Here is a 57,671-nt window from a genome sequence, read left to right as displayed (position 1 = left end):
CCGGCGAGTTGTAGTACGCCTTCGTGATCTGGAGGGCCGGGGTGGCGGCCTGCGCGGGCCCGGCCACGGCGAGCGAGCCGCAGACGGCGACGGCCATGGCGATACCGGTCAGCCTCTTCTTCAACACGATCCCCTACCTGTTGACGGCCGACCTCTGGCGGTGCCGGCGTGGAACGTGCACGAGGCTACCGACTCGTCCGGCCACTGTGGACTGTGCGAAGCCCGCACCGCCAACTACCGGCCGCGGGTCGACCGATCGCGGCCGAACGGCGTCCCCGGCCGGCGCGAACGGTGCCCGGTCCCGACGCGAACGGCGCCGCACGTCACCCGTCGAGTGCCCCGGCGACCAACGACTCGATGGCGGGAAGCTCCCACCGGCCGGTCACCCCGGGCCGGTCCGCCAGGTAGCCGGCGATCCGCGGCGCGTCCCAGCCGTGCGCCTCGCGTAGGCCCCCGGCGAGCATCGCGAGGTACACCGGCGCGGGCGCGTTCCACTCGACGTCCGCCGCCCGCCCCGGCGCTGTGAAGGTCAGCATCGGCACGCCGTCCCGGACGCCGGTGCGGACCAGCGTCTCGTACCGGCCGGGGCCGAGGGTCGCCCGCCCCCGCGCGACGGCGACCTTGATCAGGTCGAGGTCCGCGCCGGGTTCCCGGTACATCTCCTGCGCGGCGAGGTCGGCGAACTGCTCCGTGGTGAGCAGCCACGCCCGGGCCGCGGCCACCCCGGGCAACTCCGGGTCGTAGAAGGCCATCCCGCCGGTCCAGGCCCGGGACTCCCCGGCGAAGTAGATCCCGCCGGGCACCAGCACCGCCGCCGACCGGCGCGGCGGCCGGCAGTCCCGGCAGCCGGGGTACGTCCGCAGCCCGCCCGGGGGGCGGCCCCCGCCCAGGTACCAGTTCAGCCGGTCGGCGTGCATGTTGGACCCGTATGCGACGTACCAGAGCAGGGCGTCCACGGCCGTCAGCACGCCCCGGTCGGGTGGGTGTCGCTGGGCTGGGCGATGAGCATCGGGTCCTCCACGTCGACCGGAGGGCCCAGGCTAGCGCCGGCCGCCGGAATCCACAGGCTCCATCCACACCCTGTGGATAGTACATGTGTACGACGCTCTTGATCTTGAAAGATCACCCCTGAGCTGCGGTGAGTACGCTTGATCGGACAGCCGCCCCTCCCCGTCTGGAACCACGTGCGCGTAGATCACCACCGGCTCGTCCGGGACGTCACGGTCCGCCTGCCGATGGCGTCGACCGCCGTCGAGGCGTGCCGGTGGACCGTCACCGCGCTCGCCCGGTACGCGCCGGCCACCATCTCCGTCCTGCTCCCCGGGCCGGACCGGCTCCGCTGCGTCGCGGCAACCGGGGCCTGGCAGGTCTTCTCGACCGTCCCGCCGGAGGCCGGCATCGTCGGCCGGGTGTACGCCTCCGGCATCGGCGCCACCGTCCCCGACGTCGCCGCCGCCCCCGACTCACTTGCGGCCCGGCCCGACGTGACCGCCGAGATCTGCGTGCCGGTGCTCGACCCGGCGGGCCGCCCGATCGGAGTGCTCGACCTCCAGTGGAGCGGGCCGGTCGAGCTGGCCCTGTGGCGGCAGACCGCCGAGCGCGTCGCCGGCCGGCTCGGCGCCCGGATCACGGCGCTCGGCGGCCCGCCGGCGGAGAGCCGGAGCGAGAAGCTGCTGCGGCACGCCGCCGCGCTGACCACAGCCCCCACCGAGTGGGACCTGATGGCCGCGGCGATCTGCGCGGCCCGGGAGGTCTCCACCCTCTCCGCGGCGGTGCTGCTGCTGTCCGGCGAGACCGGCCCCCGGCTGGGCGCTCCCACCGGCGCGACCGGCGAGCTGGAGTCCCGCGTCCGGGCCGAGCTGACCGAGGTGGGCGCCCCGGCGCTGCACGGGATCATCGCCCGGGCCCACCGGCACGGCTCCGGCTACACCCTCGGGGAGACGGGGCACCCGCCCACGGCGGAGTACCGCCCGCTCGCCGACGCCGGAGTGCGCACCCTGGTGGCGGTGCCGGTCGGCCCCCCGGCCTCCGGCGGGGTGCTGCTGGTCGCCGATGAGCGGCTGTTGCGGCCCGACCCGACCACCGTCAACCTGATGGAACTGCTCGCCGGGCAGGCGTGGACCTGCCTGGACCGGCTACGCACGCTGGCCCGGCTGCGCGAGCAGGCCAGCTCCGACCCGCTCACCGGGCTGCGGCACACCGGGCCGTTCGGGCAGCGGATCGCTCGTGCCACGCCAGGGCGTACGGCCCTGCTGGCGATCGACGTGGACGGTTTCAAGGCGGTCAACGACACGTACGGCCACCAGGCCGGCGACCGGTTGCTGGTCGGGCTGGCCCGGGCGCTGGAGGCGGCGCTGCGCCAGGGCGACGAGTTGTACCGGATCGGCGGGGACGAGTTCGTCGCGGTGATCGAGGTGAGCCGCCCCGAGGAGGCGGTCCGGATCGCCGAGCGGCTGGCCGAGGCCGCCCGGGGCACCGGTCGCACGATCAGCGTCGGCGTCGCCCTGTCCCACCCCGGCGAGTCGCCCGAGCAGACCCTCCGCCGCGCCGACCAGGCCCTCTACGCGGTCAAGCGCCAGGGCCGCGACGCCGTCCACCTGGCCACCACCTGACCCACCCCATCCCCCGCACTTTCAGTGAATGCGTGGCCATCCGCCGCCGCAGAGGCACACTTTCTCTGAAAGTGCGGGGGCGAGGGCGGGGGCGAGGGCGAGGCGCGGGAGGGGTCAGGGGTGGGGGGTTAGTTCCTTGGCCAGGAGTTCGGCGATCTGGGCCGTGTTCAGGGCGGCGCCCTTGCGGAGGTTGTCGCCCGTCACGAAGAGGTCGAGGGCGCGCGGGTCGTCGACGGCGCGGCGGATGCGGCCGACCCAGGACGGGTCGGTGCCGACGGCGTCGATCGGCATCGGGAACTCCCCGGTGGCCGGGTCGTCGACGAGGATCACGCTGGGGGCGTTGCGTAGCGCCTCGCGGGCGCCCTCGGCGTCCACCTCGGTGGCGAAGACGGCGTGCACGGCCACCGAGTGCCCGGTCACCACCGGCACCCGGACGCAGGTCGCGGAGACCTTCAGGTCGGGCAGCCCGAGGATCTTGCGCGACTCGTTGCGCATCTTCAGCTCCTCGGACGACCAGCCGTCGTCGGCGAGCGAGCCGGCCCAGGGCACCACGTTGAGCGCCACCGGGGCCGGGAACGGCCCTATCTCGTCGCCGACGGCCTGCCGCACGTCACCCGGCCGGGAGCCGAGCGCCCGGTCCCCGGCGATCTTGCCGAGCTGAAGGTGCAGGGCGTCCACCCCGGCCCGCCCCGCCCCGGAGACCGCCTGGTACGAGGCGAGCACCAGCTCGCGCAGGCCGTACTCGCGGTGCAGCGGGGCGATCGCGACGATCATGGCGAGGGTGGTGCAGTTGGCGTTGGCGATGATCCCCTTCGGCCGGTTACGCACCTGCTCGGGGTTGATCTCGGGGACCACCAGCGGGACGTCCCGATCCATCCGGAACGCCCCGGAGTTGTCCACCGCCACCGCGCCTCGGCTGACCGCGACCGGTGCCCACTGCGCGGAGACGTCGTCCGGCACGTCGAACATCGCCACGTCGACGCCGTCGAACGCCTCCGGGGTGAGCGCGCCGACGGTCAACTCCTCGCCCCGGCAGCGCACCTGCCGCCCCACCGACCGCTCGGAGGCGAGCAGCCGGATCTCGCCCCAGACGTTGCGCCGGGACGACAGCAGCTCGCACATCACGGTTCCGACGGCACCTGTCGCCCCGACCACGGCAAGGGTGGGCAGCGACGGCATCGCCGCTACCGCCCGGTCCCCGCGTACACGACGGCCTCGGAGTCGCCGCCCAGCTCGAAGGCGTCGTGGATGGCCCGGACCGCCTTGTCGAGGTCGGTGTCCCGGCAGACCACGGAGACCCGGATCTCGGAGGTGGAGATCATCTCGATGTTGACCCCGGCGGTGCCGAGGGCGGCGAAGAAGCCGGCCGCCACGCCCGGGTGCGACCGCATTCCCGCGCCGACCAGCGAGATCTTGCCGACGTGGTCGTCGTAGAGCAGGCCCTTGAACTTGACCGGCTCCTGGATCTTGCTGAGCGCGGCCATGGCGGTCGGGCCGTCGGTCTTCGGCAGGGTGAACGAGATGTCCGTGCGGCCGGTGCCCTCGGTGGAGACGTTCTGCACGATCATGTCAATGTTGATCTCGGCGCCGGCGACGGTGTCGAAGATCCGCGCGGCGGCGCCCGGCTCGTCCGGGACCCCGACGATGGTGATCTTCGCCTCGCTGCGGTCGTGGGCGACCCCGGTGATCAGTGCCTGTTCCACGGGAAGGTCCTCCATCGATCCGGTGACCATGGTGCCGGTGTTGGTCGAGTATGACGAACGGACGTGGATCGGCAACCCCGCGCGCCGGGCGTACTCGACGCTGCGCAGGTGCAGCACCTTGGCGCCGCAGGCGGCCAGCTCCAACATCTCCTCGTAGGTGATGTCCCGGATGTGCCGGGCGTTGGGCACGATCCGGGGGTCGGCGGTGAACACGCCGTCGACGTCGGTGTAGATCTCGCACACGTCGGCGTGCAGCGCGGCGGCCAGCGCCACCGCCGTGGTGTCCGAGCCGCCCCGGCCGAGCGTGGTGACGTCCTTGGTGTCCTGCGAGACGCCCTGGAAGCCGGCCACGATGACGACCGCGCCCTCGTCGAGCGCGCCCTTGAGCCGCCCCGGGGTGACGTCGATGATCCGCGCCCGGCCGTGCACCGAGGTGGTGATCACGCCGGCCTGCGAGCCGGTGAACGAGCGGGCCTCGTACCCCAGGTTGTGGATGGCCATGGCGAGCAGCGCCATGGAGATCCGCTCCCCGGCGGTGAGCAGCATGTCCAGCTCACGGCCCGGCGGCAGCGGGCTGACCTGGTTGGCCAGGTCGAGCAGCTCGTCGGTGGTGTCACCCATCGCGGAGACGACCACGACCACGTCGTCGCCGGCCTTGCGGGTGGCGACGATCCGCTCGGCCACCCGCTTGATCCGCTCGGCGTTCCCGACGGAGGATCCGCCGTACTTCTGCACTACGAGTGCCACGACGGCGCACTCCCTCCCAGCAGTCCCTGAGCGTGCCGACGCCGCCGGGAAACCGGTCGGCGGCGCGTGTCAGACCACATCAGGGTATCCGGCGCCCCACACGGCCGGGTCGGGTGATCCCACCATCCGGCCGGCGCGGGCCGGCCCGGCCGCCGTCCCACCAGGTCGGCAGGGGGTACGCGACACGCCGGCCGACCGGCGTCGCAGGGGTCCCCGGGCGGGGGCGGCACACCGCAGAATGACCCGGTGCATGCCCACCTCCGCGTGGCCCGGCGCCTGATCGGCGCCCTCACGCTCACCCTGCCGGCCCTGCTCGCCGCCTGCGTCGGCGACCCGCCCGCCGCGACGACCTCGCCGCCGTCGAGCGACCCAGCGCCCGCCGCCATCGACTCCGCCCGTGAGGAGTTGGCCGCCCTGGCCGCGGCGGCCCAGGACCGGCACTTCACCGCCCGGTACACCCTCACCGGCGACGGCCCCGACCGCACGATCACGGTGACCAGCGCGAACGACGGCACCTGGCGGGTCGACGTCCCGGGTGGGGCGCTGGGCGGAACTGTGGACGTCTCGTTCGCCGGCACCACCGACGGGCTCTTCCAGTGCGGCCTGCCGTCGGCCTCCCGGCCCGAGCCGGCGAGCTGCGTACGCCTCGGCGACCCGGACGACACCGTCCCGAGCCGGCTGGATCCCCGGGTGCAGCACCCGTTCACCGACTGGCTGGAGGTGCTCACCGACCGGCTGGCCCCGCTGGCGGTCTCCCCAGCCCGGCCGCCGGCGGGGGCGACCGGGGCCTGCTACTCGGTCGACTCGACCTCGGCCTCGCTGAACCCCCCGCTGGACGTCGGGATCTACTGCTACGCCCCGGACGGCACGCCGACCGCCGTGCGGACCGTGACCGGCACCCTCGTCCTGGCCGGTCCGGCCGCGCCGGCCCCGGCGACCGTGCAGCTCGCCGGGCCGGTGACCGACGGCGAGCCGCTCGGTGTCGCGGCGCCGAACGTGGACGAGCCGACGCCCCGGTCCACGGAAACGCCCTGACCCCGCGTCCCGTTACGGGTGGTTCTGACCACATTTCCCCACCCCCGACCCCGGGGCAAAATGCCCAATACGGGACGCTTGCCCCATGGCCGACCTCACCCCGCTGCTCGCCTTCCGCTGGAGCCCTCGGGCATTCGACCCGACCGCCGCGCTGCCCTCCGCCGAGGCGGACTCGCTGCTGGAGGCGGCCCGCTGGGCGCCCTCCGCCGGCAACCGCCAACCGTGGCGGTTCGCCCTCGGGCACCGCGACGACGAGACGTACAAGCGGATCCTGGTCAACCTGCCGGCGGCCGAGCAGCGGTGGGCCCGGCACGCCGCCGCCCTGCTGCTCGGCGCCCACCTGACGGCCGACCCGGCCGCCGCCGCGGCACCGGGCCGCCCGCCCGGGGCCGGCGAAGCCGACGGCGCGGGAGCGGCCGACGGAGCCGGCGCGGGGGGCCCCGCCCCCGGGCCGGACCGGTCGGCCGGGGTCGGCGGCGGTCGCAGGCCGGCGGCGCCCGGTCCCCCCGGCCGAGCCGCGTACGACCTGGGGCAGGCGGTGGCGCACCTCACCGTGCAGGCCACCGCGCTCGGGCTGTACGTGCGCCAGCTGGCCGCCTTCGACGCCGCCGGGCTCACCGCCGACCTGGATCTGCCCGCCGGGATCCGCCCCCTGGTGGTGGCGGCGGTCGGCCGGCTCGGCGACCCGTTCAGCCTGCCCGAGGAGCTGCGCCGGAAGGAGACCGGCCTGCGCCGCCGCCGCCCGCTGGCCGAGCTGCTGCTGCGCTGACCGGCCGGCGTGGATCGGTCGCCCTGACCCGGCCGGCGTGGACCCGCCGGCTGGACCGGTCGGCGGCTGCGACGTCGATCTCAAACTCCGGACCGACCTTCCCACCCCTCACCTCATCACGTAGGGTCACTCTGTCATGTGGCAGGCGCACCTTCTCCTTGGTCGCCGCGACGAGGCCTGACCGGCCGGCACCTCGTCGCGGAGTCGAACCGCGCCGTCCAGCACATTCGAGCTTTCTCATCGGCGCCTCGCGCCGACCCGGCATCGTCGCCGACCTTCCGATTGCTGACGCCACATGTTCAGGGGAGCACTCCGTCATGGCTCAACCCACCGGCACCACCGGCGCTGACACCGATCCGATCGCCCAGCAGCGTCCCAGCCGGATGCCGTACCACCGGTACCAGCCGTACCACCAGGAGTTCCGGATCGACCTGCCGGACCGCGCCTGGCCGACCCGGCACGTGGAGGCCGCGCCCCGCTGGTGCGCCGTCGACCTGCGCGACGGCAACCAGGCGCTGATCGACCCGATGTCCCCGGAGCGCAAGCGCCGGATGTTCCAGCTCCTGGTGCAGATGGGCTACAAGGAGATCGAGGTCGGCTTCCCGTCGGCCAGCCAGACCGACTTCGACTTCGTGCGGCAGCTCATCGAGCAGGACCTGATCCCCGACGACGTGACCATCCAGGTGCTCACCCAGTGCCGGGAGCACCTGATCGAGCGGACCTTCGAGTCGCTGCGCGGCGCGAAGCGGGCGATCGTGCACTTCTACAACTCGACCTCCACCCTCCAGCGTCGGGTGGTCTTCGGGCTGGACCGGGACGGCATCACCGACATCGCCACCACCGGCGCGCGGCTCTGCCAGAAGTACGCGGAGATCCACACCCCGGACACCGACATCTACTACGAATACTCTCCGGAGTCGTACACGGGCACCGAGCTGGAGTACGCGCTGGAGGTCTGCTCGGCGGTGATCGACGCGATCGACCCGACGCCGGACCGGAAGCTGATCATCAACCTGCCGGCGACCGTCGAGATGGCCACCCCGAACGCGTACGCCGACTCGATCGAGTGGATGCACCGGCGCCTGCCCCGGCGGGACAGCCTGGTGCTGAGCCTGCACCCGCACAACGACCGGGGCACCGGCGTGGCCGCCGCCGAGCTGGGCCTGCTGGCCGGCGCCGACCGGATCGAGGGCTGCCTGTTCGGCAACGGCGAGCGCACCGGCAACGTCGACCTGGTGACGCTGGGGCTCAACCTGTTCTCCCAGGGCATCGACCCGATGATCGACTTCTCTGACATCGACGAGGTCAAGCGGGCCGTGGAGTACTGCAACCAACTCCCGGTACACGAGCGCCACCCGTACGCGGGCGACCTGGTCTACACCGCGTTCTCCGGCTCCCACCAGGACGCGATCAAGAAGGGCTTCGACGCCCTGCACGCCGACGCGGCGGCGGCGGGTGTGCCGGTCGACCAGCACACCTGGGCAGTGCCGTACCTGCCGATCGACCCGAAGGACCTGGGCCGCACCTACGAGGCGGTCATCCGGGTCAACTCGCAGTCCGGCAAGGGCGGCGTCGCGTACATCATGAAGAGCGAACACCAGCTCGACCTGCCGCGCCGGCTCCAGATCGAGTTCTCCGGCGTGGTCCAGCAGGTCACCGACCACGACGGCGGCGAGGTCGACCCGAGCACCATGTGGGAGATCTTCGCGGGCCACTACCTGCTCGACCATCAGCCCGACCCGGCCGCCACCCTGGCCGGCTACGCCATCGGCACCGCCGACGGCAAGGTCGAGATCGAGGCCCGGGTGGGCGTCGGCGGTGAGGTCCGGTCGCTGGCCGCCGTCGGCAACGGCCCGATCGACGCGTACGTCAACGCGCTCGGATCGGTGGGCGTGGCGGTGCGGGTGCTCGACTACCACGAGCACGCGCTCTCCTCCGGCGGGGACGCGCAGGCCGCCGCGTACGTCGAGTGCGAGGTCGACGGCCGCACCGTGTGGGGTGTCGGGGTGGACGCGAACATCGTCACCGCCTCCGTGAAGGCGGTCACCAGCGCCGTCAACCGCGCCCGCGCCTGAGGTCGCCCGGCGGCGTCCGGCACACGCCGGGCGCCGCCTACCGCCTGTCGGGTGAGGTCGAGGCTGGCAGCGTCGGACACGGCTGCGAGCCTGGTGCCTCGCGGGGCGGGCGGTGGATCAGCAGACCGGCCAGCACCGCCCCGGCCAGCAGCCCGCCGGCGCACCAGAGCAGCGCGCCCCGGAACGCGTCGGTCAGCGCCGCCTTCTGCTCGTACCCGGTGCCGCTGAGGCCGACCAGCAGGGGCAGCGCGGCCACCGCAAGCAGGCCGCCGGCCCGGGACGCCGCGTTGTTGAATCCGCTGGCCACCCCCGCGAACCGGTCCGCCACGGCGGCCAGCACCGAGGCGGTCAGCGGTGCCACCACCAGGGTCAGGCCCAGGCCGAAGAGGGTCACCCCGGGCAGCACATCCGTCCAGTACGACGCGCCCGGCCGCACCCCGCGCAGCAGCAGCAGGCCGATCGCGGCGACCACCGGGCCCACGGTCAGCGGCAGCCGGGGGCCGATCCTGGCCGACAGCGCCCCGGCGCGGGACGAGCCGACCAGCAGCAGGACCGTCATGGGGACGGTGGCCAGACCGGTGAGCAGCGCCGACCAGCCCACCACGTTCTGCAGGTACACGGCGAGGAAAAAGGTGAACCCGCCCAGCGCCGCGTACACCATCACGGTGAAGACGTTCAGCACCGAGAAGAGCCGGCTGCCGAACAAGGCGGTGGGCAGCATGGCGGTGTCGCCCCGGCACCGTTCCACCAGCACGAACGCGACGGCGGCGAGCACCCCGACCAGCGCCGCCGCCAACACCGGCAGCGAACCGCCCCGGGCCGGCGCGTCGATCAGGGCGTACGTGACGCCGCCCAGGCCGAGCGCGCCGAGCAGCGCGCCGGCCACGTCGAACCGCCGCCGCCCGGCCCCGGTACGCGAGGCGTCCTCGTCGCGGCTCTCCGGCACCCAGCGCAGCGCGGCCAGCACCACCGGCACGGCCAGCGGCAGGTTGATGAAGAAGATCCACCGCCAGGACAGGGCGTCGATCAGCCAGCCCCCGACGAGCGGGCCGAGCGCGGTGGAGACCCCGGCCAGCCCGGACCATGCCCCGATCGCCCGGCCCCGGTCGTCGGGGTGGAAGCTGGACTGGATGACCGACAGCGAGCCGGGGGTGAGCAGCGCACCCCCGACGCCCTGGAGGAACCGGGCCGCGACCAGCCAGCCGGTGCCCTGGGCCAGGCCGCACAGCGCCGAGGCGACGGCGAACCAGACCACCCCGATCAGGAACACCCGCCGCCGCCCGAACCGGTCGCCGAGCGCGCCGCCGAGCAGCACGAACGCGGCCAGCATGAGCAGGTACCCGTTGACGGTCCACTGGAGACCGGCCACCGTGGCGCCCAGTTCCATGCCGAGGCGGGGCAGGGCCACGTTGACCACGGTGCTGTCCAGGAAGACCATGCCGGAGGCGAGGATCGCGGCGAGCAGCGTCCCCCGGGCGGCGGGGGTGCCCATCCGGAGCGCGGGCGTGAGTGTGGACTCGGTCACGGTATTCATCCTCCTCCGGTCGATTTGCCGGACGCCACGATTCATGGAAACGGTGCCGGGGTACTGTGCGCAATCGCCGGGAGCCCGCAAGCTGGAGAGGTGTCGTCTGTGCGAACCAGATCAGGACGTCGTGTGGCCGGGGCTGCCGTGCTTGCCGCGGCGCTCGCCCTCGTGTCCGCCGGCTGCTCGGCGGTCGACGAGCCCGAGGCCCCGCCCAGCGGCGGCGGCGGCAACGTCAGCGAGCAGTTGGGCCAGCTGACCGTCGCCAGCGCCGGCTCGATGAAGGGCTACAGCCGCGACCACTTCCCGCACTGGCGGAACACCGGGAAGAACTGCGACGTGCGGGACAGCGTCCTCAAGCGCGACGGTGAGGACATCCGGCTCTCCGGCTGCAACGTGGTCGGCGGCCACTGGGAGAGCGTGTACGACGGCCGGGTCTTCACCGACCCCTCGGACGTGGACATCGACCACACCGTGCCGCTGGCCAACGCGTGGCGCTCGGGGGCGAACGAGTGGGACGACGCCAAGCGGGGCGACTTCGCGAACGATCTCACGAGACCGCAGCTCTTCGCGGTTTCCGCCTCCTCCAACCGGGCAAAGGGTGACCAGGATCCGTCCCAGTGGAAACCGGCGAACCGCTCGTACTGGTGCAAGTACGCTGAAAACTGGGTGACGGTCAAGCACCACTGGCGGCTGACGGTGACCAGTGCCGAGAAGGCCGCCCTGACCGACATGCTGGGGGGCTGCACATGGGCGAGCAAGCCGTGACCGGGACCGAGGCCGGGACGAGCGAGGGTGCCACCACGGCCGGGATGATCGCGGACGGCACCCCGACGGGTCCGGCCGACGTCTCGGGCGCCGGCATGTCCGCCGACGCGGGGGCCACCAGCGCCGCGGCGTCCCCGCCCACGGGCGCTCCGGCCGGCGGCGGGGCGCAGAACCGTACCGCCGATGTCGTCCCCGGCCCGGGCGGCGTGATGACCGACGAGGTCGGCGTGGTGACCGGTGAGCTGACCCTGCGCACGGAGTACGCCGACGGCCAGGTCGTCCTCCGCGTGCAGTACCGGGAGGCCGACGAGTGGTACGTCGTGACCGGCGGGAAGGCCCCGCTGGCCGACCCGGCCGGGCTGGACGCGGTACACACGATCGCGGTCGGCCTGCTCAACCGCCCGGAGGGCTGACCTGGCCGGGGCCCCTGCGGCGCGAGCCGCGCCGACAAGGGCCCCTCGCTCACACGTACGAGCCGGGCTCGGTGGGCGCGGAGACGACGGCCGGGGCCTCGCCCTCGCCCTCGGGCCGGACGATCTGCACGCTCACCTTGTGTGGGCGCAGCTCGCCGGTGGCGATCTGCTCCGCGAAGTGGCAGGCGACCCGGCTGCCGCCGATGTCCCGCAGCGCCGGCCGCTCGTCGGCGCAGCGGGTGGGCTGGGCCCACGGGCAGCGGGTGTGGAACCGGCAGCCTGCTGGCGGGTTGGCCGGCGACGGCAGGTCCCCGGCGAGCAGGATCCGCTCCCGCCGGTCCTCCACGTCCGGGTCCGGCACCGGCACGGCCGACATCAGCGCCCGGGTGTACGGGTGCAGCGGCTCGCTGTACAGCCGGTCGCTCGGCGCCTCCTCGACCAGCGCGCCCAGGTACATCACGCCGACCACGTCGGAGATGTGCTTGACCACGGCAAGGTCGTGGGCGATGAACAGGTAGGTCAGGCCGAGGTTGTCCTGAAGCTCGTCGAGCAGGTTCACCACCTGGGCCTGGATGGAGACGTCCAGGGCGGAGACCGGCTCGTCGGCGACGATCAGCTCGGGGCCGAGCACCAGGGCCCGGGCGATGCCGATGCGCTGCCGCTGGCCACCGGAGAACTCGTGCGGGTACCGGGACAGCGCCCAGCGGGGCAGCCCCACCGCGTCGAGGGTCTCGCCGATGATCCGCCGCCGGTCGTCCCGGTCGGTCCCGATGCCGTGGGTCTGCAACCCCTCGACCAGGATCGACTCGACGTTCTGCCGGGGGTCCAGGCTCGACATCGGGTCCTGGAAGATCATCTGCATCCGTCGGCGCATGGTGCGCAGCTTCCCGGCCGGAAGCGTGGTCAGCTCGACGCCGTCGAAGCGGACCTCGCCGGCGGTGGGCGGGGTGAGCTGGAGCAGGGCCCGGCCGAGCGTGGACTTGCCGCAGCCGGACTCGCCGACCAGTCCGTACGTCTTCCCGCGCGGGATGCTCAGGTCGACCCCGTCGACCGCCTTGACGTGGCCCACCACCCGGTCGAGGAGGATTCCCCGCTTGATCGGGAAGTGCACCTTCAGGTCGCGGACCTCGACGAGGATGTCGCTCTCGGTCACGGCTTCTCCTCCTCGCGCGGGGCGGGCACCGAACCCGTGGTCGCGTCGTCGGCCGACGCAGGGGCGGCGGCACCGGCCGCCGGGGCGGTGCCCGGGGCGGTCGCGGCCCGGCCGCCGGTGACGCCCGGGGGCACAGTGCCGGGGATCGGGGCCGGGTTGAGGCACCGGTAGCTGCGGCCGTCGTGGGCGAGCACCAGCTCCGGCGGCTCCCCCACGCACTCGTCGATGCGGCGGGTGCAGCGTGGGGCGAAGGCGCAGCCGTCCGGCCAGGCCAGCAGGTCCCGGACCGAGCCGGGGATCGGGTTCAGCCGCTCGCCACGCCCGGCGTCCAGGCGCGGCACCGAGCCGAGCAGACCCACCGTGTACGGGTGCCGCGGCTCGCGGAACAGCGGGCGGCGGCGGGCCGTCTCCACCACCCGGCCCCCGTACAGCACGTTGATCGTTTCGCACATGCCGGCGACCACCCCCAGGTCGTGGGTGATCATCACGAGCGCGGTGCCGGAGTCCCGGACCAGGTCCTTGAGCAACTCCAGGATCTGCGCCTGGATGGTGACGTCCAGCGCGGTGGTCGGCTCGTCGGCGATCAGCAGCCGGGGCTGGCAGGCCACCGCCATGGCGATCAGGGCGCGCTGCCGCATGCCGCCGGAGAGCTGGTGCGGATACTCCTTGAGCCGGCGGCGCGGGTCGGGGATGCCGACCCGGTCGAGCAGGTCGGCGGCCTCCTTCTTGGCCGACTCCCCCCTCATCCCCCGGTGCCGGGTCAGCACCTCGGTCACCTGCAACCCGATCGGGATCACCGGGTTCAGCGAGGAGAGCGGGTCCTGGAAGATCATCGCGACGTCACGGCCCCGGATGTCCCGGCGGGACCGGTCGTCGAGCTGGAGCAGGTCCGTGCCGTCGAAGACCGCCTTGCCGCCGACCCGCAGGCCGGGCTGCTTGGGCAGCAGGCCCATGATGGCCAACGACGTGACGCTCTTGCCGCAGCCGGACTCGCCGACCAGGCCGACCACCTCGCCGGCGTCGACCGCGAAGGACACCCCGTCGACGGCGTGCACGGTGCGCTGACCGCGCCGGGCGAACGTGACGGAGAGGTCGTCCACTTCGAGCAGTGCCATGACAGACGGCCTACTTCCGCAGCTTCGGGTCGAGGGCCTCGCGCATCGCCTCGCCGAGCAGGGTGAAACCGAGCGCGGTGACGATGATCGCGAGGGCGGGCAGGACGGCCAGCCGGGGCGCGGCGTCGAGGTAGCGCTGCGCGTCGGCGAGCATGACGCCCCACTCCGGGATGGACGCGTCGTTGTTGCCGAGACCGAGGAAGGAGAGCGCGGCGGCCTCGATGATCGCGGTGGCCAGGGTCAGCGTCGCCTGGACGATCACCGGGGCGAGCGAGTTCGGCACCACGTGGGTCAGCGCGATCTTCGGCTTCTTCACGCCCAGCGACGTCGCGGCCAGCACGTAGTCGCTGTTGGCCTGGGAGATCATCGAGCCGCGCAGCAGCCGGGCGAAGACCGGCACGGAGACCACGCCGACCGCGATCATCACGGTGGTCAGGCCGGAGCCGAGCAGCGCGGCGATGCTGATCGCGAGCAGCAGGCTCGGCATGGCCAGCAGCATGTCGACGAAGCGCATGATGACGTTGTCGAGGGCCCGACCCCACTTGCCGCCGAGACCGGCCGCGGCGCCGGCGACGCCGCCGAGCAGCGACCCGACGGCCAGCCCGATCAGGGTGGAGATGATGCCGACCAGCAGGGTCTGCCGGGCACCGACGATCATCCGGCTGAACTCGTCGCGGCCGATGTGGTCCACGCCGAACCAGTTCTCCGCCCGGGGGCCCGGGAAGTAGCCGATGTTGTCCCGGATCTCGCCCTTCCAGAGCTGGGCGTCCGCCGGGTGCGGGACCAGGAACGGCCCGACGATGGCGACCAGCAGGAACAGGCCCAGGATCACCGCGCCGACGATGGCGGCCGGGTTGCGCCGCAGCCGGCGGAACGCCTCCTGCCAGAGGCTCACGCCGCGCTCGTCGTCCCGGGCGGCCAACTCGGCGAGCCGGTCGATCTTCTCGCGCTTCTTGCCGCTGATGGCCGTCATCGCACCCTCACCCTCGGGTCGATCACGCTGTATGAGAGGTCCACCAGGAGGTTCACCAGCACGTACACCACCGCGATGATCAGGATGAAGCCCATCAGCACGGGGTAGTCGCGCTGGCTGATCGCCTCGGCGACGAACGCCCCGATGCCGCTGAAGGCGAAGACGGTCTCGGTCAGCACCGCGCCGGAGAGCAGGCCGCCGGTGAGTAGGCCGATCGAGGTGACCACGGGCAGCATGGCGTTGCGCAGCACGTGCCGGCGGCGGACCGTGTTCTCGGTCAGGCCCTTGGCCTCGGCCGTGCGGACGAAGTCCTCGTTGAGCACCTCCAGCACGCTGGCCCGGGTGATCCGGACGATGATCGCCAGGGGGATGCTGGCCAGCGCGAGGCCCGGCAGCACCAGGTGCCAGAGCGCGTCGGCGGCGGCGTCCCACTCCCGGGTCATCAGCCCGTCGAAGACGAAGAAGTTGGTGATCCGGGTCGCCCCGAGGGTCGGATCCTGCCGGCCGCTGGACGGGAACCAGCCGAGGTTCTCCGAGAAGATCGCCTTCAGCACGTACGCCAGGAAGAAGACCGGGATGCAGATGCCGATCAGCGACCCGCCGACCGAGAGGTGGTCGAGCATCCGGCCCCGGCGGCGGGCGGCCAGGTAGCCCAGCGGGATGCCGATCCCGATCGCGATCACCATAGCCATCACGGTCAGCTCGACGGTGCCGGGGAACCGCTCGATGAACTCGGTGACGACCGAGCGCTTGGTGGAGGTCGAGGTGCCCAGGTCCAGCTTGATCAGCCGCCGGACGAACCGGCCGTACTGGATCAGGATCGGCTCGTCGAGACCGAAGTTGCGGCGGATGGCGGCGCGCATCTCCGGCGTGCCGCGCTCACCCAGGATGGCGGTCTCGGGGCCGCCCGGCAGCCGGCGCAGCCAGATGAACAGCAGAAGGGAGAGCCCGATCAGCGTCGGTATGAGCTGCAGCAGGCGTCTGACGATGAACCGGAACACGGCGGCCTCGGAAGGGTGTGCGGAGGGGGGCGGGCGGGCGCCGTGGTGACAGCGCCCGCCCGCGTTCCTTGCGTCAGATCAGGACTTGAACTCGGCGGTAGCGAACCGCTCGTCGGTGAGCGGGCTCGCCTTGATCCCGGTCACGTCCTTGCCGAACACGATCGCCGGCGGCGAGTGCGAGATCGGCACACCCGGCACGAGCTCCATGATGGCCTTGTTCAGGGCCTTGTACTTCTCCACCCGGGCCGCCTGGTCGGCGGTGGTGTCCGCGTCCTTGAACTGGTCGAAGAGGGCCTTGTCGGTGAAGCCCCACTCGTCCTTCGGCCGGTCGAAGAAGGTGCCGATGAAGTTGTAGGCGTCGCCGTAGTCACCGGTCCAGCCGAGGAAGTGGATGTCGTGCTTGTTGCCCGAGGTGGTGGCGTTCAGGTAGTCCGGGCTCCACTTGAGCGGGATGGCCTCGACCTTGATGCCGACCGCCTTGAGGTCCGCCGAAAGCAGCTCGAAGATGTCCTTCGGGTTCGGCATGTACGGCCGGGTGACCTCGGTCGGGTAGTGGAACCGCAGGGTCAGGTTCGACGCGCCGGCCTCGGCCAACAGCGCCTTGGCCTTCTCCGGGTTGTAGTCGTACTTGGCCACGTCGCCGTTGAAGCCCTCGACGGTGTCCGGCATGAAGTTCACGCCGACCTTGGCGCCCGGGGGCAGCTTCGAGTCGACCAGCGCCTGGCGGTTGAGCGCGTACGCGATCGCCTGGCGAACCTTGATGTCGGCGAGCTTCGGGTTCCCCTTCTGGTTGATCGCCAGGTAGAGGACGTTGAACGCCGGGCGGGTGAGCATGTTGAAGCCCTCGGACCTCAGCGGCTCGACGTCGGCCGGGCCGACCAGGTCGTAGCCCTGGATGTCGCCGGAGCGCAGCGCCTGCTTGCGCGCGTTCTCGTCCGAGATGGTCTTGTAGATCAGGGTCTTCAGCTTGGCCTTGTTGCCGTAGTAGTCGTCGTTGCGCTCGATGGTGAGCGTCTTGTTGGCGACGTCCCAGGCCTTGAACTTGAACGGGCCGGTGCCGGTCGGGTGCTCCATCGCGTACGCCGGGTACTTGATGTCCTCGGCGGTGCCACCCACGTTGCTGGCGTCGTACTGCTCCAGCGCCTTCGGGCTGTGGATGGAGAACGAGGGCAGCATCAGCGCGGCCGGGATCTTGCTGGACACCCGGGTGAACGCCAGGTCGACCGTGGTGGCGTCCTTGGCGGTGCACGACTTGAACAGGCTCGGCGGCAGGTCGGCGTTCTCGTTCTTGGCGAACCCGCCCATGACGTCCTGCCAGTACGCGGTCACGTCCGGGCTCTGCATGAGGCCCTTGGCGTTGTACCAGCGGTTGAAGTTCACGCACACGGCGTCGGCGTTGAAGTCGGCGCCGTCGTGGAACTTCACGCCCGAGCGGAGCTTGAACGTCCAGGTGGTGCCGGCTGCGTCCGGGGTCCACGACTCGGCCAGCCCCGGGGTGACCTTGGTGCCACCCTCCTCCGGCCGGACCAGGGTCTCGAAGACCTGACGCGCCACGCGCAGCGACTCGCCGTCGCTGGCGAAGCTGGGGTCGAGGACCTTCGGGTCGCCGGCCACGCCGAAGACCAGAGTGTCCTTCTTGCTACCGCCGGAACTGTCATCGCGGTCGCTCTCGGCGCAGCCTGCTACCGCGAGGGCCGCGACCGCGACGGCCGCAATTGCGACCTTCGGGCTGGGTGCACGCATGGGTGCTTCACCTCGTCCTTGGGGGTACGGACATCGTGGTGACAGGGGTCACCGATGGCGTGACCTTAGCCGCCGTTCGGACCGCCGGGAAACCGCCGAGGAATCGGTTGGTACCGGATCGTGTCTTAACCGGTGCGGCTCGTACGCGCCGGCCCGGCGGACCGCCACCAATGGGGCGATTTGCGCTGTTTCATAGATGCGAATTTGTTACATCGAACGTCGCCCCCGCCCGACCACATGTCAGACGCCCCACAGTTGATCGGCACGCCGGAAGGACCGACGGCCGACGTACTTCAGCCAGCGGCGAATGCGGGATCAGGATCCAGAACGGGAGGGAGTCGGGATGGCGGTCACGGTCGGACAGGTCGGCAGTAGTTCGACCTGCGCGGCGGGGGTCGCCACCGCCGGGTAGCGGAACGTGATCCGGTGGCACCGCGTCACGACGGCGGGCAGGGGACCCGGGCCGTGCCCCTGGGCGTCGTGCAGGACCACGGACAGGTCCGGCGTCCGGTGAATCTCCCGCACCTCCACACCCATCTCGTCGGCGATCGCCAGGACACGGTCGTCGGTCGGGGCCGTCGCCCCCGTGGCGAGCACCGCGTCGGCGTACTCCCGCGCTCGCTGTGCCAGCGCCGCCTCCGCCCGCGCCTCGCCCGCCCGGCTGGCCTTTCCGTGCTGCCGCGCCTTCGCCTCCAGCCACACCGCCCCGCCCACGAAGGCGATCAGCAGCAGGGCCGTCAGGACCCCCGGTGCCAGGGGCTCCCGCTCATCCGGCCGCCGTTTCACAGCCACCTCCCGATGTCCGTGGGGACCTCGCCGATCGGCGAGGTCCCCACGGACCTGGATCAGTTGTAGCCCACCGCCGACAGTCGGGAGGATACGGCGTTGGCATACGTCACCGCACCGGTGCGGGCCGTGATCCGGTCCGCCCGGCCGTCGCCGGTTCCGCCGCCGGCCGTCGGCCCTACGGCCTCCCGACCCGTGCCCGCCCGGGTCACGAACAGGTCCCCGGTCCGCGAAACGTCGCTGTCGGGTGGCGCGTCGATGGAACGCCAGCCGGGTGGCAGGCTCCGTCCGGCGAGTCTCGCGCCGGCCCGGGCCCCCACAGCGAAGACCCGGCCCTGCCCACCGGCCCGCAGCTTCACCGTCCCGCTCGGCACGGTGGCCACGGTGGCGAGCCGGCCGCCGGTCCAGCGGAGCAGGTCGACCTTGTCGGTCCGGGCCACCTGGAAGGCGACGCCCCGGGACCCGTCCGGCATCAGCCGGAACGGCGTCCCACCGGTCCGGGCCGCCGTCCGCACCGTCCCCTTCCTGTCGACCGTGACCAGCGCGTCCCCCTTCGCGGCGAGGATCGAGCCCTCGACCGGGACAGCCGAGGTGAGCTGGCCGGACGCGTACACCCGGTGACCGGCGAGGGGCCGGCGGGTGTCCACCGTGGTGAGCACTGTCCGGGCCGCCGCGTTCCCATTCGCCGTGGCCGGCATCTCCAGCCGGGTCAGCACCACGCTCTCCCCGGCCGCGCAGCCCGGGTTGTGGTACGCCAGGGAGTACCGCTCGGGCAGCTTGGTGACCGCGCCGGTGCTCAGGTCCACCACGGCCGCGAAAGCGCCCGCGTTGAGCAGGTTCTCCTTGTTGGCGAACTGTCGCGGGGCGTAGACCACGACGGCTCGCCGGCCGGAGCCGGTGACGCAGAGTTGGCCCGTCCACTGGTCCGTCGTCATGCCCGGCTCGGCGAGAGTCGCGGCGGTCCGCCACTGGTACGCCGCTTTGGTGTCCGCCACGAGCACGTGCAGGCCGGTCTCGTCGGCAGAGGTGGTGACCACCCGGTCGGTGGACCGTCGCCAGCCAGGCCCGAGACTCCGGTCAGGATCGAGGACGCGGTCGGGCGCCACCGGCGCGCTACGGTCGTCCGGTGGGGCGGCGGCGCTCGGTCCGGCCGGAGTGGGGGGCGCCGCCGATGCCGGTCGTCCGTGAGGGATCAACGGCATCAGCACCGCCAGTCCGAGCACAGGTATCAAGACTCTCCGCACAGTGACCTCCGTCGCGGGGTGCGAGAAGCACCAGCCTCGCGACGGAGGTCACCGACACGCCACCAGCGGCCTACCGTTTCGCCATCGGGAACCGGACTCTCAGACCGCCCGGCGGCCCTCGAAGGCGCGGCCGAGGGTGATTTCGTCGGCGTACTCCAGGTCGCCGCCGACCGGCAGGCCGCTGGCCAGGCGGGTCACCGCGATGCCCATCGGCTTGACCATCAGCGCCAGGTACGTCGCCGTCGCCTCGCCCTCGGTGTTCGGGTCGGTGGCGAGGATCAGCTCACGCACCGCGCCGCCACTCAGCCGGGTCAGCAGCTCCCGGATGCGCAGGTTGTCCGGGCCGATCCCCTCCAGCGGGTTGATCGCCCCACCGAGCACGTGGTAGCGGCCCCGGAACTCGCCGGTCCGCTCGACCGCCACCACGTCCTTCGGCTCCTCGACCACGCAGAGCACCTCGTCGGTGCGGCGCGGGTCCCGACAGATCCGGCATTGCTCGGACTCGGCGACGTTGTAGCAGGTGGTACAGAACCGCACCAGATCCTTGACCTTGCGCAGCGCGCCGGCCAGCCGGTTGACGTCGGCCGGGTCCGCCGACAGGACGTGGAAGGCGATCCGCTGGGCGCTCTTCGGGCCGACGCCCGGCAGCCGCCCCAGCTCGTCGATCAGGTCCTGGATGGCACCTTCGTACATCTGGTCGCCGGCTCAGAAACCGGGGAGGCCGAGGCCGCCCGCGCCGCCCGCGACCGGACCCATCTTCTGCTCGGTCAGCACCCGGGCCGCCTCGGCGGCGTTGTGCAGCGCGGCGACCACCAGGTCCTCCAGCGTCTCCACGTCCTCCGGGTCGACCGCCTTCGGGTCGATCTTGATGCTCTTGATGTCGCCGGAGCCGGAGACGGTCGCGGTGACGAGGCCACCGCCGGCGGTGCCGGTCAGCTCTGCCTCGGCCAACTCGGCCTGGGCCTTGGCGATCTGCTGCTGCATCTTCTGCGCCTGCTTCAGCATCTGCTGCATGTTCGGCTGTCCACCTGGGCGCACGGATGGCTCCTTCTCGCACTCGTCTGCTCGGCCGCGCCCAGCCTAGTCGGGGGCGTGGCCCGTTCTCCGGTACGGGCGACACCCGCGTCAGCGGGCGTCCACCTCGTCGATCTTCTCGGCGCCGAACGCCTCCCGGAGCAGCTGCACCGCCTGCTCCTCGCTGGACTGCCGGGCGGTCCGCTCGTCGATCACCTCGTCGAGCGGCTCGTCACCCGGGTCGAAGCCCTCGTAGCTCGGGGTGGCTGGCGCAGCCGGACCAGGGCGTCCACCGCCGCGCACCGGCCCGTCGTAGTCGGGGTCGTAGGGCGGCTCGCCGGCCCAGTCCGCGTCCGCGGACCGCCGGGCCCCGTTCTGGGTACGCGGGCCGCCGCGGCCGGCCGCCGCCGCCCGCGCGGCGGCGATGGCGCTGCTGACCGGCGCACCGCCACCGTTGCTGGCGGAGCCGTTGGCCGGCGGGGCGGCCGACTCCGGGCCCGCGCCCCGAGCCGGGGCGGCGGGGGCGGGCTCACGCGTCGGGGCAGCGGCGGCGGGGGTCCGGGGCGGGACGGTCGCCCCCGCGCCGTCAGCGGGCGGCCCGGCGGGATCGGACCCGCCCGGGCGGGCCGCCTCCGGCCAGTCGTCCTCCTGTGTCGCGTTCGCGGCCGGCGCGGCCCCGCCGGGGCGGGCCGGTTCGGGCCACTCCTCGTTCCCACCGGCCGACGTGGCCGGCCCGCCCGGAGCCGCGCCGGCCCGACCGTTCGGTACGCCGGACGTCGGGCGGGCGGCGGGGGCGGTCGGTGCCTGTGGGGTCGGGCGGGCCGCCGCGGGAGCCGCCGCCCGAGGGCCGCCGCCGCCCCGCTCGCCGGAGACCTCGCAGCGGATCTGCCAACGCCCGCCGAACTCCTCGTAGAGGGCGTCGGTGAGCACCTGAGCATGGTCGGACATCATCTTGGCCAGCACCGTCGACTTCACGGTCAGCAGCAGCACGTCACCGTCCAACTCCCGGACCACCGCGTCACGCATCAGCGCCGCGATCCGCTTGTTGGTCCGGTTGACCTTGCCAACCACCTCGGGCCACGCCCGACGCACCGCCACGGCGTCCAGCGCTCCCGGGGCCGCCGCGCCGGGGCGGGGCGGGGCGGGGGTGCCCGGGTCGGGCATGACCGCCTCCGGCGGAACCTCCCGCCGAGGCGCGACCGGGGCGGCCGGAGCCGCCGACACGGGAGCGGCGGGCGGAGGCGGGCCACCCGCCGGGGCGGCGGACGCCGGCGCGGACGGCGCGGCAGCCGCAGGCGGGGTGGCCGGCTCGGGGCGTACCGCAGCGGTGGGGGCGACCGGCACGGGGCCGGCGGCGGCCGGCGGCAGCTCGGTGCCGCCGAGGGTGAGCCGGCGTTCCATCCGCTCCAGGCGCTGAAGCAGGGCACCGGTCGAGTCGTCCGCCCCCGGCAGCAGCATCCGGGCGCAGATCAGCTCCAGCAGCAGCCGGGGCGCGGTGGTGCCCCGCATGTCCACCAGGCCGTTGTGCACGATGTCGGCGCACCGGGACAGGGTGGCCGGGCCGAGCCGCTGGGCCTGGGCGGTCATCCGCTCGATCTCGTCGGCCGGCCCGTCGATCAGGCCCTTGGTGGCGGCATCGGGCACCTGCTGGAGCACGATCAGGTCGCGCAGCCGCTCCAGCAGGTCCGAGGCGAACCGGCGCGGGTCGTGCCCGGCCTCGGCCACCCGGTCCACGGTCGCGTACGCGGCCGCGCCGTCCCCGGCGGCCAGCGCGTCGCACATCTCGTCGATCAGCGCCGAGTCGGTGACGCCGAGCAGCGCGGCGGCCCGGGCGTAGCTGACCCCCTCCGGACCCGCGCCGGCGATGAGCTGGTCGAGCACGGAGAGGCTGTCCCGGGCGCTGCCGCCGCCGGCGCGCACGACCAGGGGGAAGACCGCCGGGTCGACGCTGGCCCCCTCGGCCTCGCAGAGCTGCTCAAGGTACGGCCGGAGCACCTTCGGCGGGATCAGCCGGAACGGGTAGTGGTGGGTCCGCGACTTGATCGTGCCGAGGACCTTCTCCGGCTCGGTCGTGGCAAAGATGAACTTGACGTACTCCGGGGGCTCCTCCACCAGCTTGAGCAGGGCGTTGAAGCCGGCCGACGAGACCATGTGCGCCTCGTCGATCACGTAGATCTTGAACCGGCTCTGGGCCGGCGCGAAGAACGCCTTCTCGCGCAGCTCCCGGGCGTCGTCGACGCCGCCGTGGCTGGCCGCGTCGATCTCCAGCACGTCGATGGAGCCGCCGTCGGTGGCCAGCGCGCGGCAGGACTCACACTGCCCGCACGGCTCCGGGGTGGGGCCCTGCTCACAGTTCAGCGAGCGGGCCAGGATGCGTGCGCTGGAGGTCTTGCCGCAGCCGCGCGGGCCGGAGAAGAGGTACGCGTGGTTGAGCCGCCCGCTGCGCAGCGCCTGCGACAGCGGCTCGGTGACGTGCTCCTGCCCGATGATCTCGGCGAAGGTGCGCGGCCGGTACTTGCGGTAGAGCGCCAGTGCCACCCGTCCCGCCTCCTCTCGACCGAGCCATTCTGCGCCGGTCGGGCACGCGTGACCACCCACCACCCCGTGACCCTGACCTCGGGTACGGTACCGGCGCCCGGAGACAAAAAGGCCTCCCGTGCACCCGGCAGAGCTCGCTTATCCTTGCTGCCTTCCGGCCCTGGGGAGGTTCACGAGATACCGCCGCACGGGAGGTGAGACCCACCCTACCCGACCGCCGGTCGATCTTCGGGGGGTGGTGGGGTGGCCGGGCCGACGGGGACCTGTATCCTGTCTCACGGAGGATTCGCCTAGAGGCCTAGGGCGCACGCTTGGAAAGCGTGTTGGGTTTACACCCTCACGAGTTCGAATCTCGTATCCTCCGCTCGTCTGAACAGCACAAACGCTGGGCCGATCCCCTCACCGGATCGGCCCAGCGTTGTCTGTGTCGGGAAGCACTTGAGCCTGGCCAGGGCCCGCTCGACCTGGGCACGTGCCGTTCGGCGCCGCGCGTCCAGGCCGGCTTGGCGGTCGGGCAGCTCACTGCCGTCGCGGGCCTCGCGGTACGGATGACCCAGGGCCCCGGCGAAGTCGTGAGGGTCTCCGGCTTGGCGGGTCCCAGGGGATGCGCGCGTTGCCGGCACCATCGGCCCCTGCCGGGTCGGCCCCTGCCCTGCGTTGGTCCCTATGGAGCTGCCCCGTTTGCGCTGTCGGTGGAGCGGGAGCGTGGACGGGGCAGCTCCATAGGGACCGAAGGGCAGGTCCCCGACCGGGTGGGGGGGCATTGTCAGGCCGCCGCCCGACTGCCCGGCGCAAGGGGCGGTACGGGGCGGTGTAGCGGCGACCTCCCGGGGCATGTGCGGGAGAGAGGACATGGCTGAGGACCGGCGGGATGGCAGTAAGCGACTGCGGCCATCCCTGTCAGCTACGGGTTCAGCAGGTGGTGTTGCGGGCCGGGACCCAACCGTCCAGTGACGGATCCTCGGCGCCGTGGCCGTAGACCCAGGAGTCGGCGTCGATGGCCCAGACCTGGCCGTGCCAGCGGAATCCGCGCCCAGCCGTCAGGGTGCGCAGCACAAAGCCGCTCTGGGGTGCGGCGCGGAGCCAGGTGTTCTCCCTGAGGTTGCAAACAATGCCCCACGCGTCGCTAGCGGATGCTGGCGTGGCCGCCACGCCCGTACCAGCGATAACGACAGTCATGGCCGTCAGCGCATGCAGAAGTCGGCGTTTCACTCGTGTCCTTCCGTGTGAGCAGTGACGATTCCTGATCACGGTCAATATACAATCGGCCCGCGTAGTGGTCGCGCCCGCGCTCGCCTCGGTCTGTTCCAAGCAGCGCGACGCGAGTGGCGATGAAGGTGGCGGTGACAGAGGCCACCCGACCAAGTCAACGGCTCCTGACGTCAGCCGCGCACACCCGGTACCTTCCGGGGCAGCGCCGGCACTCCACCCCGGTCGTACACATGTTCTATCCACAGGCTGTGGACGCCGGAGGGGTCCGATGAGTTACCAGCTCAGCGCCGTCGTCGCCGACGGTGAGCTGCTCCGCGAGCAGACCGCCGACCTGGACCACGCCGTGCTCGCGGCGCTGCGCCAGGACTTCGCGCTGCTGCCGGTCACCCCACAGCTCATCGAGGAGCTCACCGGGGCGCTGCCGGACTTCGTCGTGGACGGACCCGGTCCCGACCAGCCGTTCGAGCTGGTGCTCTCGCCGGCCCTGAACGCGCTGTTCGCCGGGTGGTCGCGGCTCGGGCCGGTGGCGTACCTGGAGGCCGAGTTCTCCGGCGGCGTCGGCCGCCAGGCGTCGGTGGTCTGGCTGGCCGGCGCGGTGAGCTGGGGGCCGCACTTCGACGACGTGTTGGGCTCCCCGCGCGAGCAGTGGCCGTTGAACGCCGCGCTGGCCCACCTCGGCGCGGAGCCGGGCCGGTGGATCGACCCGTTCGCCGAGCTGGGCCTGCACCTGGAGCGGAACACCGACGGCTGGCTGATCCACGGCCGGCGCGGACTGACCGCCGACTACTGGGACGAGCTGGCCGAGGAATGGGAAATCAGGGAATCCGTCGATCGGCAGCAACCTGAGCGCCCCGGTCCCGTTGGGGACTGGGGGATTCCATGAGATTGCGACAATTCGTTTTCATTGCGACACTGCTGGCGGCTGCCTCGATTGCCGGCAGCGGCGCATGTCCACAGGGGCCGGTCGAGGTCGGCGGCGACCTTCGCCCGCCCGACCCGCCGTCCGGCGTCGGCCGCCCGGACCGCCCCGCAGAGGTCGTCAACCTACGCGGGCTGCGCAACGTCGAGTTCGGCGACACCGGGGCGGACCTGACCCGGCGCGGCATACTCCGCGCCGAGGTCGACGCGTGCGGGCCGACGCTCGCCGGACACGAGGCGACCAGCCCGGTCTTCGTCGACGACCGACTGGTGCTGCTCTGGCTCGACGACCCGGTCCGTACCCCGGAGGGCGTCACCGTCGGCACGCCCGTCGACCAGGTCGGGGCCCGCTACGCGCAGGTCAGCCGGCTGATCGCTCCACACGGGACGTACCGGTTCGACGGCCTGCTGGCCCGACGCGGCGACCGTGCGTACCTCTTCCTGCACGACGGCCGCACGGTCCGGAAGATCATCGCGGGGTACGCCAACTGGGCCCGCCGCCTCTTCGCCGAGGGCCACGGCCCCTGCTGACCGAAGCGACCGCCCGCCCGGCGTGAGGGCGTACCCGATCACGGGTTGTGCGGCACGGCGGCGGACGGTAGAGACGACGCATGCGTCGGGTAACAACAATCGTCCTCACGGTGGTCTGCGTGACCCTGCTGGGGGTCGTCACCAACGTCGCCACGGGGGTGCTGCCCGACCGCTGGTCCCCGTACCTGTGGATCGCCTGGCCGTTGCTCGCCTTCGTGGCCACGGCGCTGACGGTGGTCGAGATCCGCCGGGCCCGCGAGCCCGGTCCGGTCGGCGGCGCGAGCGCGGCGCGGGCCCGCCGGGTGCTGCTCGACCGGGTACGCCGCTACTGGATCACGAGCGTGCTGGACCGCTCGCTGCACGTGGAGGCGCGGCTCCAACTGGGCATCACGGCGTCCGCCGACGACCGCCGGTACCCGTGGACGCTGCGGGCCAGCCACCGGGACGGCTTCACCGGCGTCCTCGACGACCGGACGTCGGTCGCCGCGCTCTTCGAGCGGCTCGACCGGGCCATGGTGATCCTCGGGGCGCCCGGCGCCGGCAAGACGACCACGCTGCTCGAACTCGCGCGCGAGTTGCTCGACGGGGCCGAGACGGACCGGGACGCGCCCGTCCCGGTGGTCCTGAACCTCTCGTCGTGGGCGACGCGCCGCCAGCCCCTCGCCCAGTGGCTCGCCGAACAGCTCACCGAGCGGTACGGGATACCGTCAGCCCAGGCCGCGGCCTGGGTCGCGGGCGGCGAGATCCTGCCCCTGCTCGACGGCCTCGACGAGGTGGTCGAGGCGCGCCGCGACGAATGCGTGGCGGCGATCGCCGCGTTCCACGCCCAGCAGCCCCTCACCCCGATCGCCCTCTGCTGCCGTGCGGCGGAGTACCAAAGGCTCCGGACCAGTCTGCCCGTCTACGGCACCGTGACGATCGAGCCGCTGACCCGGCCGCAGATCGAGCGACACCTGGACCGGTCCGGGCCCGCCCTCGCCGGCCTGCGGGCCGCCCTCGCGGCGGACGAGGAGCTGTGGGAGTTCACCGGGTCGCCGCTGTTGCTCAGCATCATGGCGCTGGCCTACGCCGACGGTCCCGGCCCGGAGACCGGCACCGGCAGCCGCCGGCACCGACTCTTCGCCCGGTACGCCGAGACGATGCTGCGGCACCGGCCGCACCCCGGCTACCGGCCCGAGCAGACCACGCGGTACCTCTCGCTGCTCGGTGACCGGATGCGGGCGCGCCAGCAGTCCATCTTCGTCCTGGACCTGGTGGCCCCGGACTGGTCACCGACCTGGCCGCGCAGGAACGCCGACACGTACAGCCGGACCGCGATCAGCATCGCCGTCGGGCTGGTGGTCGCTCTCTGCGGGGCAGCGCTGGCGGGCCGGCCCGGCGTCGCCGCCGGCCCGGTGGCCGCCGTCCTGACGGCGCTCGGCCTCGCGTTCGGCGAGTACGACGACCTCACCCTGATCGCGCGTTGGGGACGACGGCCCGAGGGCCGGCGCTCGATCCAGGTCAACTGGCTGACCGACACGGCTGCGGAGTTCACGGAGGTCCTGTTCAAGTCGGCCGTCGGCGGATCGGTCGTCGCCGGCACGCTCGTGGTCGGGGCGGTCTTCGGCCTCTCCGACGGCTGGGCGGGTCTGCTCACCGGCCTGGCGTACTGGATCGGTTTCGTGCTCGCCGCGCTGCTTGCCATGAGCGTCGGCAACACCGTGGCGTTCCACCTCTACGTCGTGGGCCCGCCCGGGGGCGCCCCACGTCGCGAGGTCCCGAGCCCCGCGCTGCGCCAGCGCCTCCGCTTCGCCCTCCGCGCCACACCGGCCCTCGGCGTGATCGCCGGCACCTCGGCCGGGTTGCTCGTCACCTGGCCGCGGACCGGCGCCGACGGCTTCCGGTACGGCCTGCTCGTCGGGACGGCGGCGGCGCTGTACCTGCTGGCGTCCGTCGCGGTCGGACCGATCGTGGAGCAGTGGCTGGTCCGTCGACGTCTCGCCCGGGAGGACGCCCTGCCCCGACCGCTACGGCCGTTCCTCGACCACGCGGTGCAGTGCCTCTTCCTGCGCGACGTCGGAGACGGGTACATCTTCGTCCACCGGGAGTTGCTCGAGTTCTTCGCGGACCGGGTGCCGGCGGGAACGCTGAGACCACTCCGGCCGCCACCCGTCGACAGCATCGCTCTCAAGGACGGCTGAAACGATCCGGAGCCGCTGCGGCGCTGGTGCCATCCCGCTGCCATTCTGAGCCAAGCTGAGCCAGATTGAGTTGCCCATGGCACCACCATGTGCCATAGTGGTGCCATGGACCTGACCCCGTATGTGGCCTCCCTCGGTCGTGAGCTGCTGACGGCTGTGGAGACCGGTGGCGACAACGACACCGCGTTGATCGAGCGGTTGACCGTGTCGATGGAGTCGGCGATCCGGCTCGCCCTGCTCGAAGCACTGTCGGCCGCCGCCGACGAGATCACCAGGGAGCTGGCTCCCGGCTCGGTCCAGGTTCGCCTGCGTGGCCGTGACCCGGAATTCGTCGTGGCACCTCACCAGGTGGAGCAGTCACGGGAAGACCCCACCGACCGGGGCGCGGCACCGGCCGACGATGCCGCGATGGGCTTCGAGGACGGTGCCACGACGCGCATCAACGTCCGGCTCCCGGAACAGCTCAAGGCCGCCGTCGAGGAAGCGGCCGGCAAGGAGGGCCGGTCGGTCAACGCGTGGCTGGTGCGTGCCGCCTCGACCGCGCTACGAGCCTCGGAACGCGACCACGTCTCCGACCGGCGCGGCAAGCCCAGTGCGCAGCGCTACACCGGCTGGGCGCGTTAGCCGAACCCGGCCCCCACCTTCCTTTCACGTCCCCTACCAGCGGGGATGCTCTTCCGACTCATCTTGAGGGGACAGCCATGCCTGTTTTCGCCACCCCGGAATCGATTTCCGTCACGATTGATATCTCCGTCGGCAACGTGCGGCTCATCGCGAGCGACCGCACCGACACCGTCGTCGAGGTACGGCCGAGCGACGAGTCCGACAACTCCGACGTGGAGGCCGCGCAGCAGACCCGCGTCGAGTACGCCAACGGCACGTTGACCGTGCGCGGGCCGAAGGCCCGGGTGTTCGACTTCTCCAAGAAGACCAGGTCGGTCGCCGTGCTCGTCGAACTCCCCACTGGCTCGGCGGTGCACGGTGACGTGTCGGTCGGGGACTTCCACAGCACCGGCGTGTTGGGGGAGTGCCGGTTCAAGACGTCCGTCGGTCACTTCCGACTCGACCGGACCGGCCAGCTTCGCCTGGACACCTCCGGTGGCCACATCGCGGTCGACACGATCGCCGGTAACGCCGAAGTCGCCACCGGCAGCGGACGGGTTCACATCGGCGAGATCGGCGGGGCCGCGGTCATCAAGAACTCCAACGGCAACACCGACATCGGCACCGTCACCGGCGAACTGCGGGTACGTGCGGCCAACGGCGACATCTCCGTCGACCGGGCCGATGCCGCAGTGGAAGCCAAGACCTCCAACGGAACCATTCGCATCGGCGAGGTCGCGCGCGGCTCGGTCACGCTGCACACCGCGACCGGCGACCTGGAGATCGGTGTCGCCGCGGGCACCGCCGCCTGGCTCGACCTGAAAACCGGGCACGGGCGAGTGCACAACGCGCTGGACGACATCGCCCAAGGACCGGAGAAGTCCGAGGAGACCGTCGAAGTCCGTGCGAACAGCTCCTTCGGCGACATCACCGTCCGCCGTTCCTGACCAGACCTCTCGAAGGGGCCTTCCATGACCATGCCATCGGAGTCGGCGATCACGGCGACCGGACTACGCAGGTCGTTCGGCGACCACGTCGTGCTCGACGGAATCGACCTGAACGTCCCGCGGGGCACCGTTTTCTCGCTGCTCGGCGCGAACGGAGCGGGCAAGACCACCACGGTCAAGATCTTGTCCACGCTGATCCGCGCCGACGGGGGCAGCGCGCGAATCGCGGGCCACGACCTGGCCGCCGAGCCCGACGCGGTCCGCGCCGCGATCGGCGTCACCGGCCAGTTCTCCGCGGTCGACAACCTGCTGACCGGCCAGGAGAACCTGACCCTGATGGCCGACCTGCACCACCTTGGCCGGGCGGCGGGCAGGCGCAGGGTGGCCGAACTGCTCGACCAGTTCGACCTGGTCGACGCGGCCAAGAAGCCGGCCGCGACCTATTCCGGCGGCATGCGCAGGCGGCTTGACCTCGCGATGACCCTGGTCGGCACACCCCAGGTGATCTTCCTCGACGAGCCGACCACCGGGCTGGACCCGCGCAGCCGCCGTGGCATGTGGCAGATCGTGCGGGAGTTGGTCGCGGGTGGCGTCACCATCTTTCTCACCACGCAGTACCTGGAGGAGGCCGACGAGCTCGCCGACCGGATCGCGGTACTGGACCACGGCAGGATCGTCGCCGAAGGCACCCCGGACGAACTCAAGCGCCGCATCCCCGGCGGCCACATCCTGCTGCGGTTCGCCGGCCTCGGCGACCTCGAGTCCGCCGTACGCGCCGTGGGCCAGACGTCCCGCGACAGCGACGCGCTCGCCCTGCGGGTGCCGCACGACGGCAGCCTCCGTGCGCTGAAGGCCCTGCTCGACCGGCTTGACGAGAACGCGGTCGAGGTCGACTCGCTGAGCATGCACACCCCCGACCTCGACGACGTCTTCCTCGCCCTCACCGGCAACCCCAGGAACGAGAAGGTGGCCACGCGATGAGCACCGTGTCGTACGCACTGACCGACTCGGCGACGATGCTGCGCCGCAACCTCAAGCGAATGGTGCGCTATCCGTCCATGACGGTGATGCTCGTCGGCATGCCGATCGTCTTCCTGCTGCTGTTCGTCTACGTCCTCGGCGGCACACTCGGCGCCGGGCTCGGCGGCCCCTCCGGCGGGCGGGCGGAGTACGTCAACTACGTCACCCCCGCGATCATCCTGATGACGATCACCGCCGCGGTTCAGGGCACCACCATCTCGGTCGCCATGGACATGACCGAGGGCATCGTCGACCGGTTCCGCACCATGGCCATCGCCCGCATCTCCGTCCTGACCGGGCACGTCGTCGGCAGTCTCGTCCAGACGATGCTCAGCATCGCGGCGGTGATCGGCGTCGCACTGCTCATCGGCTTCCGGCCGTCGGCAGGTCTCGGCGACTGGCTCGCCCTCACCGGCGTCCTGGTGATGATGGCCTTCGCCTTCATCTGGCTGTCGGTCGCATTCGGTCTGGCCAGCAAGACCGTCGAGTCGTCGAGCAACGTCGGCATGCCGCTGATCCTGCTTCCGTTCCTCGGCAGCGGGTTCGTCCCGACCGACTCGATGCCCACCGCGCTGCGCTGGTTCGCCGAGTACCAGCCGTTCACCCCGCTCATCGAGACCATCCGCGGTCTCCTGATGGGCACTCCGATCGGGAACAGTGCCGTCATCGCCATCGGCTGGTGCGTCGTCATCACCCTCGGCGGCTACCTCTGGTCGAAGAAGCTGTTCAACCACGAGTCCACCCGATAAATCGAGACCTCGCGACCCAAGCATGATTCACTCGGCTCATCGCGGTTGTGACCACGCCCGCTTAGTCAACTGAGACTGGACGAGGAAACGCCCGGCGGCTCCGCTCGGAGCCGCCGGGCGTTAGCCCGGCCTTCAACGGACGGCGACATACGTTGATGAAAGAGACCACAACTGAGACCAGCGGAGCCAGGGCCGGCTTGAGCAGCCTTCGAGCGACCTTGGCCGCCTGCCTCTTGCCATCTAGCAGGGCAAGAACAACGCGGTCACGTCCGCGCTGGTGGTGTAAGAGGCGGCCATCGCGGGATCCGGTCTGATGTTATGCGGCGATCGGGGTGGGGTGGGGCTGGTCGGTGTCGTGTTGGCCGGTCTCGATCGTGACCATGCGGGCCTTGGCGAGTATTTCGAGGCCCATGTAGCGGCGGCCTTCGGTCCATTCGTCGGTCTGCTCGGCCAGGACCGCGCCGACGAGGCGGATGATCGCCGGGCGGTTGGGGAAGATCCCGACGACGTCGGTGCGGCGGCGGATTTCCTTGTTCAACCGTTCCTGAGGGTTGTTCGACCAGATCTGTCGCCAGATCTCATGCGGGAAGCCGGTGAACGCGAGCAGGTCGTCGCGGGCGGCGTCGAGGTGCTCGGCAGCTGCCGGGAACTTTGCCTCGATGGTGGCCATGACCCGGTCGAACTGGGCTCGGACGGCGTCGGCGTCGGGCTGATCGAAGATCGTGCGGACGAGGGTGGCGATCCACGGCTGCGCCGACTTCGGCACCTTCGTCAGCAGGTTGCGAAGGTAGTGGGTGCGGCAGCGTTGCCATGAGGATCCGGGCAGGGCCGCGCCGATCGCGGCCACGAGGCCGGCGTGGGCGTCGGAGATGATCAGACGAACACCGGACAAGCCGCGGGCGGTCAGCGACCGCAGGAACGCCAGCCAGCCGGCGCCGTCCTCGTCGGAGGCCACGTCCACGCCGAGGACTTCGCGTTGGCCGTCGGCGTTGACCCCGACCGCGACCAGCGCGTGGACGTTGACCGTCCGCCCGTGCTCACGGACCTTCATCGTCAGCGCGTCCATCCACACGAACGGGTAGTGGCCCGAGTCCAGGGGCCGGTTGCGGAACGCCTCGACCTGCGTGTCCAGGTGCGCGGCCATCTCGGAGACCTGCGACTTGGACAGCTGCCGGATCCCGAGCTGTTCGACCAGCTTCTCCACCCGCCGGGTCGACACACCCAGCAGGTAGGACGTCGCCACGACCGACACCAGGGCCTGCTCGGCCCGCCGGCGATGGGTCAACAACCAGTCGGGAAAGTAGCTGCCCTGCCGCAGCTTGGGGATCGCCAGGTCGATCGTCCCGGCCCGGGTGTCCCACTCCCGAGGCCGGTAGCCGTTGCGGGAGTTCACCCGCTCGTCACTGCGCTGCCCGTAACCAGCACCGCAGATCGCGTCCGCCTCGGCGGACATCACCGCCTGCGCGAACACCTTGACCATCGCCTGCAACACATCCGGCGACGCGCCCTCGATCTGCTCGCGCAGCAGGTCAACAGGGTTCACACTCTCTGATGCGGCCATCGCGTTCTCTCTTCCTTCTCTGACTTGGTCGTCTTGAAGGATCGACGCGATGGCCGTCTCTTATCTACTCAACACGCCCATCACGGGCAAGTCGTACACCACTTCCGTGGACGCAACCAACAACGCACGCCGCCTCAGTGAAGGTACTTCCGTTTGTGCCCGCGCACGCTTTCACGCGTCCCCTTGTACCAGCAGTCACCGGTGCCGCACGCCTCCCAGTCGCCTTGGCGAACCGCTTCGTCGATAACTGGGCGTTCCGGCCCGTAGCCGTAGTGGTGCAGTAATCGTGCTACCGAGCCGCCATATTCAGCAGCCGTCAGCGCTGCTTCCGCGATCTTGTCGTGGCCGCGGGCCCAGAACGCACCGATACCTGTTTCCTTGCCGCATCCGCACCAGCACGTACCGGTTGGGATGAGTCGGGGGGGTTCAGCAGTCGTCATGCCATCAAGATACGGCATCTAGGTGGCCAGTCAAGAGGGGCCTTCTAGAAGGCGCATGAGCATGCGTGGCTTGACGCCTGAGAGCGTTCAGGAACAGTCCAGGACTCTTTCGCCTGCCGCAGACCAATGGATCAAGCCTCCAGCAGGCACTGCGCCTCGCCCTGACACCACAGCGCCGCAACAAGCCAGCGCAGGGGCATAGAGGAGCCGGCCCTGCCTCAACGTCCCCCTTCGTCAGGGGCAATCAGCAAAGTTTCACTAAGAACCAGGCTTTGCCCGTCACAGCTAAAGCCCCTTATGTGGCAAACTTTTGCTCATGGCAGCCAACTTTGAGCAGAACTTGCTAGAGCGGGCGTTCGACGCGCTCCGCGCGCTGATCGTCGAGGGCGACAGCGGCTTGGAGCTCAAGCCCTACCCCGCTGCGTTGCCTGACGGTGGCCGTGATGCTGCGTGGGAGATCACCGCTCCCAACTACGCGACCCAGCTGCTGGTGGAGGCGTTTCGACGCTTCACTCCGCGCGACGTCGACCGAGTCCTAGGGGGGATCTCGCCACTCGTCCGCAAGATCATGCGTGATCCACCCATTCTGGTCGTCGCACCATGGCTGAGCTCACGTGCACGTGACCTGCTCACCGAGCGCGGCCTCAACTACCTCGACCTGACAGGCAATGTTCGGCTGAGGGTGGCCAGGCCATCGATCTTCCTTCGCCTCGAGGGAGCCCAGCAGGACCCGAACCCGCCTGCAAAGCCCCCGGTGCGGCTGCAAGGCGCGAGCATCAACGCTCTGATCCGAGTGTTGGTGGACTACGAGCCGCCCTACCGGATGGTGGAGCTGGCTCGAGCAGCTCGACTAAGCAACGCCTACGTGTCGCGGGCGTTGGAGGCCTTGGACGAGGAGCGGCTCATCGAGCGGCCGTCCAGAAGCAGGGTTGTAACGTCGATCGACTGGCCGAACCTTCTGCGGACTCGCGCCGCCCAGTACGACATGTTCAAGGCAAACCGGGCGCGTGGCTACATCGCACGAAGCGGCCCAAGGCAAGTTTACCGCCAGCTTGCCAAGCTCCAAGACGAGCAAGCCTTGGTCACCGGTTCTTTCGCCGCGAGCGAGTTCGTTCACCTCGCCGCACCTGCGCAACTAACCCTCTACGTGCCCAACGCACAGGACTTCGCGCAGCGATACGAACTAATGCCTGCACGGCAGAGCGCCAACGTCATGCTTCTAGATGCAGCTGACCAGTCCCAGCTTGAACGGGCGCGCCAGGCCGATCACGGCGCGTTCCATGTAGGAGTGTCACAGGTCGCCTTGGACTGCTTGGCCGGTAACGGACGCATGCCCGAGGAGGGCGAGGCGCTCGTGGAGTGGATGACCAGCAACCAAACGGCCTGGCGTACCCCAGAACTTCCCGAGACGTGAGTAACCTCTTGGCGTGACCGCTACCGAGTCGCTCTACGTCGATGCCGCAGACCCGCTCTACGTCGCAGCACGCCGTGTCCTACTTGACGCGCTGGAAGCACTAGACGAGCACCTCGACGCTGTCATCCTCGTTGGAGCACAGGCGATTTACCTGCAGGCGGGTGAAGCTGATCTCGAGATGACAGTCGCACCCTTCACCACCGATGCTGACCTGAGCATCGATCCCGGGCGCCTAGGTGCCGATCCGCGCATCGCTGAAGCGATGGTGGAGGCCGGCTTCAGCCTCAAGGAGAAGAGCAGCGGAGGAATCGAGCCAGGGACATGGATCGCAACCACGCAGGTAGACGATCTCCAGGTCCCCGTCCCTGTTGACCTGCTCGTGCCCGAGGCGTTCGCCCCGCAGCGGGGCAAGCGAGACGCCCGCCTGCCAAACGGGTCTGCTGCACCGATAGGTGACAGGTTCAGTCACGCGGCCTGACTGGCCGGTGGGGTCATGATGGTCTCGTACTCGATAGGGGTCAACCGGGACAGGGATCGTTGGCGTCTGCGGCGGTGGTAGGTCCGTTCGATCCAGGTCACGATCGCGGTCCTCAACTGTTGGCGGGTCGTCCAGGTTCGGCGGTCGAGGACGTTGTTCTGTAGCAGGCCGAAGAAGGATTCCATGGCGGCGTTGTCGCCGGCGGCGCCGACTCTGCCCATCGACCCGATCATGTGGTGCTGGTTGAGGGCACGGACGAATTTTCGGCTGCGAAATTGCGACCCGCGGTCGGTGTGCAGCACGCAGCCGGCCACGTCACCACGGCGGGCTACGGCGTTGTGCACCGCGTTGACGGCCAGCCTCGATTTCATGCGTGAGTCGATGGAGTAGCCGACGATCCGGTTGGACCACACGTCCTTGATCGCGCACAGATACAGTTTGCCCTCGCCGGTGCGGTGTTCGGTGATGTCGGCCAGCCACAGCCGATTCGGGCCGTCCGCGGTGAAGTCGCGGCGCACCAGATCGTCGTGCACTGGCGGACCGACCTTGCCGCCCTTGCCCTGACGCTTCTTCTTGCTGAACGCGCTCCACCAGCCCATGCCGGAGCAGATTTTCCAGGCGGTGCGCTCGACCATCGGCTGGCCGGAAGCGCGGGCCTCATCGGCCAGGAACCGGTAGCCGAACTCCGGGTCATCACGATGGGCGTCGAACAACGCGTTCGCCCGATACGCCTCAGCCAGTTCGGCGTCGCCGACAGGCCGGGCGAGCCACCTGTAGTAGGGCTGACGAGCGATGTTCAATACCCGGCACGTCACCGCCACGGGGACCCCGTCGGCGGCCAGCTCGCTCACGAGCGGGTAGAGCCTTTTCCCGGCAGGTTCGCCTGCGACAGATACGCCGCGGCCCGACGCAGGACCTCGTTCTCCTGTTCGAGGAGCTTGATCCGTTTGCGGGCTTCACGCAGCTCGGCTGACTCCGCGCCGCTGACACCCGGTTTGACTCCAGCGTCAACGTCAGCCTGGCGCAGCCACTTGAACAACGTCATCGGGTGGACTCCGAAGTCCTTCGCGATCTGCTCGACCGTCACGCCCGGGTCACGGTCACGAGCCACACGCACGACGTCATCCCGGAACTCTCGGGGGTAGGGCTTAGGCACAGCGACATCCTTCCAGCCCGCCACCAGGGCAAGCCATCTCAGATGTCACCTATCGGTGCAGCAGACCCGAACTTGACCGCCAAGCGCGCATGGGTAGCGGTCTCTTGCACTTCGATAGTCAGGCACTCGACTTGTTCGCCCTTGACATTGCGTTGCTCGACCTAAGGAATCAGATCGCAAAAAGCGAACGGAACTGGCGGCTGTCTTCCGGGGCCGGGGCACCTTCGGCAGCCACGTCCTCGTGCAACTGACCGCGCCCGAGGTAGCCGCACGACGCCAGCGCGAGTGGCGCGATGTTCGAGCAGCAGCGCTCGCGGGTACCACGAGCGAGGAGCAGTCAGGGTAGAAGCCTCACGGGCAGCAATTGAGACCAAAAGTGAGACCGGAACGACGCAGCGCCCGGACCATCCTCGCGGACTGCCGGGCGCTGCGCCTGCTATCTGGCGGTGGCGGCGGGATTTGAACCCGCGGAGGGCGTAAACCCTCACACGCTTTCGAGGCGTGCTCCTTAGGCCACTCGGACACGCCACCGCCGAGAAGGGTACAGGACGCCGGGTCTGGACGCCGAACCGGTATCACCCGGACCGGCCTGGCAGGATCCTTGCCATGAGTACGCACATCGGCGCGAAGCCGGGAGAGATCGCCGAACGGGTCCTGATGCCGGGTGACCCGCTGCGGGCCAAGTGGATCGCGGAGACCTACCTCGAGGGCGCCAGGTGCTACTCGACGGTTCGGGGCATGCTGGGCTTCACCGGCCGCTGGAACGGCGTGGAGGTCTCCGTCCAGGGCTCCGGCATGGGCATGCCGTCGGCCTCCATCTACGCCCACGAACTGGTCAACGACTACGGCGTGAAGTCCCTGATCCGGGTCGGCTCCTGCGGGGCGCTCGCCGAGGACCTCCGACTGCGGGACGTGGTGGCGGCGATCGGCTCCTCCACCGACTCGAACATGAACCGGATGCGCTTCGACGGGCTGATCGACTACGCCCCGGTCGCCGACTTCGGGCTGCTGCGTACCTCGGTCGAGGTGGCCGAGCGGCGCGGCGTCGCCATGCGGGTGGGCCCGATCCTCGCGGCGGACGCCTTCTACACCGACCGCCCCGACCTGTACGACACGCTCGCCGACTACGGCGTGCTGGCCGTGGAGATGGAGTCCGCGGCGCTCTACACGATCGCCGCCCGGTTCAAGGCCCGGGCGCTGACCATCCTCACGGTCAGCGACCACATCAAGACCGGCGAGAAGACCACCGCTGAGGAACGCGAGCAGACCTTCTCCCAGATGGTCGAGATCGGCCTGGACACCATCATCGCCTGACCACTCCCGTACCCCAGGGTCGCGCTCGATCGGAGAACGGTGGCGTCCGGTTGCCCCGGAGGACACCACATCCGGAATCGAGCGCGATCCTGCCCACGGCCCACGGGCCACCCCACCGGCGGAGCCGCGCCTCAGCGGAAGAAGGCTCGCAGGACGGCGGAGTTCTCGGCCTCCAGCACTCCCCCGTACACCTCGGGGCGGTGGTTGAGGCGGCGGTCGCGCAGCACGTCCCAGAGCGAGCCGGCGGCCCCGGTCTTGGGCTCCCACGCCCCGAAGACCACGGTCGGGATCCGGGCCAGCACGATCGCCCCGGCGCACATCGTGCACGGTTCGAGGGTCACCACCAGGGTGCAGTCGTCGAGCCGCCAGCGGCCCAGGCGCTCGGCGGCCCGGCGCAGCGCCAGCACCTCCGCGTGCGCGGTCGGATCCCCGGTCAGCTCCCGTTCGTTGCGCCCGGCGGCCAGCTCGGTCCCGTCCGGGCCGTAGACCACGGCGCCCACCGGCACGTCGTCCATTGTCGGGCCGGTGACGGGCGCTTCCGGGCCGGTCATGGGCTCCGGGCCAGCCTCGGATGGCTCCGGGCCGGCGACGGTCGGTTCCGGACCGGTGACGGCCACCTGGAGCGCCCGGCGCATCCACAGCTCGTGCCGCTGCCGGCGGCCGGGCCCGTCCAGCTCCGCCAGGCCCTCGTCCGCGCCCGGGCCGACCCGCCCGACCGCGCCCGGGGTCGGCTGGCCCGGTCGCACGGGCCCCAGCGCCGGGTCGGTCGCATCGGCCGGCTCGGCGGCACCCGTCGCTGCCGACCCGCCGCCGGCCAGCCCGGCCCCGTCGGTGGAGGGCTGCGGGTCAGACGCCACGCAACTCCTCGACCTCGTCCGCACATCCGAGGATCTGACACACCTCGGCGGTGACGTCGGCCGGCAGCATCCCCTCGTGCGCGCAGAGGGCCAGCAGCCGTTGCGCGGAGATGCCCAGGTCAGCCAGGAGGTCCGCGTCGCCGACCGGGTCGGCCTCCGGGTCGACCGCCGGCTGCTCGTTGTCGTCGTCGCCTCCGGTCGCGTTCGACCGGGGCTCCTCGGTGTCGTCGAAGTCGGTGACCGACCCCTTGAGGTCCCCGACCAGCAGGGCGCCGAGCCGGGACTCCTCGGCGTACGCGGAGTCGGAGCCGAAGACCCGCAGGTCCTCGGCCTCGTCGAGGCGCAGGACGACCAGGTAGGCATCGTCGGCCTCGACGAAGAGCAGCGACAGGTCGGCGTCCGGCTCGACGTCGCGCAGCCGGTCGGCGACCTCGTCGACGTCGGTGGCGCCGCGCAGGTTCACCTCGGCGGCCGTCCAGCCGCCCTCGTCGCGCACCACGGCGGCAGCGAAGTACGACACGGTCCCCCCAAATAGCCTCGGCACTACTCGCCGACTCGTTACGCGTGCACGGTAACCGGTCGGATCGGCAGGCGACCGGTCAACGCCCCGAAGGGCCGGTCAATCCCGTGGAAAGTGTGGCGTGCCGGCTCAGCCGTCGACGCGACGCCGGGTGGCGATCAGCTGCCGCAACTGCTCGGTGCGGGCGCGCTGCGGCCGGTCCTGCCTGCGTACCGCTCGGGCCCCCGCCAGCTCGGCGAGGATCTGTAGGCGGCGGCGGCTCCGCTCGGGGTCGGGGCGGGAGGTGGTCCAGGCCATACCGCCGAGGGTGCGCCGTCGGAGCGGGTACGTCAAGACGGGACTTCCGTGCGCAGCCGGGCCGCGACCGTCGGTGCTCGGCCGACCCGGCCGGACCCGGCGGCGGGTCCCTGCCGCCGGGCCGGTGGTGGCGCGGCGGGGTGACGTCACCGACCTCGCGCCGCCCGTCGCGGTCTCACCACAGGGGCCAGTCGCCGACGCTCGCCCAGCGCACGGCGACCACGGCGGCGGCGACGCTCCAGCCTCCGGCGGTGACGATGGCGACCCCGGTGGCCACCCCCCGGTCGCCGAACCGGACGAGCGCCAGGGCGGCCAGCCAGGCCAGCCCGCCGGCGAGGACGGTCCACCAGGCGTATCCGGGGACGTCACGGCCGAGCAGGCCGAACAGCACCAGCCAGGCGGCAGCGAGCGCGCCGCCGGAGGCGACGCCCGCCCCGGTGACGGGGTGCGGTTCGCGCCAGGTCGGCCGGGCCTGCGGCCCGGAGGGGAAGAGCCCCGAGGGGGTACGCGAACCAGGACGCCCCGGTTCCGGGTGGGTCGGGAGGGCAGGCTGCCACGTCGTCACCGTCACTCCTTCCGAGCCGGCGCTCCCGCACCGGGCGGTCGGCCAGCCTGGGCGGTCCGGCCGGCGCGCGGGACGGGTGCCGGCGGCGCGCCGGACCGTACCAGCCCAACCGTAACCGTTCTGTCAGGATGATCGGATGTCCTCGCGCTTCTCGCGCCGGCGCCGCGAGCGTGCGGCGTACCCGGTCCTGCTGCTGCTCGCGCCGGTGCTGGCCGCCGGCTGCTCGGCGCCGCCGTCCGCCGCGCCGAGCAGCGGCGGGTGGGTCGGGCCGACGGCCCCGGCCACCGCCGATCAGCCGGCCACGCCGACGGCCTCGCCGGCACCGACGGCCGCCCGGCCGTCGGCGTCGGCGTCGGCCTCGCCGACCCGGGCCGGCCTGCGGCACGTCTTCCCGGTGCGCGCAAGCAACGTCGACTACCACCCGACCCACTCCGCGTACCCGGGGACGGACATCTTCGCCGACTGCGGCGAGCCGGTGGTGGCGGTGACCGACGGGACGATTCTTGAGGTGAGCCGGGTGGACCGGTTCGACCGGCGGGGACCGCTGGGGCCGAACAACGGGGGCCTGTCGGTGTCGCTGCTGGGCGACGACGGGGTGCGCTACTACGGCTCGCACCTCAGCGCGATCACCGCGGGGGTCGACGCGGGGGTCCGGGTGCGGGCCGGCCAGCAGATCGGCAGGGTGGGACGGACGGGCAACGCGAACAACGTCTGCCACGTGCACTTCGGTATCTCGCCTGCCTGCACGGGCCGGGGCGACTGGTGGATCCGGCGCGGGGTGGTCTGGCCGGCCCGCTACCTCGACTCGTGGCGGCGGGACGGCAACCGGGAACCGGCCGCCGAGGTGGGCGCGTGGCGGCGGAAGCGCGGGTGCCCGAAGGCCCCGACGGCCGGCGGCGCAGCCGGCTGACCGGCCCGGACGGGCCGGCCGCCGGGAGCGGAGCCGCCCCTCGGCCAATCGCGACATCACGGCTTAACCGGTCGGACACATTGACGCATGTCTCGGCAAGCGGTTAACGTCCTTTCATGAGAGAGCGCTCTCACAGGTAACGAACCTCCCGATTACCACCAAACGCCGCCGCCGGCCGGTCCGGCGTCCCCCGCGCGATGGAGGCACCCGTGACACCTCCCGCACCACACCGCCACCGCCTCTGGGCCCTCGCCTCGACCACCGTCCTCGCCCTCGTCGCCGGCGGCCTCGCCGTCGCCGCCAACACCGCCCCCGCCGAGGCCGCCCCGGTCGGCGCGGGCAGCTACACCACCACCCCGGTCGGCCCGTTGCCCTCCGGGTGCGGCCAGCTCTCCACCAACCCCCGGCAGTTCGTCACCGCCGACGCGCCCGCCGGTGCCGTGCCCACCAACGACTGGTGGTCGTCGCTGCTGTTCAAGCGCACCGACTGCGCCTACAGCGAGCCGCTGCACGCCCACCCGCTCTCCTACGACACGTTCACCGACGGGCTGGGTTTCTCCGCCAACTCGACCCCGGCGATCAGCGGCACCGCCACCGGCGTCGGCGAGTTCCACTACCCGTACGTGCAGGACATCCGCGTCGGGGTGGCCGGACTGGCCGCGCCGACCGTGAAGGTGGCCAACTGGACCGACTGGACCGTCACTCCGTACTGGAGCGACGGGGCCCGGACCATGCGCGCCACCATCGGCCACGGGCTGCCGCTCGCGTACTTCCAGACCACCGGCGGCGACGCGGTGGTCAGCGCCAACAGCACCCCGACCGTCTGGTCGAACAGCGGCGCCACCATCGGCTTCACCGTCGCCGGCCACGACTACGTCGGATACGCCCCGACCGGGGCGAGCTGGACGGTCAGCGGCGGCCGGATCTCGTCCACGCTGGCCGGCAAGGGCTACTTCTCCCTCGCCCTGCTGCCCACCACCGCGAGCAGCACCGCGCAGGAGCGCGCCGACCTGGCCGCCTCCTACGGCCGGTACGCGCACGCCCACGTCACCGGCACCCGGGTCTCGTACGCCTACGACCAGGCGAGCAGCCGGATGACCACCACGTACGCGTTCACCACCACGGCCCGGGAGGGCACCGCCACCCAGACCGTGGTGAGCCTCTACCCGCACCAGTGGAAGGCGCTGACCGGGTCCACCCCGATCGCCCAGAGCTACCCGTCGGCGCGGGGCCGGATGAAGGTGCTCACCGGCGTCAGCCAGTTCCGCACCGCGATGACCTTCCAGGGGGTGCTGCCCGAGCTGCCCGCCGTCGGCGACGGCTCCGGCGCCGACCTGACCACGCTGCGCGACCAGCTCGCCGCCGTCCGGGGCAACCCGATGGACCAGCGCGGCGGGGACACGTACTGGACCGGCAAGGGCCTCGGCCGGGCCGCCCGGATCGCCGAGGTTGCCGACCTGGTCGACGACACCGCCACCCGGGACAGCGCGCTGAACGCCATCCGGGCCACCCTCACCGACTGGTTCACCGCCTCGCCCGGCAAGGCCGCGAAGGTCTTCTACTACGACCAGAACTGGGGCACCCTCATCGGCTACCCTGCGTCGTACGGGTCCGACCAGGAGCTCAACGACCACCACTTCCACTACGGCTACTTCATCGCCGCGGCGGCGACCCTGGCCAAGTTCGACCCGCAGTGGGCCACCGGCGGCCGCTACGGCGGCATGGTGGACCTGCTCATCCGGGACGCCGACAACTACGACCGCAACGACACCCGCTTCCCGTACCTGCGGGACTTCGACATCTACGCCGGCCACGACTGGGCCTCCGGGCACGGCTCGTTCGGCGCCGGCAACAACCAGGAGTCCTCGTCGGAGGGGATGAACTTCGCCAACGCCCTGATCCAGTGGGGCCAGGCCACCGGCAACACCGCCGTCCGCGACGCCGGCATCTTCCTCTACACCACCCAGTCGGCGGCGATCCAGGAGTACTGGTTCGACCACGCCAACGAGAACTTCCCGGCCGCCTTCGGGCACTCCACGGTCGGCATGGTGTGGGGCGACGGCGGGGCGTACTCGACCTGGTTCAGCGCCGAGCCGGAGATGATCCAGGGCATCAACCTGCTGCCGGTCACCGGCGGCCACCTCTACCTCGGCTACGACCCGGCGTACGTGCGGACCAACTGGGCGGAACTGGTCCGCAACAACGGCGGGCAGCCGACGGTGTGGCAGGACATCCTCTGGCAGTTCCAGGCGCTCGGGGACGGCAACGCGGCGCTGTCGAGCCTGCGGGCGAACCCCGGCTACACACCGGAGGAGGGCGAGAGCCGGGCGCACACCTTCCACTGGATCCGCAACCTCGCCGCGCTCGGCACCGTCGACACCACGGTCAGCGCGAACCACCCGCTGAGCGCCGTCTTCACCCGCAACGGGGCACGGACGTACGTGGCGTCGAACATCACCGCGGCGCCGATCACCGTCCGGTTCTCCGACGGGACCACGCTCGCGGTGGCGGCCGGGAAGACGGCCACCACCGGGGCGTACACCTGGAGCGGCGGCAACGCGACCGGCGGCGGCCCGGGGCCGTCGCCGACCCCGACCCCCACCAGCCCGTCGCCGACCCCGACCCCCACCAGCACCCCGCCGCCGTCCGGCTCGTCGACGCGGTACCTGCTCACCGGCGGCGGCCTCGGGGCGGCCGGCGGCGCGGCCACCACGACGGTGGCGGCGGCGAACGGCAACCACGACGGCACCCCGACCAACGCCCGGGTGTTCACCGCGACCGGCCTCAACCTCGGGTACGCCGGCGGGCAGACGTCGTTCGACCTGTTCCTCGACGCCGGCGCCGCGGTCGGCAACGGGGTTCAGATGCGGGTCTCCTACGACCTGACCGGCAACGGGAGTTGGGACCGGGTGGAGACGTACCGCTACTTCGCCACCGACCCGGTCACCGGATACGAGCACTACACCCAGGCCGCCGGGCTGGCCTCCAGCAGCGGGACGCTCGGCACCCTGACCGGCGGCACGGTCAGGGTGGAGGTCTGGTCGGCGATCGGCAACAACCCCACCACCCTCGGGCTCGGCAACCAGTCGGTCGTGAAACTGCCGTACTCCTGATCCGACGCACCACCACCCCCGCGCCGCCGGTCGTCCCCGACCGGCGGCGCGGGCGCGTAGGTTGCAGGGCATGACCGCCCGGGACCCCGTCGCCGACCTCCGCCGCATCGCCTTCCTGCTGGAACGGGCCAACGAGGCGACGTACCGGGTCCGGGCGTTCCGGTCGGCGGCGAAGGTCCTGGCCGCGCTGCCGGCACAGGAGGCCGCCGAGCGGGCCCGCGCCGGGACGCTCACCGACCTGGCCGGGGTCGGCGACGTCACCGCGCGCTGCGTCGCCGAGTCGCTGGCCGGCGAGGAGCCGGTCTACCTGCGCCGACTGGTCGCCACGGAGGGCACCGACCTGGACGCCGCGGCCACCGCGCTGCGCACGGCGCTGCGCGGCGACTGCCACACCCACTCCGACTGGTCCGACGGTGGCTCGCCGATCGAGGAGATGGCGCTCGCGGCGGTCGAGCTGGGCCACGAGTACGTCGTGCTGACCGACCATTCCCCCCGTCTGAAGGTGGCGCGGGGGCTGACCGCGGACCGGCTGCGCAAGCAACTCGACCACGTGGCGGCGGTCAACGCGGCGCTGCCCGAGGGGTTCCGCATCCTCACCGGGATCGAGGTGGACATCCTCGCCGACGGCTCACTGGACCAGGACGAGGAGCTGCTGGCCCGCCTCGACGTGGTGGTCGGCTCGGTGCACAGCGGGCTGAGCGACGAGCGGGGCAGGATGACCCGGCGGATGCTGGCCGCGATCGCCGACCCGCACCTGGACATCCTCGGCCACTGCACCGGCCGGATGGTCGCCTCCCGTCCCGCCGGGGTGAAGGGGCCGGGCGACCGGGCGCACCGGCCGCGTACCCGGGCCGAGAGCGACTTCGACGCGGACGCCGTCTTCGCCGCCTGCGCCGAGCACGACGTCGCCGTCGAGATCAACTCCCGCCCCGAGCGGCAGGACCCGCCGAAGCGGCTGATCCGCCGGGCCCTGGAGGCCGGCTGCCGGTTCGCGATCAACACCGACGCCCACGCCCCGGGGCAGCTCGACTGGCAGCGGTTCGGCTGCGAGCGGGCGGCGCTGTGCGGCGTCCCCGCCGACCGGGTGGTCAACACCTGGCCGGCGGACCGCCTGGTGGAGTGGGCCCGGGGCTGATCAGCCGACGGCGGGCCCGGTGGCCGGCACACCCCGGCCGCCCCCGTCGGCGGCCGGGGTGGCCCGCCCGTCGACCCCGGGGGCGGCCGTCTCCCCGACCGCCGCCGGGCCGGGAGGAGTCCCGGTCGGGCCGGGAGCCCCCGCCGGCCGCCTGCGCCGGCCGAGCAGGCCCTGCGTCACCGCTACCCCGGCCAGCACGACCAGCGCGCCGACCGGCTGGTGCCAGTTCAGCCGCTCGTCGAGCGCCAGCGCCCCGATCAGCACCGCGAAGATCGGAATCAGGTAGGTCACCGTCGAGGCGGTGCTCGCCCCGGCGACCCGGATGTTGCGCAGGTTGATCACGAAGGCGAGCCCGGTGCCGAGCGCGCCCAGCGCGAGCACGCTGGCGAGCACCTCGGCCGAGAGGCCGGTGGGCATCGGCGGCGCCCCCGCCACCAGCGGCCCCACCACGGCGAGTTGGGCGGTCGCCAGCAGAAGCTGGGCCGCCGACAGCGACACCCCGGAGTGGGAACTGCCCGCGATGAACCGCTTCTGGTACGGGATGGCGACGCCGTAACAGGCCGCCGCGCCGAGGCACATGAGCTGGCCGGTGAAGTGCGCCCCGCCGACGCCCTCCCAGACGCCCAGCACCACGAGCACCCCGGCGAAGCCCAGCCCCAGCCCGACCGCGCTGCGCTGGGTCAACCGCTCGGTGCGGAACACCAGCACCGCCAGCGGCAGCACGACCAGCGGCGTGGTGGCGTTCCAGATCCCGGCGAGCATCGACTCGACCCGCTGCTCGCCGTACCCGAAGAGGGTGAACGGGGCGGCCACGCCGAGGGCCGCGGCGACGAAGAGGTGGGCCCACACCCGGGGCTCCCGGGGCAGCCGGTCGCGCAGCAGCGGGAGCACGACGAGCAGGGTCAGCGCCCCGGCGGCGACCCGGTAGAGGGTGAGGTGCAGCGGATGCAGCTCCCGGATGCCGACCTTGATGAACAGGAAGCTGGAGCCCCAGATCGCGGCGAGCGCGAGGAAGCCCGGCAGCCAACTGCGCAGCGCCGACCTGTCAGGAGTGATGTCCACTGTCACCCCTGACACTCTGCCGGAGCCGTACGACGAAGTCCCGCGCTTTTCGGCCGTCGTGTCCCGCGCCACAGAAACCACCTAGAGTGGTGGTGCGTTGACCAGCCGAGGAGGTGCCCCCGATGGCGATGCCGATGCGTTTCGACCCGCTCGTCGACCTCGACGGGATCTGGACGACCCAGCTCGCGGAGCGTTACCTCCCGCTGCCGGAGCTGCCCGATGCGCGGTACGAGTGCATCGACGGAAGGTTGGTCATGACGCCCGCTGAGGTCGGCACGAACAGTTACGGCGAGGGGAAGCTGATCCGCATCCTCGGGCCCACCGCCGAGGCCGCCGGCTGCTACGTCTACGGCCAGGTGAACCTGACCTTCGCGCCGCAGCGCTGGATCCAGCCGGACGTCACGGTGCTGCACGACCTGCCGAAGACCGACGAGGAGGACCGGTGGATCCCGGTCCATCTGTGCACGATGGCCGTCGAGTTCGTCTCGCCGGGCAGCCGCCGGCAGGACTTCGTCGACAAGCCGCGCCGGTGCGCGGAGGGTCGGGTGCCGCACTTCATGCGGGTCGAGATCTCCCGCCGGCTGCGGCACGCGGCGGTCGAGCTGTTCACCCTCGGCAAGTTCGGTGGCTACGACACCGTCGCGCGGGCGGTCAGCGGGGAGCGGCTCCAGGCCGACGCGCCGTTCCCGATCGACTTCGACCCGGCCGAGCTGCTGCCCTGAACACGCCAAACAGGTCGACAGGGCGGCGGCGTGGTCGCGTAGGGTCGCAGCCGTGGGACGAATCGATGACCTCGCTGACCGGTACGTCGCAGACTGGGCTCCGCTGAGCCCGACCGGCGCGACCTATGTCGGCATCGCCGGATACGACGATCAACTGGACGACCTGTCGCCGGACGGCTATGCGGCCCGGGCCGACCTGACCCGGCGCACCCTCGCCGATCTCGACGTCACCGAACCCGGGTCGGAGTCGGAGCGGACGGCCAAGGAGGCCATGCAGGAGCGCCTCGGCCTGGACCTCGCCCGGTACGACACCGGCGAGACGACCAGCGAGGTCAACGTCATCGCCAGCGGCCTGCACGAACTCCGCATGGTGTTCGACCTGATGCCGACCGGGAGCGCCGACGCGCAGGCCGACATCGCCGCCCGGCTCAACCGGTTCGCCGGCGCCCTGGAGGGCTACAAGACGACGCTGCGTGAGGCGGCCTCGTCCGGGAAGGTCAGCTCGAAGACCCAGCTCGTCGAGGTCGCGAAGCAGTGCGACGTCTGGACGGATCCGGACGGCGACAACTTCTTCCACGGCCTGGTCGAGCGGCTCGGCGCGGACGGCACGCTCGGCGCCGAGCTGCGCCGGGGCGCGGCGGCGGCCACCGCGGCCACCGCCGGGTTCGGCCAGTTCCTCCGCGACGAGCTGGCCCCGTTCGGGCGGGACAAGCAGGCCGCCGGCCGGGAGCGGTACGAGCTGGCCTCGCAGTACTTCCTCGGCGCGAAGGTCGACCTCGACGAGACGTACGCCTGGGGGTTCGCCGAGCTGGCCCGGCTGGAGTCCGAGATGCGGACGGTGTCCGGCCGGATCGTCGGGCCGGGCGCGACCGTCGACGAGGCGGTGGCCGCGCTGGACGCCGACCCGGCCCGCACGATCCAGGGCAAGGAGGCGTTCCGGGACTGGATGCAGGCCCTTGCCGACAAGGCGGTCAGCGAGCTGCACGGCACCCACTTCGACATCCCGGAGCAGGTCCGCCGCATCGAGTGCTGCCTCGCCCCGACCAGCGACGGAGCGATCTACTACACCGGCCCGAGCGAGGACTTCTCCCGCCCCGGGCGGATGTGGTGGGCGGTGCCGCAGGGAATCACCGACTTCTCCACCTGGCGCGAGGTGACCACGGTCTACCACGAGGGCGTCCCGGGCCACCATCTCCAGATCGGGCAGACCGCCGTGCGGGCCGGCCTGCTCAACCGCTGGCAGCGGCTGCTCTGCTGGGTCTCCGGGCACGGCGAGGGCTGGGCGCTCTACTCGGAGCGGCTGATGGACGAGCTGGGTTACCTGGATGACCCCGGCGACAAGCTCGGCATGCTCGACGGGCAGGCGTTCCGGGCCGCCCGGGTGATCGTCGACATCGGCATGCACCTGGAGCTGGAGATTCCGAAGGACAACCCGTTCGGCTTCCACCCCGGGGAGCGGTGGACCCCGGCACTGGGCTGGGAATTCATGCGGGCGCACTGCCGGGTGCCGGACGAGAACCTGCGCTTCGAGCTGAACCGCTACCTCGGCTGGCCGGGGCAGGCCCCCTCGTACAAGGTGGGCGAGCGGATCTGGCTCCAGGCCCGCGAGGACGCGAAGGCCCGCAAGGGGGCCGACTTCGACCTCAGGGAGTTCCACCGGCAGGCGCTGGACCTCGGGGCGCTGGGGCTCGACCCGCTACGCCGGGCGTTGGCCCGGATCTGAGGCGACGACGGCGGCCGGGGGCCAGGGGCGGACCCTTGGCTCTCCCGGCCGCCGCGCGATGTCCGGGCCGACGTGGCCGCTGGTCCCCGTCGGGCGGGTGGCCGGGTCAGGCCAGGCTGAGCTTGAGTTCCGGCTTCGCGGTCAGGACGTCGCTGTCGACGTACGCCAGGTCGATGACCGGGTCGGTGAAGGTGATCGGAATCGGCGAGGTGATCGGGATCCCGTCCGGGAACGGCAGGTCCGGGGCGAGGGTGATCTTGATGTCGAGCAGTCGCCCGACGAACCGGGTGGCGTAGAAGGCCACGTCGCCCTGGACGGTCAGCCGGTCGGTGGCGTACCGCATGGTCTTCCCGTCAGGGCCGCCGGCCTGGAGCAGGAAGTCGGCTGTGACGGCCTTGTCCATGCTGAACTTGAGCGTCCTGAGCTTGCCCGCGCCGGTGTCCAGCTCGACGATCCCCTCGAACCGCAGCCCGGTCATGGTGACCTCTGAGCCGGTGAGCTTCGACGGCTCCGCCGCGACCCGGGGCTGGCCGGGCTCGGCCGCGATCCGGGGCAGCGGCTTGCCGGGCTTCACCCCGCCCGGATCGGTGGGCTTCGGGGTGGCGCACCCGGGGCCGTCGGGAATGGGCTTGCCGGTGCCGGCCGGGGCGTCCGGGGTGGGCTTGGCCGACGTGGTACGCCTGCGGGTCGGGGTGGCGGTCGCCGCAGGGGTGACCCGCGCCGTCGCCCCGGGGCCCTCCGTCGCCCCGGCGGCCCCGGTCCCGGTCCCGCCGGCCGCCGGCGCGTCGCCGCCGCCGGTGAGCAGGTCGCCGATGCCATCGATGGTGTCGGTGATCAGGTTGCCGCCCGGTGTCTTCCCCGGGCTGAGACTCGGGCTCGGGGTGGGGGTGGGGCTCTCGCCGGCCGGGTCGGACACCGACGGACTCACGGCGGTCGGGCTCGCGCTCGTCCGTGACGGGGTGGGGCAGAGCGTGGCCGGCGCGGCCTGCACGGGGCTGTGGTCGCGCAGCGCGAGCGCCCCGACGGCCGAGACGCTGAGCAGCACCAGGGTGATCGCGAACAGCTTCGAGTCCTGGTACGGGCCGCCCTGCTGCCGGCCGACCGGCCCGACCGACGGCAGCAGCTGGGTGCTGTCGTGGTCCCGGTCGGCGGGCGACGGCTCGCGTAGCGCGTTTCGGGGCCGGGGCGGGGTGTCGGTGAGCAGTCCGGTGACGTCCTCGCCCGGCTCCGACCGGGGCATCAGCTCGTCGACGAGCGCCGGTTCGTCGTCGCGCTCACCGTCGTCCGGCCCGGCGGCCGGCTCCGGCTCGGCCGGTGCGGTGGCGGTGGCGATGGCCGGCCTGCGGTACGGCACCCAGGCGAAGCCGAGGGCGCTGCCGACCATGCCGAACAGCAGGCCGACGAAGAAGCCGCCGAGGTTGACCCCGATGAGCGAGAAGACGGCGGTGACCGCGCCGACGATCGCGTAGAACATCCGCTGCTGCGGGGTGAACCACATCAGCATCCCGCAGGCCACCAGGATGACCGGGATCAGCCAGGACAGGAAGCCGGTCGGCCCCGTCTGGAAGGTGAGGTCGCTGAGGCTCATCTGGGTGGTGAGGAAGATCTCCACCCCGGCCAGCGCGGTGAACAGCCCGCCCCAGAAGGGCCGGCTCCGTCGCCAGCGGCGGAAGCCGCGCCACGCCTGACTGAGCCTGTCCGACCGAGTGTGCTGCGGGTTGACGGTCGTCACTACTCCTCCTGGCGGTGTTCGCTGGTCACGGGGCAGGACCGAGGCCCGTGGAGGGCACCCTCCACGGTCGGGGGCGGCTCAGAAGCACTCCTTGGCGTCCTTGCCCATGTTGACCTTCAGCTTCAGCCCGTTGAGGGTGAAGATCGCGGCGCTGGTGGAGCGGGTCACCTGCTCGACCCCGATGATCGTGACGTGGTCGGCGCTCTGCCCGAAGGACTTGGGGGTGGCCCCGGAATTCAGGTCGGTGGCGTCCCGGCCGATCTTGATGTTCTCGAAGGTGGCGTCGCCACCGAGGGAGTCCATGTCGATCAGCAGGCCCTTGGCGGTCGCCGGCTTACCCCCGCCTCCGGCGTTGATGGTGAGCACGATCGGCATGTCCGGCACCTTCACCGACTGGCAGAGGTCGTAGAGTTCGGCGCTGGTGATCTCGGAGACGGCCACCGGGTGTGCGGTGCCGTCCTTCTCCCTGACGAACCCGCCGTACTGCTTGAAGCCGTCGCCCTCCAGCTTCGAGGCCCCGACCTTGAAGGTCTGGCCGGAGACGGCGAACGAGGCCGCGATCGCGCCGTTGGCCATGCCGAAGACGATGGCGCCGGCGAGGGCGGTCGCGGGCACCATCATCGCGGCGAAGCGCCGCCAACGGGTGCCGCCCTGCGACAGACGGTCTTCCGATTCCTTCACGGGTCCTCCTGGGACGGAGCCCACCGAGCGTGGTGGCCGCTCGGGAGGGGAAGCTGCGGGTGGTGGTGCCGGGGTCCGCCGTGCCCGGCGGACGGCGCGGGCTGCGGATTGGATGCTCCCGCGAAGGGAGCCGGCTCACAAGCCCCTTGCTACTGACCGGTAACCATCTCGCGACACAGAGATCGACATCGATCACCATGAGTCAACGCCCGCCGGAGAATCCACCCGGGCAAATCGGGCAGAGCGCAGCAGGGTGCGCCCCATGCTTCACGTGGGGTAGTCGCGATACCCAGCGGTAACTTTTTGGTAACGAGAGGCTGAAAAGTCGCTGCGAGTGATTCACTGGCTCCGCCAGCCGCGCCGAGAGACCCACTCCGGGTCCCCGCGCAGCGCGGCCGCCCGGTCGAGACATCCGCCTGCTCGTCCGTCTCCGCCCACCCTGCAACGGCCGCCGGGCCCGGAACGAACCGGCACCGGGGCGGCGACGCACACCCGGTGCGGCGGGCGTCGACACGCTGCGCGGACGAGGCCGGGGCGCAGACTGCCGCTCCGCCCGGCCGTTGGTTACCGTAGGTGTCTTCCGGGTGGGGGCCACCCCACGTGGTACGTACCGATCGAGGTTGCTGTGACTCTGTACGGCGAAACACGACCGCCCGCCGATGACCGGCCGACCGTCAAGGTGACCGCGGTGAGCTGGCCGGACGACGAGCCGGAGCCCAGCGCGGCGACCGTCCCCGGCGGCGGTGGGCCGGGCCCCCGTTCCCGGCGACTGCGGATCCTGCTTGCCGCCGGCGTCACCACGGTGGTCCTGGGCGCCGTGGCCGGTGCCGGCGCGTACGCCTACGCCGGCGACGTCCCGCGCGGCACCAGCGTCCTCGGCACCGAACTCGGCGGACGCAGCCGCACCGACGCGATCCGGGACCTGCGCACGGAGCTGGACCGGGCCAGCTCTCTCACCGCCCCGCTGCGGATGACCGTCGGGGAACGGACCGTCGAGGTCAAGCCCGCCGACGTGGGGCTCACGGTGGACGTCGAGGCCACCGTCGACGCGGCAGCCAAAGCACGGGCCCACCCGGTGAGCCGCCTCGTCGGCTCCCGCACCGTCGCGCCGGTGGTGACCGTCGACGCCGCCCGGCTCGACGCCGCCCTGCGCAAGGCCGCCGGCGACCAGACCCGCGAGTGGACCGTGCCGGCGATCATCTTCACCGGTACGACCCCGAAGCCGGTCCGCCCGAAACCCGGCCTCGCGCTCGACCCGCAGCGCTCGGCCCAGGCGGTCCGGGACGGCTGGCTCACCGGCCAGCCGGTGACCGTGCCGCTGGTGGAGACCCGGCCGACGACGACCGACGAGGAGGTCAGCCGGCTCGTCGCCGAGCTGGCCCGCCCCGCCGTCGCCGCCCCGGTGACGCTCCGCACGCCCAAGGGCGCGGTCACCATCCCGCCCACCGCCATCGCCCGGGGCCTGCGCTTCGCCGCCGACGACAGCGGGAAGCTCACCCCCCGCATCGACGTGAAGCGGCTACGCTCCGCCCTCGGCGGCAAGCTGGACGCCATCGAGGTGGAACCCCGCGACGCCCGGATGACCGTCACCGGCGGCAAGCCGACGCCGATCGACGGCCGGCCCGGCAAGCAGCTCGACGCGACCGCACTCAGCCGCGACCTGCTCGCCGTGCTGCCCCGCACCGACGACCGCACCGTCACCGGCCAGCTCACGGAGACCCAGCCGAAGGTGACCACGGCGAAGCTGGCCGGCCTCGGCATCAAGGAGCGGGTGTCCCGCTTCACCACACACTTCACCGGTGGCCTCTCCTCGCCCCGCAGCCAGAACATCGTCCAGGTCGCCAAGGAGGTCGACGGCACCGTCGTGCTGCCCGGCGAGACGTTCTCGCTCAACGGCCACACCGGCGAGCGTGGCTACGACCAGGGGTACCAGGACGCGCCGGTGATCCTCGACGGCAAGCTCGTCCCCGGCGTGGGGGGCGGCGTCTCCCAGTTCACCACCACCCTGTTCAACGCGACCTACTACGCCGGGCTGGAGGACGTCGAGCACAAGCCGCACTCGTACTGGTTCAGCCGGTACCCGGCGGTCATCGAGTCGACTATCTTCTGGCCGAACCTCGACTTCAAGTTCCGCAACAACACCCCGTACGGCGTCCTCATCGACACCTCGCACACCGCCGGCTCGGTGACTGTGTCGATCTGGAGCACGAAGATCTACGACAGCGTCAAGACCGAGTACGGCCCCCGCCAGGGCATCACCAGCCCGAAGACGATCCAGCTGGAAGCCGGCCCGTCGTGCATCTCCAGCAACGGCATCGACGGCTTCACCCAGGACGCCTTCCGGATCATCAAGAAGGCCGGCAAGGTGGTCAAGCGGGAGAAGTTCACCTGGCGGTACCTGGCCGAGCCCCGCTACGTCTGCGGCCGGGCCGGCGAATAGCGTCCGTCGGGCCCCAGCACACGAATGCCCCGCCGGCAACGCCGGCGGGGCATTCTTCTTCATCGGGTACGCGGAACGTCGCCCCGGCGGTCGCTCAGGGCCGCGCTGCGGCCAGCCCCTGTCGTACGCCGGCCGCGTCGAGGTTCGTGCCGTAGACGGGGGTGTCCGGCTGCTGCCGCCAGCTCTCGTCGAGGGTGCCGGCGTCGACCGGGTCGAAGCCGAGGGCGTCGACCAGCTCCATCACGATCTGCTTGGCCTCGGCGTCGTCGCCGGCCACCGGCAGGGCGATCCGATCGGCCGAGCCGGCAGGGTGGCCGTTCTCCAGCAGGTGCTGGGCCTGGATGTTGTTGAACGCCTTCACCACCCGGGCGCCCTTGAGGTGCTCGGCGGTCCACCGGCTGGAGCTGAGGCTGCGGTCCAGCAGCTCGGCGATGTCCCCGTCCCGCTGCGAGTAGTAGTTGTCGGCGTCGACGACGACCTTGCCCTCGAAGAGTTCCGCGGGCAGCGCCGGCACCGCCAGCAGCGGAATCGCGATCACCACCAGGTCGGCATGGTCGACGGCCTGCTCCACGGTCCCTGCGGTCGCCCCTGTCTCCTGGGCAAGCTCGGTGAGGGACGCCGGCCCGCGTGAGTTGGCCACCGTCACGTCGTGACCCAGGGCGCGCAGTCGACGGGTGAGGGTGCCACCGATGTGCCCCGACCCGATAATTCCGATCTTCATGACCACTCCTGCCTCCGCCTGTCGGCGGTCAGATCCGGTCGAACTGTGGGCAGGTACCCCGACCCGCGCGTCCCAAGAGTGCTGGAGGCATACGCCACGTACGGTTTTCCGGCCACGATCGCGGGGAACGCCGCGTCGGCGCGTCCCTCAGCGACGCTACCGAGCCCGGTGGCACCGACGGGAGGCGTTCACGGAAATGGTCACGGAAACGCGTCAGGGCCACCCCCGAAGGGGTGGCCCTGACCGAAAGATGTCCGGCGGTGTCCTACTCTCCCACACCCTCACGAGTGCAGTACCATCGGCGCTGGAGGGCTTAGCTTCCGGGTTCGGAATGTAACCGGGCGTTTCCCCTCCGCCATGACCGCCGTAACTCTATCGACATATCAAACAACACCAAACAAATCTGGTCTGTTGTTCATTTGTCGAGAGTTGCACAGTGGACGCGTAGCAGCTTAGTAGTCAAGTCCTCGGCCTATTAGTACCGGTCAACTCAACCCGTTACCGAGCTTACATTTCCGGCCTATCAACCCAGTAGTCTAGCTGGGGGCCTTACCCCACCAAAGGTGGGTGGGATACCTCATCTTGAAGCAGGCTTCCCGCTTAGATGCTTTCAGCGGTTATCCCTTCCGAACGTAGCTAACCAGCCGTGCCCTTGGCAGGACAACTGGCACACCAGAGGTTCGTCCGTCCCGGTCCTCTCGTACTAGGGACAGCCCTTCTCAAGTATCCTACGCGCACGGCGGATAGGGACCGAACTGTCTCACGACGTTCTAAACCCAGCTCGCGTACCGCTTTAATGGGCGAACAGCCCAACCCTTGGGACCTGCTACAGCCCCAGGATGCGACGAGCCGACATCGAGGTGCCAAACCATCCCGTCGATATGGACTCTTGGGGAAGATCAGCCTGTTATCCCCGGGGTACCTTTTATCCGTTGAGCGACACCGCTTCCACTCGCAAGTGCCGGATCACTAGTCCCGACTTTCGTCCCTGCTCGACCTGTCAGTCTCACAGTCAAGCTCCCTTGTGTACTTGCACTCAACACCTGATTGCCAACCAGGCTGAGGGAACCTTTGGGCGCCTCCGTTACCTTTTAGGAGGCAACCGCCCCAGTTAAACTACCCACCAGACACTGTCCCTGAACCGGATAACGGCCCGAAGTTAGAAACCCAAATCAACCAGAGTGGTATTTCAAGATTGCCTCCACCCATACTGGCGTATGGACTTCACCGGCTCCCACCTATCCTACACAAGCTAATTCGGATACCAATGTCAAGCTATAGTAAAGGTCCCGGGGTCTTTCCGTCCTGCCGCGCGTAACGAGCATCTTTACTCGTAATGCAATTTCGCCGGGCCTGTGGTTGAGACAGTGGGGAAGTCGTTACGCCATTCGTGCAGGTCGGAACTTACCCGACAAGGAATTTCGCTACCTTAGGATGGTTATAGTTACCACCGCCGTTTACTGGCGCTTAAGTTCTCCGCCTCGCCCCGAAGAGCTAACAGGTCCCCTTAACGTTCCAGCACCGGGCAGGCGTCAGTCCATATACATCGAATTACTTCTTCGCATGGACCTGTGTTTTTAGTAAACAGTCGCTTCCCCCTGCTCTCTGCGGCCATACAACGCTCCACCCGCAAGGGGCTTCACGTCTCCGGCCCCCCTTCTCCCTAAGTTACGGGGGCAATTTGCCGAGTTCCTTAACCACAGTTCGCCCGATCGCCTCGGTATTCTCTACCTGACCACCTGTGTCGGTTTGGGGTACGGGCCGCTAAGAACTCGCTAGAGGCTTTTCTCGGCAGCATAGGATCACTGACTTCACCTGAATCGGCTCGGCATCACGTCTCAGCCCATATGCACCGCGGATTTGCCTACGGTACGGCCTACACGCTTACCCCGGCACAACCACCGGCCGGGCTCAGCTACCTTCCTGCGTCACCCCATCGCTTGACTACTACCCGCCAGGTTCCCACACTCACCCAGTTAAGTCCGAAGACCGCCCCAAGATCACACGGTTAGCACAACGAAGTTCATCATGGGCGTTCTTTCGCGGGTACGGGAATATCAACCCGTTGTCCATCGACTACGCCTCTCGGCCTCGCCTTAGGTCCCGACTCACCCAGGGCGGATTAGCCTGGCCCTGGAACCCTTGGTCATCCGGCGGAAGGGTTTCTCACCCTTCTTTCGCTACTCATGCCTGCATTCTCACTCGTGCCGCGTCCACAACTGGGTCACCCCGCTGCTTCACCCCCGGCACGACGCTCCCCTACCCATCCACACACCTGCACAAGGAATCAAGTCCAAGCGAGGTTAAAATATGAATGCCACAGCTTCGGCGGTGTGCTTGAGCCCCGCTACATTGTCGGCGCGGAACCACTTGACCAGTGAGCTATTACGCACTCTTTAAAGGGTGGCTGCTTCTAAGCCAACCTCCTGGTTGTCTATGCGACCCCACATCCTTTTCCACTTAGCACACGCTTAGGGGCCTTAGCTGGTGATCTGGGCTGTTTCCCTCTCGACTACGAAGCTTATCCCCCGCAGTCTCACTGCCGCGCTCTCACTTACCGGCATTCGGAGTTTGGCTGATTTCGGTAAGCTTGTGGGCCCCCTAGATCATCCAGTGCTCTACCTCCGGCAAGAAACACGCGACGCTGCACCTAAATGCATTTCGGGGAGAACCAGCTATCACGGAGTTTGATTGGCCTTTCACCCCTAACCACAGGTCATCCCCCAACTTTTCAACGTTGGTGGGTTCGGCCCTCCACGCGGTCTTACCCGCGCTTCAGCCTGCCCATGGCTAGATCACTCCGCTTCGGGTCTAGGACACGCGACTGAATCGCCCTATTCAGACTCGCTTTCGCTACGGCTCCCCCACACGGGTTAACCTCGCCACATGCCACTAACTCGCAGGCTCATTCTTCAAAAGGCACGCCGTCACCCCGCAAGGCTCCGACGGATTGTAGGCGAACGGTTTCAGGTACTATTTCACTCCCCTCCCGGGGTACTTTTCACCATTCCCTCACGGTACTTGTCCGCTATCGGTCACCAGGAAGTATTTAGGCTTACCAGGTGGTCCTGGCAGATTCACGGCAGATTACAGGGGTCCGCCGCTACTCGGGAACACCCACAGAAGACCAGCCACTTTCACCTACCGGACTCTCACCGCCTACGGTCAGCCATTCCAGACTGTTCGGCTAGCAACTGGTTTTATAACTTCTCGAACAAGTGTCAGCTCATTCAGCAAGGTCCCACAACCCCAACCACGCAACCCCTGACAGGTATCACACGCAGCCGGTTTAGCCTAGATCCGCTTTCGCTCGCCACTACTCACGGAATCACTCTTGTTTTCTCTTCCTACGGGTACTGAGATGTTTCACTTCCCCGCGTTCCCTCCACACACCCTATGTATTCAGGTGCGGGTGACATCACATGACTGATGCCAGGTTTCCCCATTCGGACACCC

49 protein-coding genes, 2 tRNA genes, 2 rRNA genes and 1 other RNA gene (2 of these 54 only partly in view) are annotated in these 57,671 nt (G+C 70.8%); 23 read left to right on the top strand and 31 right to left on the bottom strand.

Annotation, left to right across the window (positions count from 1 at the left end; translation table 11 throughout):
- Positions 1–127: the beginning of a lamin tail domain-containing protein gene (locus OG559_RS13410; protein WP_405115616.1), read on the bottom strand. 326 nt of this gene lie to the left of the window's left edge; only the first 127 of its 453 coding nucleotides appear in the window; it begins with the start codon at positions 125–127; its stop codon lies beyond the left edge, outside the window.
- A 196-nt stretch (positions 128–323) separates the two neighbouring features.
- Positions 324–968 (bottom strand): histone deacetylase, encoded by a 645-nt coding sequence (locus tag OG559_RS13405; protein WP_405115614.1) that lies wholly within the window; start codon positions 966–968, stop codon positions 324–326.
- A gap of 267 nt (positions 969–1,235) precedes the next feature.
- Between OG559_RS13405 and OG559_RS13400 the strand changes: the two genes are divergently transcribed.
- The gene (locus OG559_RS13400; RefSeq protein WP_405116642.1) at positions 1,236–2,612 is read left to right on the top strand and encodes a diguanylate cyclase; all 1,377 of its coding nucleotides are present in this window, start codon (positions 1,236–1,238) and stop codon (positions 2,610–2,612) included.
- A gap of 114 nt (positions 2,613–2,726) precedes the next feature.
- On the opposite strand, the gene OG559_RS13395 is transcribed toward OG559_RS13400, so the two are convergent.
- Both OG559_RS13395 and OG559_RS13390 read right to left on the bottom strand, forming a co-directional pair.
- Positions 2,727–3,791 carry an aspartate-semialdehyde dehydrogenase gene (locus OG559_RS13395; protein WP_405115612.1) on the bottom strand — a complete coding sequence of 355 codons (1,065 nt, stop codon included), beginning with the start codon at positions 3,789–3,791 and terminating at the stop codon, positions 2,727–2,729.
- A 5-nt stretch (positions 3,792–3,796) separates the two neighbouring features.
- Complete coding sequence (locus OG559_RS13390; RefSeq protein WP_396670674.1) at positions 3,797–5,062, bottom strand: aspartate kinase; 1,266 nt, start codon at positions 5,060–5,062, stop codon at positions 3,797–3,799.
- 246 nt (positions 5,063–5,308) lie between these two features.
- Here OG559_RS13390 and OG559_RS13385 point away from each other — a divergent pair, with 246 nt between their 5' ends.
- The 3 genes from OG559_RS13385 to leuA all read left to right on the top strand — a co-directional run bounded on the left by OG559_RS13385 (position 5,309) and on the right by leuA (position 8,941).
- Complete coding sequence (locus OG559_RS13385) at positions 5,309–6,097, top strand: hypothetical protein (RefSeq protein WP_405115610.1); 789 nt, start codon at positions 5,309–5,311, stop codon at positions 6,095–6,097.
- 85 nt (positions 6,098–6,182) lie between these two features.
- Entirely contained in the window at positions 6,183–6,866 is a 684-nt protein-coding gene (locus OG559_RS13380; protein WP_405115608.1) for a nitroreductase family protein, read from the top strand.
- Between the two features lie 317 nt (positions 6,867–7,183).
- Entirely contained in the window at positions 7,184–8,941 is a 1,758-nt protein-coding gene (gene leuA / locus OG559_RS13375) for a 2-isopropylmalate synthase (protein ID WP_405115606.1), read from the top strand.
- A gap of 37 nt (positions 8,942–8,978) precedes the next feature.
- Here leuA and OG559_RS13370 read toward each other — a convergent pair whose 3' ends face one another.
- Positions 8,979–10,433 (bottom strand): MFS transporter, encoded by a 1,455-nt coding sequence (locus OG559_RS13370; RefSeq protein WP_405116640.1) that lies wholly within the window; start codon positions 10,431–10,433, stop codon positions 8,979–8,981.
- 165 nt (positions 10,434–10,598) lie between these two features.
- Between OG559_RS13370 and OG559_RS13365 the strand changes: the two genes are divergently transcribed.
- The gene (locus OG559_RS13365; protein WP_405115604.1) at positions 10,599–11,234 is read left to right on the top strand and encodes an HNH endonuclease family protein; all 636 of its coding nucleotides are present in this window, start codon (positions 10,599–10,601) and stop codon (positions 11,232–11,234) included.
- Positions 11,216–11,647, top strand: coding sequence for a hypothetical protein (locus OG559_RS13360; RefSeq protein WP_405115602.1), 432 nt, complete (start codon positions 11,216–11,218; stop codon positions 11,645–11,647). The genes OG559_RS13365 and OG559_RS13360 overlap by 19 nt, the downstream gene beginning before the upstream one ends.
- 49 nt (positions 11,648–11,696) lie before the next feature.
- Here the strand turns inward: OG559_RS13360 and OG559_RS13355 are convergent, their stop codons facing one another.
- The 11 genes from OG559_RS13355 to ffs form a co-directional block, all read right to left on the bottom strand.
- Positions 11,697–12,800: an ABC transporter ATP-binding protein gene (locus OG559_RS13355; protein WP_405115600.1), complete on the bottom strand. Its 1,104-nt coding sequence runs from the start codon at positions 12,798–12,800 to the stop codon at positions 11,697–11,699.
- On the bottom strand, positions 12,797–13,915 hold the full coding sequence (locus OG559_RS13350) for an ABC transporter ATP-binding protein (protein ID WP_405115598.1): 1,119 nt from the start codon (positions 13,913–13,915) through the stop codon (positions 12,797–12,799). Before OG559_RS13350 ends, OG559_RS13355 begins: the two co-directional genes overlap by 4 nt.
- Positions 13,916–13,925: 10 nt before the next feature.
- Positions 13,926–14,888, bottom strand: a complete 963-nt coding sequence (locus OG559_RS13345; RefSeq protein WP_350881200.1) for an ABC transporter permease — start codon at positions 14,886–14,888, stop codon at positions 13,926–13,928.
- On the bottom strand, positions 14,885–15,889 hold the full coding sequence (locus tag OG559_RS13340) for an ABC transporter permease (RefSeq protein WP_405115595.1): 1,005 nt from the start codon (positions 15,887–15,889) through the stop codon (positions 14,885–14,887). Before OG559_RS13340 ends, OG559_RS13345 begins: the two co-directional genes overlap by 4 nt.
- A gap of 78 nt (positions 15,890–15,967) precedes the next feature.
- Positions 15,968–17,632 carry an ABC transporter substrate-binding protein gene (locus tag OG559_RS13335; protein ID WP_405115593.1) on the bottom strand — a complete coding sequence of 555 codons (1,665 nt, stop codon included), beginning with the start codon at positions 17,630–17,632 and terminating at the stop codon, positions 15,968–15,970.
- Between the two features lie 315 nt (positions 17,633–17,947).
- Positions 17,948–18,418 (bottom strand): hypothetical protein, encoded by a 471-nt coding sequence (locus tag OG559_RS13330; protein WP_405115591.1) that lies wholly within the window; start codon positions 18,416–18,418, stop codon positions 17,948–17,950.
- Between the two features lie 59 nt (positions 18,419–18,477).
- A complete protein-coding gene (locus OG559_RS13325) occupies positions 18,478–19,455 on the bottom strand; it encodes a hypothetical protein (RefSeq protein WP_405115590.1) in 978 nt (325 codons plus the stop codon).
- 306 nt (positions 19,456–19,761) lie between these two features.
- Positions 19,762–20,355 carry a recombination mediator RecR gene (recR, locus tag OG559_RS13320; protein ID WP_350881190.1) on the bottom strand — a complete coding sequence of 198 codons (594 nt, stop codon included), beginning with the start codon at positions 20,353–20,355 and terminating at the stop codon, positions 19,762–19,764.
- Between the two features lie 12 nt (positions 20,356–20,367).
- Complete coding sequence (locus OG559_RS13315; RefSeq protein WP_201754419.1) at positions 20,368–20,676, bottom strand: YbaB/EbfC family nucleoid-associated protein; 309 nt, start codon at positions 20,674–20,676, stop codon at positions 20,368–20,370.
- A gap of 111 nt (positions 20,677–20,787) precedes the next feature.
- Positions 20,788–23,214, bottom strand: a complete 2,427-nt coding sequence (locus OG559_RS13310; protein ID WP_405115588.1) for a DNA polymerase III subunit gamma and tau — start codon at positions 23,212–23,214, stop codon at positions 20,788–20,790.
- Between the two features lie 107 nt (positions 23,215–23,321).
- An RNA gene (gene ffs / locus OG559_RS13305) (signal recognition particle sRNA small type) lies at positions 23,322–23,411 on the bottom strand.
- Between the two features lie 82 nt (positions 23,412–23,493).
- Between ffs and OG559_RS13300 the strand changes: the two genes are divergently transcribed.
- Positions 23,494–23,578: transfer RNA gene (locus OG559_RS13300), tRNA-Ser, on the top strand.
- Between the two features lie 548 nt (positions 23,579–24,126).
- Here OG559_RS13300 and OG559_RS13295 read toward each other — a convergent pair.
- Positions 24,127–24,270 carry a hypothetical protein gene (locus OG559_RS13295; RefSeq protein WP_405115586.1) on the bottom strand — a complete coding sequence of 48 codons (144 nt, stop codon included), beginning with the start codon at positions 24,268–24,270 and terminating at the stop codon, positions 24,127–24,129.
- A gap of 424 nt (positions 24,271–24,694) precedes the next feature.
- On the opposite strand from OG559_RS13295, the gene OG559_RS13290 reads away from it, so the two are divergent.
- The 7 genes from OG559_RS13290 to OG559_RS13260 all read left to right on the top strand — a co-directional run bounded on the left by OG559_RS13290 (position 24,695) and on the right by OG559_RS13260 (position 31,374).
- Positions 24,695–25,309, top strand: coding sequence for a hypothetical protein (locus OG559_RS13290; RefSeq protein WP_405115584.1), 615 nt, complete (start codon positions 24,695–24,697; stop codon positions 25,307–25,309).
- A gap of 32 nt (positions 25,310–25,341) precedes the next feature.
- Entirely contained in the window at positions 25,342–25,875 is a 534-nt protein-coding gene (locus OG559_RS13285) for a hypothetical protein (protein ID WP_405116638.1), read from the top strand.
- A gap of 80 nt (positions 25,876–25,955) precedes the next feature.
- Positions 25,956–28,055, top strand: coding sequence for an NACHT domain-containing protein (locus OG559_RS13280; RefSeq protein WP_405115581.1), 2,100 nt, complete (start codon positions 25,956–25,958; stop codon positions 28,053–28,055).
- Positions 28,056–28,160: 105 nt separating this feature from the next.
- Positions 28,161–28,679, top strand: coding sequence for a ribbon-helix-helix protein, CopG family (locus tag OG559_RS13275; RefSeq protein WP_405115579.1), 519 nt, complete (start codon positions 28,161–28,163; stop codon positions 28,677–28,679).
- Positions 28,680–28,756: 77 nt separating this feature from the next.
- On the top strand, positions 28,757–29,605 hold the full coding sequence (locus OG559_RS13270; protein WP_405115577.1) for a DUF4097 family beta strand repeat-containing protein: 849 nt from the start codon (positions 28,757–28,759) through the stop codon (positions 29,603–29,605).
- 24 nt (positions 29,606–29,629) lie between these two features.
- Positions 29,630–30,586, top strand: a complete 957-nt coding sequence (locus OG559_RS13265) for an ATP-binding cassette domain-containing protein (RefSeq protein WP_405115575.1) — start codon at positions 29,630–29,632, stop codon at positions 30,584–30,586.
- Positions 30,583–31,374: an ABC transporter permease gene (locus OG559_RS13260; RefSeq protein WP_405115572.1), complete on the top strand. Its 792-nt coding sequence runs from the start codon at positions 30,583–30,585 to the stop codon at positions 31,372–31,374. Before OG559_RS13265 ends, OG559_RS13260 begins: the two co-directional genes overlap by 4 nt.
- Positions 31,375–31,690: 316 nt before the next feature.
- Here OG559_RS13260 and OG559_RS13255 read toward each other — a convergent pair whose 3' ends face one another.
- The gene (locus tag OG559_RS13255; RefSeq protein ID WP_405105812.1) at positions 31,691–32,935 is read right to left on the bottom strand and encodes an IS256 family transposase; all 1,245 of its coding nucleotides are present in this window, start codon (positions 32,933–32,935) and stop codon (positions 31,691–31,693) included.
- A gap of 134 nt (positions 32,936–33,069) precedes the next feature.
- A complete protein-coding gene (locus OG559_RS13250) occupies positions 33,070–33,375 on the bottom strand; it encodes a hypothetical protein (protein ID WP_405115570.1) in 306 nt (101 codons plus the stop codon).
- Positions 33,376–33,691: 316 nt separating this feature from the next.
- On the opposite strand from OG559_RS13250, the gene OG559_RS13245 reads away from it, so the two are divergent.
- Together OG559_RS13245 and OG559_RS13240 are read left to right on the top strand one after the other, a co-directional pair.
- Positions 33,692–34,789 carry a hypothetical protein gene (locus tag OG559_RS13245; protein ID WP_405115568.1) on the top strand — a complete coding sequence of 366 codons (1,098 nt, stop codon included), beginning with the start codon at positions 33,692–33,694 and terminating at the stop codon, positions 34,787–34,789.
- A gap of 13 nt (positions 34,790–34,802) precedes the next feature.
- Positions 34,803–35,267 (top strand): hypothetical protein, encoded by a 465-nt coding sequence (locus OG559_RS13240; RefSeq protein ID WP_405115566.1) that lies wholly within the window; start codon positions 34,803–34,805, stop codon positions 35,265–35,267.
- Here OG559_RS13240 and OG559_RS13235 read toward each other — a convergent pair.
- Positions 35,255–36,423 (bottom strand): IS3 family transposase gene (locus OG559_RS13235; protein WP_405110042.1). Its coding sequence is split into 2 segments (ribosomal slippage): positions 35,255–36,136 and positions 36,139–36,423, totalling 1,167 coding nucleotides; the frame shifts between segments, so codons are not numbered across the junction. The genes OG559_RS13240 and OG559_RS13235 overlap by 13 nt on opposite strands.
- A 441-nt stretch (positions 36,424–36,864) precedes the next feature.
- A tRNA-Ser gene (locus tag OG559_RS13230) sits at positions 36,865–36,954 on the bottom strand.
- Positions 36,955–37,029: 75 nt separating this feature from the next.
- Between OG559_RS13230 and deoD the strand changes: the two genes are divergently transcribed.
- A complete protein-coding gene (gene deoD / locus OG559_RS13225) occupies positions 37,030–37,737 on the top strand; it encodes a purine-nucleoside phosphorylase (RefSeq protein ID WP_396682370.1) in 708 nt (235 codons plus the stop codon).
- Positions 37,738–37,868: 131 nt separating this feature from the next.
- Here the strand turns inward: deoD and OG559_RS13220 are convergent, their stop codons facing one another.
- The 4 genes from OG559_RS13220 to OG559_RS13205 all read right to left on the bottom strand — a co-directional run bounded on the left by OG559_RS13220 (position 37,869) and on the right by OG559_RS13205 (position 39,976).
- Entirely contained in the window at positions 37,869–38,372 is a 504-nt protein-coding gene (locus OG559_RS13220) for a nucleoside deaminase (RefSeq protein WP_405116635.1), read from the bottom strand.
- Between the two features lie 211 nt (positions 38,373–38,583).
- Entirely contained in the window at positions 38,584–39,114 is a 531-nt protein-coding gene (locus OG559_RS13215; protein WP_405115564.1) for a tRNA adenosine deaminase-associated protein, read from the bottom strand.
- A gap of 129 nt (positions 39,115–39,243) precedes the next feature.
- Positions 39,244–39,411: a hypothetical protein gene (locus OG559_RS13210; RefSeq protein ID WP_387026420.1), complete on the bottom strand. Its 168-nt coding sequence runs from the start codon at positions 39,409–39,411 to the stop codon at positions 39,244–39,246.
- Positions 39,412–39,586: 175 nt separating this feature from the next.
- Positions 39,587–39,976: a hypothetical protein gene (locus tag OG559_RS13205; RefSeq protein ID WP_405115562.1), complete on the bottom strand. Its 390-nt coding sequence runs from the start codon at positions 39,974–39,976 to the stop codon at positions 39,587–39,589.
- A 136-nt stretch (positions 39,977–40,112) separates the two neighbouring features.
- Here OG559_RS13205 and OG559_RS13200 point away from each other — a divergent pair, with 136 nt between their 5' ends.
- From OG559_RS13200 to OG559_RS13190, 3 genes are all read left to right on the top strand, one after another.
- Positions 40,113–40,886: a M23 family metallopeptidase gene (locus tag OG559_RS13200; RefSeq protein WP_405115559.1), complete on the top strand. Its 774-nt coding sequence runs from the start codon at positions 40,113–40,115 to the stop codon at positions 40,884–40,886.
- A 209-nt stretch (positions 40,887–41,095) separates the two neighbouring features.
- Positions 41,096–43,999, top strand: coding sequence for a glycosyl hydrolase (locus OG559_RS13195; protein ID WP_405115557.1), 2,904 nt, complete (start codon positions 41,096–41,098; stop codon positions 43,997–43,999).
- Between the two features lie 70 nt (positions 44,000–44,069).
- Positions 44,070–45,134, top strand: a complete 1,065-nt coding sequence (locus tag OG559_RS13190) for a PHP domain-containing protein (RefSeq protein WP_396670705.1) — start codon at positions 44,070–44,072, stop codon at positions 45,132–45,134.
- Here the strand turns inward: OG559_RS13190 and OG559_RS13185 are convergent, their stop codons facing one another.
- Complete coding sequence (locus tag OG559_RS13185) at positions 45,135–46,202, bottom strand: DMT family transporter (RefSeq protein ID WP_405115554.1); 1,068 nt, start codon at positions 46,200–46,202, stop codon at positions 45,135–45,137. It lies immediately after the preceding gene.
- Between the two features lie 116 nt (positions 46,203–46,318).
- Between OG559_RS13185 and OG559_RS13180 the strand changes: the two genes are divergently transcribed.
- Both OG559_RS13180 and OG559_RS13175 read left to right on the top strand, forming a co-directional pair.
- Positions 46,319–46,918 (top strand): Uma2 family endonuclease, encoded by a 600-nt coding sequence (locus OG559_RS13180; protein ID WP_405115552.1) that lies wholly within the window; start codon positions 46,319–46,321, stop codon positions 46,916–46,918.
- Positions 46,919–46,970: 52 nt separating this feature from the next.
- Entirely contained in the window at positions 46,971–48,641 is a 1,671-nt protein-coding gene (locus OG559_RS13175; protein ID WP_405115550.1) for a DUF885 domain-containing protein, read from the top strand.
- A gap of 106 nt (positions 48,642–48,747) precedes the next feature.
- On the opposite strand, the gene OG559_RS13170 is transcribed toward OG559_RS13175, so the two are convergent.
- Together OG559_RS13170 and OG559_RS13165 are read right to left on the bottom strand one after the other, a co-directional pair.
- On the bottom strand, positions 48,748–50,373 hold the full coding sequence (locus OG559_RS13170; protein ID WP_405115548.1) for a DUF6114 domain-containing protein: 1,626 nt from the start codon (positions 50,371–50,373) through the stop codon (positions 48,748–48,750).
- A gap of 78 nt (positions 50,374–50,451) precedes the next feature.
- Positions 50,452–50,994, bottom strand: a complete 543-nt coding sequence (locus tag OG559_RS13165; RefSeq protein WP_405116633.1) for a DUF6230 family protein — start codon at positions 50,992–50,994, stop codon at positions 50,452–50,454.
- Between the two features lie 685 nt (positions 50,995–51,679).
- Here OG559_RS13165 and OG559_RS13160 point away from each other — a divergent pair.
- Positions 51,680–53,494, top strand: coding sequence for a VanW family protein (locus OG559_RS13160; protein ID WP_405115546.1), 1,815 nt, complete (start codon positions 51,680–51,682; stop codon positions 53,492–53,494).
- 94 nt (positions 53,495–53,588) lie between these two features.
- Here OG559_RS13160 and OG559_RS13155 read toward each other — a convergent pair whose 3' ends face one another.
- The 3 genes from OG559_RS13155 to OG559_RS13145 form a co-directional block, all read right to left on the bottom strand.
- Positions 53,589–54,215 (bottom strand): NADPH-dependent F420 reductase, encoded by a 627-nt coding sequence (locus OG559_RS13155; RefSeq protein WP_405115544.1) that lies wholly within the window; start codon positions 54,213–54,215, stop codon positions 53,589–53,591.
- Between the two features lie 252 nt (positions 54,216–54,467).
- Positions 54,468–54,584, bottom strand: a 5S ribosomal RNA gene (gene rrf, locus OG559_RS13150).
- Positions 54,585–54,670: 86 nt separating this feature from the next.
- A 23S ribosomal RNA gene (locus OG559_RS13145) occupies positions 54,671–57,671 on the bottom strand (it continues 108 nt past the right edge of the window).

The sequence above is a fragment of the Micromonospora sp. NBC_01405 genome (assembly GCF_045040155.1).
Classification (GTDB): domain Bacteria; phylum Actinomycetota; class Actinomycetes; order Mycobacteriales; family Micromonosporaceae; genus Micromonospora.
The sequence above is the reverse complement of the archived record's forward strand: the minus strand, read 5'-3'. Positions and strand labels throughout refer to the sequence as shown.

Coding starts and splice junctions, on each gene's coding strand:
- OG559_RS13400 (WP_405116642.1), top strand. CDS start 1,236: ATGGCGTCGACCGCCGTCGAGGCGTGCCGGTGGACCGTCACCGCGCTC.
- OG559_RS13395 (WP_405115612.1), bottom strand. CDS start 3,791: ATGCCGTCGCTGCCCACCCTTGCCGTGGTCGGGGCGACAGGTGCCGTC.
- OG559_RS13380 (WP_405115608.1), top strand. CDS start 6,183: ATGGCCGACCTCACCCCGCTGCTCGCCTTCCGCTGGAGCCCTCGGGCA.
- leuA (WP_405115606.1), top strand. CDS start 7,184: ATGGCTCAACCCACCGGCACCACCGGCGCTGACACCGATCCGATCGCC.
- OG559_RS13370 (WP_405116640.1), bottom strand. CDS start 10,433: ATGGGCACCCCCGCCGCCCGGGGGACGCTGCTCGCCGCGATCCTCGCC.
- OG559_RS13360 (WP_405115602.1), top strand. CDS start 11,216: ATGGGCGAGCAAGCCGTGACCGGGACCGAGGCCGGGACGAGCGAGGGT.
- OG559_RS13350 (WP_405115598.1), bottom strand. CDS start 13,915: ATGGCACTGCTCGAAGTGGACGACCTCTCCGTCACGTTCGCCCGGCGC.
- OG559_RS13345 (WP_350881200.1), bottom strand. CDS start 14,888: ATGACGGCCATCAGCGGCAAGAAGCGCGAGAAGATCGACCGGCTCGCC.
- OG559_RS13335 (WP_405115593.1), bottom strand. CDS start 17,632: ATGCGTGCACCCAGCCCGAAGGTCGCAATTGCGGCCGTCGCGGTCGCG.
- recR (WP_350881190.1), bottom strand. CDS start 20,355: ATGTACGAAGGTGCCATCCAGGACCTGATCGACGAGCTGGGGCGGCTG.
- OG559_RS13315 (WP_201754419.1), bottom strand. CDS start 20,676: ATGCAGCAGATGCTGAAGCAGGCGCAGAAGATGCAGCAGCAGATCGCC.
- OG559_RS13290 (WP_405115584.1), top strand. CDS start 24,695: ATGAGTTACCAGCTCAGCGCCGTCGTCGCCGACGGTGAGCTGCTCCGC.
- OG559_RS13280 (WP_405115581.1), top strand. CDS start 25,956: ATGCGTCGGGTAACAACAATCGTCCTCACGGTGGTCTGCGTGACCCTG.
- OG559_RS13275 (WP_405115579.1), top strand. CDS start 28,161: ATGGACCTGACCCCGTATGTGGCCTCCCTCGGTCGTGAGCTGCTGACG.
- OG559_RS13270 (WP_405115577.1), top strand. CDS start 28,757: ATGCCTGTTTTCGCCACCCCGGAATCGATTTCCGTCACGATTGATATC.
- OG559_RS13265 (WP_405115575.1), top strand. CDS start 29,630: ATGACCATGCCATCGGAGTCGGCGATCACGGCGACCGGACTACGCAGG.
- OG559_RS13260 (WP_405115572.1), top strand. CDS start 30,583: ATGAGCACCGTGTCGTACGCACTGACCGACTCGGCGACGATGCTGCGC.
- OG559_RS13255 (WP_405105812.1), bottom strand. CDS start 32,935: ATGGCCGCATCAGAGAGTGTGAACCCTGTTGACCTGCTGCGCGAGCAG.
- OG559_RS13250 (WP_405115570.1), bottom strand. CDS start 33,375: ATGACGACTGCTGAACCCCCCCGACTCATCCCAACCGGTACGTGCTGG.
- OG559_RS13245 (WP_405115568.1), top strand. CDS start 33,692: ATGGCAGCCAACTTTGAGCAGAACTTGCTAGAGCGGGCGTTCGACGCG.
- deoD (WP_396682370.1), top strand. CDS start 37,030: ATGAGTACGCACATCGGCGCGAAGCCGGGAGAGATCGCCGAACGGGTC.
- OG559_RS13220 (WP_405116635.1), bottom strand. CDS start 38,372: ATGCGCCGGGCGCTCCAGGTGGCCGTCACCGGTCCGGAACCGACCGTC.
- OG559_RS13210 (WP_387026420.1), bottom strand. CDS start 39,411: ATGGCCTGGACCACCTCCCGCCCCGACCCCGAGCGGAGCCGCCGCCGC.
- OG559_RS13200 (WP_405115559.1), top strand. CDS start 40,113: ATGTCCTCGCGCTTCTCGCGCCGGCGCCGCGAGCGTGCGGCGTACCCG.
- OG559_RS13190 (WP_396670705.1), top strand. CDS start 44,070: ATGACCGCCCGGGACCCCGTCGCCGACCTCCGCCGCATCGCCTTCCTG.
- OG559_RS13180 (WP_405115552.1), top strand. CDS start 46,319: ATGGCGATGCCGATGCGTTTCGACCCGCTCGTCGACCTCGACGGGATC.
- OG559_RS13165 (WP_405116633.1), bottom strand. CDS start 50,994: ATGATGGTGCCCGCGACCGCCCTCGCCGGCGCCATCGTCTTCGGCATG.
- OG559_RS13155 (WP_405115544.1), bottom strand. CDS start 54,215: ATGAAGATCGGAATTATCGGGTCGGGGCACATCGGTGGCACCCTCACC.